This is a genomic window from Chryseobacterium sp. NG-CE01 (genome assembly GCF_055695505.1).
In genome coordinates, this window is record NZ_CM146369.1 from 4259932 (window position 1) to 4317602 (window position 57671).

General features: G+C 38.2%; 45 protein-coding genes and 1 tRNA gene (2 of these 46 only partly in view). 25 read left to right on the plus strand and 21 right to left on the minus strand.

All coding sequences use genetic code 11. From position 1 onward, the window contains the following. Positions 1-262, plus strand: the final stretch of a protein-coding gene (locus ACYT6F_RS19400; RefSeq protein WP_472599249.1) for an AMP-dependent synthetase/ligase. It extends 1517 nt beyond the left edge of the window; only the last 262 of its 1779 coding nucleotides appear in the window; the start codon falls outside the window, past its left edge; it ends in the stop codon at positions 260-262. 26 nt (positions 263-288) lie between these two features. On the opposite strand, the gene ACYT6F_RS19405 is transcribed toward ACYT6F_RS19400, so the two are convergent. From ACYT6F_RS19405 to ACYT6F_RS19420, 4 genes are all read right to left on the minus strand, one after another. Then, the gene (locus ACYT6F_RS19405) at positions 289-1143 is read right to left on the minus strand and encodes a GLPGLI family protein (protein WP_472599250.1); all 855 of its coding nucleotides are present in this window, start codon (positions 1141-1143) and stop codon (positions 289-291) included. Positions 1144-1210: 67 nt separating this feature from the next. Beyond that, entirely contained in the window at positions 1211-1429 is a 219-nt protein-coding gene (locus ACYT6F_RS19410) for a bacteriocin-like protein (RefSeq protein WP_472599251.1), read from the minus strand. A 401-nt stretch (positions 1430-1830) separates the two neighbouring features. Next, the gene (locus tag ACYT6F_RS19415) at positions 1831-2607 is read right to left on the minus strand and encodes a zinc ribbon domain-containing protein (RefSeq protein ID WP_472599252.1); all 777 of its coding nucleotides are present in this window, start codon (positions 2605-2607) and stop codon (positions 1831-1833) included. 3 nt (positions 2608-2610) lie between these two features. Next, the gene (locus ACYT6F_RS19420) at positions 2611-3708 is read right to left on the minus strand and encodes a Nif3-like dinuclear metal center hexameric protein (protein WP_472599253.1); all 1098 of its coding nucleotides are present in this window, start codon (positions 3706-3708) and stop codon (positions 2611-2613) included. A 61-nt stretch (positions 3709-3769) separates the two neighbouring features. Here ACYT6F_RS19420 and ACYT6F_RS19425 point away from each other — a divergent pair, with 61 nt between their 5' ends. Together ACYT6F_RS19425 and ACYT6F_RS19430 are read left to right on the plus strand one after the other, a co-directional pair. Further along, positions 3770-4597, plus strand: a complete 828-nt coding sequence (locus tag ACYT6F_RS19425) for an ion transporter (RefSeq protein WP_472599254.1) — start codon at positions 3770-3772, stop codon at positions 4595-4597. 40 nt (positions 4598-4637) lie between these two features. Further along, positions 4638-4799, plus strand: a complete 162-nt coding sequence (locus ACYT6F_RS19430; RefSeq protein WP_472599255.1) for a hypothetical protein — start codon at positions 4638-4640, stop codon at positions 4797-4799. A gap of 76 nt (positions 4800-4875) precedes the next feature. On the opposite strand, the gene ACYT6F_RS19435 is transcribed toward ACYT6F_RS19430, so the two are convergent. The 5 genes from ACYT6F_RS19435 to dnaE form a co-directional block, all read right to left on the minus strand. Beyond that, on the minus strand, positions 4876-6846 hold the full coding sequence (locus ACYT6F_RS19435) for a T9SS type A sorting domain-containing protein (RefSeq protein ID WP_472599256.1): 1971 nt from the start codon (positions 6844-6846) through the stop codon (positions 4876-4878). Positions 6847-7166: 320 nt separating this feature from the next. Next, positions 7167-10904, minus strand: a complete 3738-nt coding sequence (locus ACYT6F_RS19440) for a fibronectin type III domain-containing protein (protein WP_472599257.1) — start codon at positions 10902-10904, stop codon at positions 7167-7169. 458 nt (positions 10905-11362) lie between these two features. After that, positions 11363-14884, minus strand: coding sequence for a fibronectin type III domain-containing protein (locus tag ACYT6F_RS19445; protein WP_472599258.1), 3522 nt, complete (start codon positions 14882-14884; stop codon positions 11363-11365). A 284-nt stretch (positions 14885-15168) separates the two neighbouring features. Then, positions 15169-17400, minus strand: a complete 2232-nt coding sequence (locus tag ACYT6F_RS19450) for a T9SS type A sorting domain-containing protein (RefSeq protein ID WP_472599259.1) — start codon at positions 17398-17400, stop codon at positions 15169-15171. Positions 17401-17650: 250 nt separating this feature from the next. Further along, on the minus strand, positions 17651-22327 hold the full coding sequence (gene dnaE / locus ACYT6F_RS19455; protein ID WP_472599260.1) for a DNA polymerase III subunit alpha: 4677 nt from the start codon (positions 22325-22327) through the stop codon (positions 17651-17653). 251 nt (positions 22328-22578) lie between these two features. On the opposite strand from dnaE, the gene ACYT6F_RS19460 reads away from it, so the two are divergent. The 3 genes from ACYT6F_RS19460 to ACYT6F_RS19470 all read left to right on the plus strand — a co-directional run bounded on the left by ACYT6F_RS19460 (position 22579) and on the right by ACYT6F_RS19470 (position 27971). Beyond that, complete coding sequence (locus ACYT6F_RS19460; protein WP_472599261.1) at positions 22579-24684, plus strand: S8 family peptidase; 2106 nt, start codon at positions 22579-22581, stop codon at positions 24682-24684. 84 nt (positions 24685-24768) lie between these two features. Next, on the plus strand, positions 24769-26841 hold the full coding sequence (locus tag ACYT6F_RS19465) for an alpha-ketoacid dehydrogenase subunit alpha/beta (protein ID WP_472599262.1): 2073 nt from the start codon (positions 24769-24771) through the stop codon (positions 26839-26841). Between the two features lie 98 nt (positions 26842-26939). Then, complete coding sequence (locus ACYT6F_RS19470; protein ID WP_472599263.1) at positions 26940-27971, plus strand: bestrophin family protein; 1032 nt, start codon at positions 26940-26942, stop codon at positions 27969-27971. 202 nt (positions 27972-28173) lie between these two features. Here ACYT6F_RS19470 and ACYT6F_RS19475 read toward each other — a convergent pair whose 3' ends face one another. Continuing rightward, positions 28174-28632: an Lrp/AsnC family transcriptional regulator gene (locus ACYT6F_RS19475; protein WP_169229718.1), complete on the minus strand. Its 459-nt coding sequence runs from the start codon at positions 28630-28632 to the stop codon at positions 28174-28176. A gap of 153 nt (positions 28633-28785) precedes the next feature. Between ACYT6F_RS19475 and ACYT6F_RS19480 the strand changes: the two genes are divergently transcribed. Next, positions 28786-30012, plus strand: coding sequence for an aminotransferase class I/II-fold pyridoxal phosphate-dependent enzyme (locus ACYT6F_RS19480; protein ID WP_472599264.1), 1227 nt, complete (start codon positions 28786-28788; stop codon positions 30010-30012). Between the two features lie 367 nt (positions 30013-30379). Here ACYT6F_RS19480 and ACYT6F_RS19485 read toward each other — a convergent pair whose 3' ends face one another. From ACYT6F_RS19485 to ACYT6F_RS19495, 3 genes are all read right to left on the minus strand, one after another. Then, positions 30380-31384 carry a glycosyltransferase family 2 protein gene (locus ACYT6F_RS19485; protein ID WP_472599265.1) on the minus strand — a complete coding sequence of 335 codons (1005 nt, stop codon included), beginning with the start codon at positions 31382-31384 and terminating at the stop codon, positions 30380-30382. Between the two features lie 97 nt (positions 31385-31481). Next, on the minus strand, positions 31482-31892 hold the full coding sequence (locus ACYT6F_RS19490; protein ID WP_472599266.1) for a branched-chain amino acid ABC transporter substrate-binding protein: 411 nt from the start codon (positions 31890-31892) through the stop codon (positions 31482-31484). Positions 31893-31954: 62 nt separating this feature from the next. Further along, positions 31955-32389 (minus strand): cold shock domain-containing protein, encoded by a 435-nt coding sequence (locus ACYT6F_RS19495; RefSeq protein WP_072886276.1) that lies wholly within the window; start codon positions 32387-32389, stop codon positions 31955-31957. Between the two features lie 577 nt (positions 32390-32966). On the opposite strand from ACYT6F_RS19495, the gene ACYT6F_RS19500 reads away from it, so the two are divergent. Continuing rightward, positions 32967-33734, plus strand: coding sequence for a GLPGLI family protein (locus ACYT6F_RS19500; RefSeq protein ID WP_472599267.1), 768 nt, complete (start codon positions 32967-32969; stop codon positions 33732-33734). 114 nt (positions 33735-33848) lie between these two features. Here ACYT6F_RS19500 and ACYT6F_RS19505 read toward each other — a convergent pair whose 3' ends face one another. Together ACYT6F_RS19505 and rpsO are read right to left on the minus strand one after the other, a co-directional pair. Then, positions 33849-36116 (minus strand): polyribonucleotide nucleotidyltransferase, encoded by a 2268-nt coding sequence (locus tag ACYT6F_RS19505; RefSeq protein WP_472599268.1) that lies wholly within the window; start codon positions 36114-36116, stop codon positions 33849-33851. A gap of 294 nt (positions 36117-36410) precedes the next feature. Beyond that, positions 36411-36680 carry a 30S ribosomal protein S15 gene (gene rpsO, locus ACYT6F_RS19510; RefSeq protein ID WP_472599269.1) on the minus strand — a complete coding sequence of 90 codons (270 nt, stop codon included), beginning with the start codon at positions 36678-36680 and terminating at the stop codon, positions 36411-36413. A 160-nt stretch (positions 36681-36840) separates the two neighbouring features. Here rpsO and ACYT6F_RS19515 point away from each other — a divergent pair, with 160 nt between their 5' ends. From ACYT6F_RS19515 to ACYT6F_RS19525, 3 genes are all read left to right on the plus strand, one after another. Then, a complete protein-coding gene (locus tag ACYT6F_RS19515; protein WP_472599270.1) occupies positions 36841-37404 on the plus strand; it encodes a pyruvate decarboxylase in 564 nt (187 codons plus the stop codon). 315 nt (positions 37405-37719) lie between these two features. Beyond that, on the plus strand, positions 37720-39042 hold the full coding sequence (mgtE, locus tag ACYT6F_RS19520; protein ID WP_472599271.1) for a magnesium transporter: 1323 nt from the start codon (positions 37720-37722) through the stop codon (positions 39040-39042). A 26-nt stretch (positions 39043-39068) separates the two neighbouring features. Continuing rightward, complete coding sequence (locus tag ACYT6F_RS19525; RefSeq protein WP_472599272.1) at positions 39069-39812, plus strand: ABC transporter substrate-binding protein; 744 nt, start codon at positions 39069-39071, stop codon at positions 39810-39812. A gap of 307 nt (positions 39813-40119) precedes the next feature. On the opposite strand, the gene ACYT6F_RS19530 is transcribed toward ACYT6F_RS19525, so the two are convergent. Together ACYT6F_RS19530 and ACYT6F_RS19535 are read right to left on the minus strand one after the other, a co-directional pair. Then, complete coding sequence (locus ACYT6F_RS19530; protein WP_472599273.1) at positions 40120-40569, minus strand: GAF domain-containing protein; 450 nt, start codon at positions 40567-40569, stop codon at positions 40120-40122. Positions 40570-40580: 11 nt separating this feature from the next. Further along, positions 40581-42008, minus strand: coding sequence for a TonB-dependent receptor (locus ACYT6F_RS19535; protein WP_169229706.1), 1428 nt, complete (start codon positions 42006-42008; stop codon positions 40581-40583). A 53-nt stretch (positions 42009-42061) separates the two neighbouring features. On the opposite strand from ACYT6F_RS19535, the gene ACYT6F_RS19540 reads away from it, so the two are divergent. Both ACYT6F_RS19540 and ACYT6F_RS19545 read left to right on the plus strand, forming a co-directional pair. Then, a complete protein-coding gene (locus tag ACYT6F_RS19540; RefSeq protein WP_472599274.1) occupies positions 42062-42829 on the plus strand; it encodes an MBL fold metallo-hydrolase in 768 nt (255 codons plus the stop codon). A 78-nt stretch (positions 42830-42907) separates the two neighbouring features. Further along, positions 42908-42987 (plus strand) — tRNA-Leu (locus ACYT6F_RS19545). Between the two features lie 154 nt (positions 42988-43141). Here ACYT6F_RS19545 and ACYT6F_RS19550 read toward each other — a convergent pair. Together ACYT6F_RS19550 and ACYT6F_RS19555 are read right to left on the minus strand one after the other, a co-directional pair. Next, a complete protein-coding gene (locus ACYT6F_RS19550; protein WP_472599275.1) occupies positions 43142-44065 on the minus strand; it encodes a helix-turn-helix domain-containing protein in 924 nt (307 codons plus the stop codon). A 55-nt stretch (positions 44066-44120) separates the two neighbouring features. Beyond that, positions 44121-44897, minus strand: a complete 777-nt coding sequence (locus ACYT6F_RS19555; RefSeq protein WP_472599276.1) for an SDR family NAD(P)-dependent oxidoreductase — start codon at positions 44895-44897, stop codon at positions 44121-44123. A 448-nt stretch (positions 44898-45345) separates the two neighbouring features. On the opposite strand from ACYT6F_RS19555, the gene ACYT6F_RS19560 reads away from it, so the two are divergent. From ACYT6F_RS19560 to ACYT6F_RS19570, 3 genes are all read left to right on the plus strand, one after another. Then, positions 45346-45639: a hypothetical protein gene (locus ACYT6F_RS19560; RefSeq protein ID WP_472601147.1), complete on the plus strand. Its 294-nt coding sequence runs from the start codon at positions 45346-45348 to the stop codon at positions 45637-45639. Positions 45640-45698: 59 nt separating this feature from the next. Beyond that, positions 45699-46592: a cation diffusion facilitator family transporter gene (locus ACYT6F_RS19565; RefSeq protein WP_472599277.1), complete on the plus strand. Its 894-nt coding sequence runs from the start codon at positions 45699-45701 to the stop codon at positions 46590-46592. Positions 46593-46933: 341 nt separating this feature from the next. Continuing rightward, entirely contained in the window at positions 46934-47290 is a 357-nt protein-coding gene (locus ACYT6F_RS19570; RefSeq protein ID WP_472599278.1) for a rhodanese-like domain-containing protein, read from the plus strand. Between the two features lie 360 nt (positions 47291-47650). Here ACYT6F_RS19570 and ACYT6F_RS19575 read toward each other — a convergent pair whose 3' ends face one another. Then, positions 47651-48709 carry a lipocalin-like domain-containing protein gene (locus ACYT6F_RS19575; protein WP_472599279.1) on the minus strand — a complete coding sequence of 353 codons (1059 nt, stop codon included), beginning with the start codon at positions 48707-48709 and terminating at the stop codon, positions 47651-47653. Positions 48710-49272: 563 nt separating this feature from the next. Between ACYT6F_RS19575 and ACYT6F_RS19580 the strand changes: the two genes are divergently transcribed. The 3 genes from ACYT6F_RS19580 (at position 49273) to ACYT6F_RS19590 (ending at position 51319) form a co-directional block, all read left to right on the plus strand. Beyond that, positions 49273-49815, plus strand: a complete 543-nt coding sequence (locus ACYT6F_RS19580) for a peptidoglycan-binding protein LysM (protein WP_472599280.1) — start codon at positions 49273-49275, stop codon at positions 49813-49815. A gap of 206 nt (positions 49816-50021) precedes the next feature. Next, positions 50022-50567: a peptidoglycan-binding protein LysM gene (locus ACYT6F_RS19585; RefSeq protein WP_472599281.1), complete on the plus strand. Its 546-nt coding sequence runs from the start codon at positions 50022-50024 to the stop codon at positions 50565-50567. A 206-nt stretch (positions 50568-50773) separates the two neighbouring features. After that, positions 50774-51319 carry a peptidoglycan-binding protein LysM gene (locus ACYT6F_RS19590; RefSeq protein WP_472599282.1) on the plus strand — a complete coding sequence of 182 codons (546 nt, stop codon included), beginning with the start codon at positions 50774-50776 and terminating at the stop codon, positions 51317-51319. A gap of 231 nt (positions 51320-51550) precedes the next feature. Here ACYT6F_RS19590 and ACYT6F_RS19595 read toward each other — a convergent pair whose 3' ends face one another. Beyond that, entirely contained in the window at positions 51551-52138 is a 588-nt protein-coding gene (locus ACYT6F_RS19595) for a Crp/Fnr family transcriptional regulator (RefSeq protein WP_472599283.1), read from the minus strand. 139 nt (positions 52139-52277) lie between these two features. On the opposite strand from ACYT6F_RS19595, the gene ACYT6F_RS19600 reads away from it, so the two are divergent. From ACYT6F_RS19600 to ACYT6F_RS19625, 6 genes are all read left to right on the plus strand, one after another. After that, positions 52278-53171: an SDR family oxidoreductase gene (locus ACYT6F_RS19600; RefSeq protein ID WP_472599284.1), complete on the plus strand. Its 894-nt coding sequence runs from the start codon at positions 52278-52280 to the stop codon at positions 53169-53171. 254 nt (positions 53172-53425) lie between these two features. After that, positions 53426-54529 carry a linear amide C-N hydrolase gene (locus ACYT6F_RS19605; protein ID WP_472599285.1) on the plus strand — a complete coding sequence of 368 codons (1104 nt, stop codon included), beginning with the start codon at positions 53426-53428 and terminating at the stop codon, positions 54527-54529. Between the two features lie 332 nt (positions 54530-54861). Then, positions 54862-55407 (plus strand): peptidoglycan-binding protein LysM, encoded by a 546-nt coding sequence (locus tag ACYT6F_RS19610; RefSeq protein WP_472599282.1) that lies wholly within the window; start codon positions 54862-54864, stop codon positions 55405-55407. A gap of 420 nt (positions 55408-55827) precedes the next feature. After that, positions 55828-56373, plus strand: coding sequence for a peptidoglycan-binding protein LysM (locus tag ACYT6F_RS19615; protein WP_472599286.1), 546 nt, complete (start codon positions 55828-55830; stop codon positions 56371-56373). Positions 56374-56453: 80 nt separating this feature from the next. Further along, positions 56454-57254, plus strand: a complete 801-nt coding sequence (locus tag ACYT6F_RS19620; protein WP_472599287.1) for a fimbrial biogenesis chaperone — start codon at positions 56454-56456, stop codon at positions 57252-57254. A gap of 33 nt (positions 57255-57287) precedes the next feature. Further along, on the plus strand, positions 57288-57671 hold the start of the coding sequence (locus ACYT6F_RS19625; protein WP_472599288.1) for a hypothetical protein. The gene runs 2397 nt beyond the window's last position; the window shows 384 of its 2781 coding nt (coding positions 1-384); it begins with the start codon at positions 57288-57290; the stop codon falls past the right edge of the window.

A 57671-nucleotide genomic window follows, 5' to 3' on the forward strand; every position in this document is an offset into this window, starting at 1 on the left:
GGCACAGAGAAACAACCTGAATGTAGGATCAACGCCTCAGGAGATCGCAAAAAGCAAAGAGCTCAAAGAAAGAATTGAAAAAGAAATCGAAAATACAAACGAGCATCTCGGAAACTGGGAGAAAATCAAAAAGATCGAACTCACTCCCGAGATTTGGAGCATTGAAACAGGGCTTTTAACGCCTACTCTGAAGCTTAAACGAAAGGCCATTAAAGAGAAATTTATTGATCTTTACAACAAAATGTACGATCATAAGGAATAAAATAAACCGCTTCTGTTGAGGCGGTTTTATTCATTACTTATTTCTAAAGGGTTTTCGTATTTTTTGTTTTCATCCCTTTCCTTTTCTCTTTGTCGTATCATTTCCTGTCCTTTGATAATGGTAGTTCCGTAACTTGCCAGTACAGCGGCAGCATTGTCGTCAGCATTTTTTTGCGCTTGTTTTAATTTAGCCTGTGTTGTTTCTATAGCTCCGGTATATCTGCTTCTTCTAATATTGATAAATTTGCCTTTCAATTGAGAAACGGACAAGGATTTTACCAGTTCAAAATCGTAATCCTCTTTCTCGTCTGTTATTTTGATGATTAATCCCGGTAAACCACTAAATTTCATTGGACCGTACGGAAGTGGAATTTCAGGAGCATACCATGCGATCCAGTTTCTTCCTTTAAACTTCACTTTCGCTTTTTTACAGGTAATGGTATTAATTATTTTAGTTTCATCTGCAAGTTCCCAGCTTGATATTAAAGGTTGTTTATAGGTAAATAATGACATTGCCACGGAATCAAAATACTGTATATTTTCGTTGGTCTGGATGATAGTAAAATTGAAATTTGTTTTTGGAATAACCGCATCGTCATTGTAGCTAAGAGTTATGCTGCCATCATAATTTTTGGTCGTAACTCTTGAGTTTTGCATTACCGAATCTCCTTTCAATGATACAGCACTTGCAAAAAAAGCACGTCTGTGTCCTACCTGTAAGGTGAATAATTCTTCATATCGATTGTCTGTACGTTTATCGAACTTAGCTCTTAATCGATAAGTAAATTCACCTCTTAAACTATCCTTTTTGTATGATTGGGTATAATATAATACACTATATAATAACACTAAAAGTTGAAATATTTTTTTATGGTAATTCATAAGAGGTATGATTAATCTATAAATACACTTATAGTAGAATAATCCCACTATAAGTGCCTAATTTGTTTTAGTTAAGATTAGATGCTAAATGTTGAGCATCGGACCCCGAATAAGTAGGAGTTTTACAGTAATTTTTTTCAATTTCATCAACCCAAGCATTTGCTTGTTCAGCGGTCCAATCTTGAGTAGTCGTTGCTGTAAATCCACATTTAGTTTCCGCAATCCAAACCTGTCCAGCCTTTACTGTCTTGAGGTCTTCACGGGTTAATTTTTTAAATTTTTTCATTTTTTAAATAATTTTTTTTCACCTACTTATTTTGCTAAAATTTCTACAGTGAAACTTCGGCTTTCCTTTCGGAGAAAGGTTTTCGGTTTAGTCCTGCCCTTCTGTTGCAACATATTTTAATAATGAATCAGCAATGAATATTAATCCAATACCTTTCATTTATTTAACAGCTTGAGAAGATAAGCGATTGTGTTTTTCGAGAGTAAATATAATGAGAAATCATATGCTAAAAAACAATAATTCTATACAATGAGAATTATATTCTTGACTTTATTATTTTTTAACTTTATTTATTCATTTAGAATTCATTATGAATGTAAAATATTATTTATCGAAACTTAAAAAAAACAAAAAAGCCGCCTCCAATGAGACAGCTTCATATTCTGAAAAAATCGTTGTAATTAAAATTTAATGACCGATTTCATTTTTTCGTTTTCTTCCATTACCAGTTCGTCATCCACAAGAATTTTTCCTGAGTGTTCATCGATAATGATTTTCTTTCTCTGGGCGATCTCCATCTGCTTTTGAGGCGGAATAGTAAAGAATGAACCTTTTGGCGCTCCTCTTTCCAATCCAACTACAGCAAGACCGTTCGGAGAATTTGTTCTGATTCTGTTGTAAGAAGCCAGTAATCTTTCGTCGATCTTAGCAGCAAATACTTTAGACTGCTCGATCAGATATTCTTCTTCTTTCTGCGTTTCAGAAACCAAACCTTCGAGTTCTTCTTTTTTGAACTTCAGGTGATTTTTAAGATCGTCGATTTTTCCGTTCAGCTCGTCAAGCGTTTCGTTTTTGTGGCTGATCTTGGCACCGAATTCTTTAATTCTCTTTTCAGCAAGCTGAATTTCAAGTTCCTGATATTCAATTTCTTTACCTAATGCTTCAAACTCTTTATTGTTTCTTACATTATCCTGCTGAGATCTGTATTTTTCAATTAAAGTTTTTGCATGGTTGATTACTTCATGCTTGGTTTTGATCTGATCATCCTGATCTTTTATGTCTGCATGAAATTTTTCAGCTCTTTTTTCAAGACCTTCGATTTCAATCTCAAGATCCTCTACTTCGATTGGCAATTCTCCTCTTGTATTTCGGATTTCGTCCAATCTGGAATCAATGATCTGCAAATCGTATAAAGCTCTTAACTTCTCTTCAACTGAAATATCGTTGGTTTTTGCCATATTTTAAATGAAATAATTTACCGGGTTTGTTTTCTCAATAGATTTTGAGATTGCAAATGTACTAAATTTTTGTGACAAAATTTCAAATAATTGTTGAGTAACGAATTGCTCCGATTCGAAATGTCCTATGTCACAGATCATCATTTTGGATTCTGCCAGAAAAAAGTCGTGGTATTTCACATCTCCTGTAAGATAAGCATCACATTGCTTGGAAATTGCAGAGCGTATACCGCTTGCCCCGGAACCTCCTAAAACACCTACTCTTTTTATCTTTTTATGTGTAAAATCAGAATGTCTGATGACTTCAAGACTGAATTTTTCTTTGACAAATTTAAGGAAATCACTCTCGTCCATTGGCTCCTCAAAATCGCCGTACATTCCCAGCCCGGTGTAATGATTAGCGTTATCCAGACTGTAGATCTGATGTGCTACTTCCTCGTAAGGATGCGCCGATTTCATTGCTGCGACAATCTGCCCCTGTCTGTAACCTTCAAAAATAACGGAAACCATGTCTTCATCGGCATTTTCCCGGATATCCTGCTGTCCCGAAAACGGATCAGAACCTTCTTTTGGTCGAAAAGTTCCGTTTCCATTTACTGTAAAACTGCATTCATCATAAAATCCGATACTGCCTGCTCCTGCTTCGAAAAGTGCTTCTTTTACTTTTCCCGAATATTCCTGAGGCACGAAAACCGTCAGCTGCTTTAAATCATTTTTTTTTGGCTGAAGAATTTTAAGATTTTTAAGGCCTAACTGTTGGCAGATTCCTGCATTTACACCAAAAAAATCATTATCAAAAGCGGTATGAATTGCATATATCGCTATTTTATTTTCAATTGCTTTGATGACGGCCTTTTCAACATAGTTTTTCCCGGTGAGGGATTTTAACCCTGAAAAAATAATGGGGTGAAAACATACGATAAGATTGCAGTTCTTACGGATTGCCTCGTCCACTACGTTTTCCAGAGCATCATGACACACCAGTATTCCGCTTACGTTGCGGTCCCAGGAACCGCAGAGCAGCCCAACATTATCAAAATCTTCCGCTTTCTGCAAGGGAATGCGTTTTTCTATCTTTGAAACGACATCTCTAATTTTCATTTTATTCTGTATGTTTGTCACGAAAATAAGGATAATTTGTTATATTTAAAAAAACATTAAAATGGAAAGAGAACATAATCTTGTTCCGGAAGATGCCTGGTGGAAACGATATCTCTACAGAATCATTTACCGCTCCGATACAAAGCTCGGAAAACTGTTTGATATCATTTTACTGCTCCTGATCCTGATCAGTACGGCAATCATCATGATGGAGAGCATCCCCAAACTTGATAAAAAGTTCCACTATACTTTTATTATTCTGGAATGGATTATTTCCATCTTTTTTTCTATAGAATATGCTTTAAGAATTGCTGTTGTAAAAAATAAACGCCATTATATTTTCAGTTTTTTCGGAATTATTGATTTTTTGGCGCTGGTTCCTTTTTATCTGAGCTTTTTCTTTCCTGTTACCAAATATTTCCTGATTTTCAGAATGTTGAGAATGCTAAGGGTATTCAGGGTATTTAATCTTATGGATTTTATGAATGACGGTTTTGTTATTGTAAGAGCACTCAAGAACAGTTCCAGAAAGATTTATATTTTCCTTTTATTCCTGATTATCTTTTCAGTAATTGTAGGTTCTCTGATGTTTATGGTGGAAGGCGGAAGGCCCGGATTTGAAACCATTCCGCAATCAATCTACTGGGCAGTGGTTACGGTAACTACGGTGGGATACGGCGATGTTTCTCCCATTACACCTATGGGGAAGTTTTTTGCAGTTGTTCTAATGCTTGCCGGTTATTCCATTATTGCTGTCCCAACCGGAATTGTAACTGCGGAAATGCGGAACAAAAGACAGAATCTGGAAAAAATATGTGACCGTTGCGGAAATGAAGATATTGACGATGATGCCAGATACTGCAAACAATGTGGCAAGAAATTAGCTTAGTGTAAAATATTAACATATCTATTAACTAAATACTCACATCATGGAACCAAAAAAGAAAAATAAGCCAAATACTTTAGTAGTCATCCTGTTTTCTTTAATTGCATTAATGGTCATTGTTTATTTTATTCTTGTTACTTTCTTCCCGGCTGTTTTTGAAAGTCTTAATAGCGGAGATCTACAGCCTGTTTCTCCAAACAGATAATATTATTGAAATTTCTAAAAAGCAATAAAAAAGGCGATCTGTTGAGATCGCCTTTCATTGTATGTGATTTGTACTGTTATTTTTTAATCGTTTTGATAGTTTGTTTAGAACCATCCTTCATGATAAGTGTCAGCAGATACATTCCCTGTCTTAATTCTCCTAAATGAACTGAAGATGCCGGGTTATCAATTACTCTAATCAATCTTCCTGAAAGATCAGAAACAGAAATTAATTTTACATTCACAGCGTCCGAAATATTGATTACATCAGTAAAAGGATTTGGATATGCTTTGATGCTTTTCTTTTCAGACTTCACATCAGAAGTTCCTAATGTCCCTTTACTAATATTAATGGTGAACGCACCTTCTGGCTCATCAGAAAAGCCACTATACTGGCCTACATTTACATAATAGGTATTTCCTGCAAGAGTAGGAATAGAAATTGTCTCAGTACCGCCTGTTCCTCCGTCATCCACAGTATCTTCACATGATAAAGCTGAACATGTTCCACTGTACACTCCTATCTGAGGATCAAAATCACTTCCCGCAGGCATTGTAACAGTAATATTGAAAGTGTCACCATCTCCTACGAAAGAGAACCATGTACCGTCATTCATTTCATTAGGGCAAGCACTTACTATTCCTGCATTATTTGTTGCTCCTCCCCCATCGTTCTGAACATAAGTATATGGGAAAGTAGCTGCTACAAGAGCTCCGCTGCAATCATCATTAGCAGGCGGCGGTGGATATGTCCCTATACAGATATCAAAACTTTGATTACTTCCTGTACCATAATAACTGTACACTCTTACCAAATAGGTTTCTCCTACGGTAAGACCGCTGACAGTACCTGAGGACGGATCTGAACAGTAGATGCTTGACAGAGCTCCGCATCCTCCGCTGAAAACCTGGAAGTAAGTATCGGTATCATTAGGCTCGCTTCCTACCGACTGAATGTTCAAAAGAGATATTTTATGACTGGTAGCCGTTGCTACAAACTTGAACCATACATCATCATCCGGGTTTCCGTAGCATGGATCCGGAATCATTCCTGAATCGGTAGCACCAATAGTGTAACCCTGCGTTACAGTTCCGCAGTTAAGGTCCGGATTTACCGTTAATGTAATTGCAGTAACACATTCATCATTTGTAGGAGGCGGAGGCGCTGTTGTAAACATCATTTCCGAGCATCCGGGAGAATCTCCTCCAGGTCCTACTGCTACAACTTTGACATATAGAGTGGTATTTGGCGCAAATGGTGCTGCCGGTGTAAAACTGTTTGTTGTTACGGATACCTGATTGGCCACGTCAGTTCCTCCGGAAGTTGTCCCTATAGAAACTTTATAACTTGTAGCCCCTGCAGAATTAACCCAGGTAATTGTTGAAGATAAAGGGATAAAAGTCGAATTGTTTGAAGGGTAAGAAACTACCGGGCAAGTTGGAACAGGGTTTGAAGTAAGCCCTTCAAAAGTGGTAACGGATTTGTAATTTTTCAGATCACCTGAAGATGGTGGAGAGGCAGGGTCCGGATCGTTATAATCATCTTTAAAATTAAGTGTGGAATTTGCCGCTCCGGGGTAGACATACATTGCCTCATCATAATCATTGCTGTCATATCCTGAAGAATTCTCTTCTGCCGCTACAACAAGGTTTGCAACATTATCGTAAGCAAAAGGAGCTGCAAAAGTAATCTCAACAACACCATTGTTATTGGTAACGGTTCCTGAAAAAACCTGCGTGAGCTGAGAGAGAGGAATCCAGTCTGAATCTGATGCAAATACCGTCTTTGAGGTTTGTCCCAGATATACTACCCATTGCGATGAGCTTGCGATAGACATAGCGGGATCGAGATAAAATTTTAATCCTGTAATGTTTCCTGCGGCATTGGCATTGATTTCCTGTTTTGTGAAAATCTGCTGGGTGTAAGAATAGCCGTAATACGTACTTATCGGAGCGGTTCCGACATTCGTGCTTCCTGCGCCCAAAGTTATTTGCGCATTAAGCATCATGCTTAAAAACAATAAGCATGAAAGTAGAAATTTTGTCATAAATTTATTTTTGCTGATTAATAGACTAATTTATGAATTATGTTGCTATTTCAATATTTTTAATACCACTTTTTTTAAAAAAATTTAATTATAAATAATATATGAAGCATATACATCAAAATAATATATAAAAATTTATTTTAAAACATCATAAACAAACCCATTAAAAACTAACAAATTCACTGTTAATACAAATATTTACTATATTTTTTACAATACAGAAATTTGATACTATCACAACTTAACTTTAGCCAAAATAGCATAAAAGCAAAAAAAATAGCGGCTATTTTTAGCCGCTACTTCTTTAATAAGATTAAAAATTATCTTTTAATCACCTTAATTGTCTGTTTAGAACCATCTTTCATTTCTAAGGTCACTAAATACATCCCTTGCTTCAGTTCTTCCAAATGAAGTTCTTTACCAGGATTTGCAATAGCTTTCACCAATCTTCCGGCAATATCTGTTATCAAAACATTTTTCACATTGGAAACATCTGAGATGTTTAATATGTCGGAGAATGGATTTGGATATACTTGGATATAATCTTTTGCTTTATCGGTTTCAGAAAGCCCTAAGCACGCAGAAGGATCTACAGTAGCAACCACCAGCTGTCTTGCGGATTCACACTTGGTACTAACCTTCCAATCGTAGAAATAATAGTACAAATCATTCCTTGGGGTATTTGTAGGTGCCGCAGTAAGAGTACTCGTCTGAATAGTTACCACGTTTTGTAATGTATATGGATACCCATAATTTCCGGAAGGCGCGTTCGACGACGGATCAAAAAGCAAACCAGCGATACCGGTAAAATTACCTGGTCTTAGTTTATAATTTTGTCCCGGCGATATTGGGAAATCAAGAGTAATGACCTGAGCAACAGGAGCACTCGTTGGTGCACCTGTCACATTCACCGTTTTTGTATTAACAACAACCCCGCTCGAATTGATTACGTCAATAGTAAGTGTACCCGAAGCACCGGTAGAACTTATCGGATAAACCGTAACACTTTCAAGAACGAAAGAACTTAAAGCATCAAATACAATTCCAAAATTGGTGGTTCCCACTCCACTGGTAGGCGAAGGGCTATATATTGCTTTTCCTACTTGTTGACCACTGTTTCCAAAGGATGCACTTACATAATAATTAGTTGTATTTGCTAACGAAGGTATAGTAAAAGAATTACCTGTGGCAAGGGGATTACTGTCAGATTGAGAAGTATACCAGTTTATAGTTGCCCCTGATACGGAAGATGCAGAAAGCACTGCCGTATTGCTAGGACAAACAGCAGCTCCTGATGTTGATAACAATACAGGAGGCTGGCAGAGTGTAGACAACAGCAACGCTGTAGGCGTCCATACACTACGATCAGTACCAATACACACAGATCTTACCCAAACATAATAAACTGTAGAAGGAGACAAACCGTTGATTTGTGCGGATGTTGTAGTGGAAACTGTAGAATTTGCTGCGTTCAAAACCGTTGAAGCCGTAGGAGCTACATTTGTAGTACTATAATAAACTTCATAACCATTTGCAGGAACTGTTGTTGGTGCAGTCCATGCGATATTAGCAGATGAAGCTGTAATTCCTGATGCTGTTACATTACCTGGTTCGAAACAAGTAGGGGTTAGATCAATATTAATATCATCTACGTAAATTCTGTTCATATCAGCATTGGAATACGCATTGAATCCGAAATAATAAACACCGTTAGCCATCGGAGTAAAATCAACAAAATCATTAGTTATAACACCTCCTGTAATAACCGGATAGTCTTTTAAAAGATTGCTCATTCCGGCAGCAGTAGCTGAGGTACCATAAGAAACTTTCATTTTTTCCGGATATTGTGTTGCTCCTGGAGCATTAGAATATTTATACTTAATTCTATAGCTCACACCTGCTGTAAGATTAATTCCCTGAGTAAAAAACCACGTATTTGCTGCATTAGCAGTATTAAAGCTATAATTCAAAACATTTCCGGTAAAACCTGTCGCAGTGGACGTATTCCACACATTACCTGTTCCTGAATTTATTACTGACGTACAAATTGGTAAAGCAGGTGTAACAACAGCATCAAAGTTTAAACTATAGGGTACATTAACAGCGTCGCACGCAGTGGTAAATGATGCCACTACAGTCCAAACACTTTTATCTGAAGTACTACACACAGAACGAACCCAGACATAATAAAGAGTAGAACTTGTTAATCCAGACAAAGGAGCCGAAGTTACAGAACTTGTTCCTGATGCAGGGGTAGATGTGGTTGGAGCAGTATTCGATGTACTGTAATAAAATTCGTAACCATTACCAGGAGCAGTTGTGGGAGCAGTCCATGAAACAGTTGCATTATTTACACCAATACCAGATATGATAATAGCAGAAGGCTCTACACACGAAGGCATTAATTCATAAATTACATCATCAATTAGTACACTATTTGCAGGGCTTCCCGTATGTCTGAATGCCAAAGTAGTAACACCAGTTGGTGCTATTATATTATTTATTACAAAATTATCAGCAACTGCTATACTTGTTGTGGTAAATGAACCTAAAGATACAAATGTAGATTGATTCGTAGGATCAGTTAGATAACCCACCTGAACGACTCCACCCACTGTAAAATTCGCCCTGGCTTTAAATCTTAATCTGTACAATCCTGATTGCAGCGTACTCACTGGCTGCATTGTTACCATCGCAATATTACTTGTACTACCTGAATTGATAAATAGAACATTGGGTGAAGATGCAAAAGTACCCGACTGCGTATTAACGGTACCGGTGGTTCCTACTCTTGCCCAACAAGCTGGTAAAGCAGGTGTAGTGATAGCGTCAAAATTTTGAATGAATTCCGTGGTCTGCGTGCATGGAGAAATCATTACAGAATTAGAATTTGCTGACAATGCAGAACCTGAGCAAGTTACCACACATCTATAATACATAATAGTACCAGCAAAAGCTGCAGGTGTATAAAAAGTAGTAGTAGCACCGGTACCTCCTGTAACATTAGCCCAGTTTGAATTATCAGCAGATTCTTGCCATTGGAATGTCAGTCCTGATACTCCAGAGCTAAATCCTGATAATAATAATGAAGCAGGTGTTTGGCCATTAACCAGAGTCTGAGAAGCAGGTGCTACATTACCCGGCATAGGAGTACCTGTACATGGAAGAGGCGGCATCCAGATAAAAGTCAAACCATTTGCAGGAGCTACATTTCCACCAGTTGCGGCAACGCCCTGAAATGGAATAGCAGAAGCACTTGTTGTACCGGCTGTAGAAGCTGACCATCCTGTTACAGTTGTAGCTGTTCGGTTATTATAATCAGCTGGGGTGATGGCGCCTTTTAAACCAACCTCAATTGTTGAAGATGTTGTTACTTGTGAAGAAGCTGTACTGTTATAAACAGTTTCAACAACATTAGTTCCTTCATATAACTTAATCTGGAAGTTTAAAACATCTCCCGCGCCAGCCCATCTTTGAACATTTTTCCACTGGACAGTAAGAACCCGTGAACCAGGAGTCCCCGTAGTAACATATGAAATATTATCCGTATCCACAAAAAAAGCACTCGCAGAAGTAGAGCTTGTTGTTGCATTCGCAGACATGGTAATATTATTTCCTGACACAGCTGTTACAGTAGTCCCTGTAGGAATACCAGTGCCTACAATACGCATCCCTACCGCAACCATTCCTGCTAAAGCCGTACTCGTTCCTGTAAGTGTAAACGTTGACGATCCTGATGTACGGGTAGCACTTGATGCCCTTAAACTTCCTGCTAAGTCAACACCAAATGCCGAAATGATATCATCCGTTCCCGCTGTAGTCGCTGATATAGGAATCCCGAAAGTTGAGGCAACTGTAGTCCCTGTCGTCGAGCCAAGCTTAATATATCCATCCGTCCCAATGTAGAATCCATCATAATTTATGCCTCTGTAATTGAAATTGAAACCAATAGGTAATGCGTTATAGTTACCTGCTGTGGTAGTGCCATTAATACCACCGGAACCATTATGAAATATTTGACTATCAAAACCGGCTGTAGCGGTAGATAACAAAACCATATTAATTCCGCCGGAAATCGGTGTATAAGTGCTACTCGATTGAGAAAAGCTATAACTTGAGACTGTTTGAGCACGTAAGCCCGTAAAAGAAGTTAACAATAATAGAAATACTAATACATAATGTTTAGCATAACGCTTTAACTTACCTTTCACATAAGAAAATTTCTTCATACATAGTAAATTTAAATTAGAATGTAAAATTATCAATTAATCAAATATCAACAACGATTATATTTTTATTTTTAACATTTAAATATATTTAATATTAAAAATAACAACAAAATCAAACATATATTTAATATTTGATAATAAAATTCAAAACTAAAATTTTTATTAATTACTAATAATCAGATTGTTATAAAAACACATTTAACATAATCAAATCCCAACCTTTGCATTTAACATAAAAAAATAAGCGGCTAATAATTAGCCGCTTACTCTTTTCTATAAGATTAAATCTATTTTTTAATCGCTTTTATGGTCTGTTTAGAACCGTCTTTCATTTCTAAAGTAACTAAATACATCCCTTGTTTTAGCTCTCCCAAATAAAGTTCTTTACCCGGGTTAGCAATAGTTTTCACCAATCTTCCGGCAATATCAGTTACCAAAACATTTTTCACATTAGAAACATCAGAGATGTTTAATACGTCAGTGAATGGGTTTGGATAGAGTTTAATACCATTATTTACATTTGCTTTAACATCACTGGCAGATAATATATTGCTTAATTCTACAACAAAATTATCAATATAGAAGTTGTAATCCTCTGTATCATCCACCGTTCCATCATTCCCATAGAATGCAAAAATTGTATTAGCACCTGTATAACCTGTTAAATCCAAAGAAAAAGTATTAGATGTGTTAGAAGGAGCATTAGCAGCATTCCATGTCTGAAGGACAGTCCATGTATTTCCTCCATCCTGGGATACTACAAACTGAACAACATCGTCTGAACCCATTGCAGATGCGGCAGTACCTGAATATGTTGTTACCGCATAATCGAATTTTACTCTGTATCCTCCTGCTGACAGATTCAAAGGAGCCAGTTTCAGCCAGCCCGCTCTGTTAATAGAGTACAAGTTCATTTTCATAGAGCCTGTTCCTGTATTCGCTGAAGGCGTATTCAACCAGTTACTCTGTACCCAATAAGCTGTTGTTCCTGTTGCAGCACCTCCGGTAGGAGAACCTCCTGAAACATTAGACGTACATGATCCCGCTGTTGAAGCAAAGTCATTGGTGTACGTAGGCACGGCCGCAGCACAAGGTGTACTAAAACTTACAAAATTACCTGACCAGCTGCTTACCTCATTTGCAGAACATTTCGATCTTACCCAAACATAATACGTTGATGCAGGAGAAAGATTGCTCAAAGCCTGAGAAGTACCTGTAACTCCTGTAACAGTTGGAGCTGTAGTACCCGTAGGAGCAGTATTTGTCGTACTGTAATAAATTTCATATCCGTTTCCGGGAGCTGGTGCTGGTGCAGTCCAGGCAATATTTGCAGAAGAAGCCGTAATATTGGAAGACACTAAAGCAGTTGGCTCAAAACATGTAGGCGTAACATCAATATTGATATCATCTACATATATCCTGTTCATATTGGCAGCAGAATATGCATTAAATCCAAAATAGTAAACACCAGTTGATGCAGGGGTAAAATCAACAAAATCATTAGTTATAACACCTCCTGTAATAACCGGATAGTCTTTTAAAAGATTGCTCATTCCTGCAGCAGTAGCTGAAGTACCATAAGAAACTTTCATTTTTTCAGGATACTGCGTGGTTCCTGTAGCATTTGAATATTTATATTTAATTCTATAACTTACTCCCGCTGTAAGGTTAATTCCCTGAGTAAAGAACCATGTATTTGCAGCATTACTAAAATTATATGTATAGTTCAAAACATTTCCGGTAAAGCCTGTTGCGGTAGAAGTATTCCATGTATTACCTGTCCCTAAATTTACAGCTGATGTACAAACTGGCAATGCGGGCGTGGTTACACCGTCGAAATTTAATGTATACGGTACGTTAGCAGCATTACATGCTGTGGTAAATGTTGCCATTGGCGTCCAGACACTTTTATCAGAAGCACTGCACACAGAACGAACCCAAACATAATAAACAGTAGAACTTGTTAATCCAGACAAAGAAGCCGAAGCTGTAGAACTTGTTCCTGATGCAGCAGTAGATGCAGTTGGAGCAGTATTCGATGTACTGTAATAAAATTCGTACCCATTACCAGGAGCAGTTACAGGAGCAGTCCATGAAACAGTTGCATTATTTGCACCAATAGCTGAAACTGTAACAGCAGAAGGCTCTACACATGAAGGCATTAATTCGTAAGCAACATCATCAATCAGAATACTGTATGCCGATGGCCCAATATGCTTGAATGCCATTGTGGTAACACCAGCTGGTGCTGTGATATTATTAATGGTATAATTATCTATAGCGGTTATGCTGTTTGCAGTATAAGTAGATCCAAAAGACACAAACGTAGATGCGTCTGTAGGGTTTGTAAGATATCCTACATCTATTTTGTCCCCAGCTGTAAAGTTTGCTCTCATCTTAAATCTCAAACGATACGTTCCCAGCTGAAGTGTACTTACCGGAGGCATAGATACTACCGCCGGAGAAGAAGCTGTAGTAGTATAAATATACATATTGTTCGGAGCACTCATTACGGTACTGGCCTGAGTATAAGCAGAACCGTTTGCTCCTACTTTTGCCCAGCAATTCGGCCATGCACCTGCCGTAACCGTGTCGAAATTTTCAGAGAAAGACGTTACAGGATTACAGACAGTGGTAAAGTTTCTTTCCGTACAACCTGATGAAGTTGCAGAAGCAGAATAAGAGTTTACGGTATAGTAATATTTTGTACCATTCATCAAAGCGGAAGCGAATGTATAAGATGTAACGTTTCCTAAATCAACGTTATTCAAAACATCTGTTCCACCCGCAGTTGTGCCTACAGATATTTTATATCCTGTAGCTCCTGGTGATGCCGTCCATGTAATAGTAGGTGTTACAGGAAGACCCACTGCTGCAGCTGCCGGAGCTGTAACTGCCGGACACGCAATATTTGCAGTCGTAAAAGATCTTTCTGAACATGCCAACGAAGGAATATTACCATTATAAGAACTTAGGGTATAGTAATATTGCGTATTAAATTGCAGAGAAGATGCAAGCGTATAAGTCGTAACATTACCAAGATCAACATTATTCACCACGTCAGTCCCTCCTGATGTTGTACCCACAGAAAGCTTATACCCTGTTGCACCGTTTACGGCATTCCAGGTAATAGCAGGCTGTAAAGAAACTCCTGTGGCGGCTGCTGATGGAGCTGTAACTGTAGGGCATGCAGGAACAGGATTTGGAGCAAGCCCCAATAATGTAACTACCGATTGAGTCGCCGATCTTGTCCCCGTTTGTGTAATGGATGCAGGATTTGGATTTGTAGTATCACTTCTGTAATACAACGTTTTGTTTGTTCCGCTGGTATACGTGTAAAAAAGTTCAGCAGCATTATCGCCTGATTTATTTTCATCTATTGCAATAACAAGGTTATTCACATTGTCGTATGCAAATGGTGCGGCAAATGTGATCTCTACAACTCCGGCATTATTTGTTACAGTACCGCTGTAAACCTGCGTCATGGCACTGGTAGGAACCCAGTCAGTAGTTGATGTAAAAGATGTTTTCGTAGTCTGCCCCAAATAAACTACAATATCATTCGAGTTAGAAAGACTGGCTGAAGCACCTAAAAAAAATCTCAGCCCTGTAATATTTCCGGCACCGGCAGCATTGATTTCTGTTTTAAGCAAAATCTGCTGTGCATAACTGTACCCGTAATAGGTACTCCATGGAACCGTAGCCACCGAACCGGAGGCACCACCTGTTGTCGTCCCAGACCCCAAGGTAATCTGAGCCGACATAAATGTACCCAATGATAAAAGGTACGCAAGTAAAAGTTTTTTCATACTTAGTTAATTAAAATTAGACGGTAAAAATATTAATTTAATTATATATTATCAAATATTATGATAATTTTTTTAATAATAATCTTTAAAACGCTAAAAAAATTCAACAAAAGCAGTTAAAAAATTGATATTTAATAATTTATCTCAAAAAGATGAATTATTTATATAACTGATTATTAATAACATAAAATTTAAAATTAGTTAATCCAATCTCAACCTCTGCACTTTTACATCATAAAAAATAGCAGCCGAAACCGACTGCTATTCAATATATAGTGATAAAATTACTTCTTGATTGACTTCACTGTTTTCTGAGTTCCATCCTTTAAATATAACGTAATCAAATACATTCCGGATTTCAGATCAGACAGATTAATTACAGATTCAGGTTTTTCAAATGTTTTAATCAATCTTCCCGCAAGATCCGTAACAGCAATTGATTTTACATTTTCTATTTCAGAAATATTCAGCATATCAGTGAAAGGATTTGGATATACTTTAATGCTATCTTTTAAATTGGAAGTTTCTGAAGTTCCAAGACAGGCAGCATTTACAGTTACATTCACAGGTTGCCTGGCACTTTCACAGCTGGATGAAAATTTCCAGTTATAGATATAGTACCAGTAATTCGGACCTGAAGAGAAGTTATTCCCTGTAACACTTATAGCACCAGATGTATATGGGTAAGTTGCTCCTGCTGTATTTCTGTTCAGATTGATTCCTACACCCTGTCCTATTCTGTATCCCGTTCCTACAGCCAACGGATAATTAATGGTAATCGTTTGTGGCGTAACGCCGTCATTTACAGCAACAGTATAGGGAACAGAAATTAATGTTGTTCCTGCATTGTTCCTGATCTCCACAGCAGAAGTCGTACCGATTGCAACGGAAGATACAGGGAAAACATCTACACTTACCAAAGTAGTAGGAGCAGTAACATCAAAAATCTGATAATAGGTACCAATTGCATAATTAGTCGCACTCACACTCCCTAAAACAGATGGGCTTGCAGGACCTACCTGCCCGTTTACAGCAGGAGTTTTAGCTGAAACATAATAAGTAGTATTAGCTGAAACTACAGGGGTTGTAAAAGAATTTCCGGTATTTAAAACACTTCCACCTGTCTGAGAATCATACCAAGTAACGATTGCCCCCGAATCTGCCGTAACAGATATAGTAGCAGAACCCGATGCACCACAAACAGTCGCACCATTTACACTTAAGATAGCAGGAGGCTGACATGATGTCACAAATGAAGAAGCCGCCGTCCAAACACTTTTATCTGATCCTGAACATGCCGATCTTACCCATACGTAATATGTGGTGGATGGCAATAATCCGCTGACAGATGCTGAAGTTGTGGTAGAAGTCGTTGAATTTGTTGCATCTAAAACAGTAGCTGATGTGGGAGCGGTGTTTGATGTACTGTAATATACTTCATATCCTGTCCCAGGCGTTGCTGAAGGAGGCGTCCAGGATACAACAGCTCCATTCGGAGTTACTGTAGCGGCAGGAACCGTTAATGCAGTCGGAGGAAAACATGTAGGAGGCGCCCAATTAAATGTTAATCCTGAAGCAGGGAAGTTCGTATTATCTCTTGAAACCGTTGCACTATTGCTGGTGCCGGCAACTGTAGAATCCCATGCAATACCGGCTGCACCCGATCTGTTATTAAAATCAGCGCTTGAAGACCCTCTCAGACCAACCTGATTGGTTCTGGCCGTTGTATTAATATTGTAGCCTGGCCCATAAACAATGGAAATACGATTAGAAGTTTCAGCCAGCCTCAGCTGGAAGTTAAGATAATTACTTCCTGTTGCTGCAGTACTGTAATCATTATAACCAATCCATTCAATAACAAAAACCCTGTTTGGCGCAGTTCCTTCAACTGCAGTAAGTACTTTGCCGGTTCCGTATCTTACTACAGCAGCCGAAGAACTGGATGTAGCCGGAGCAGACATGGTAATTGTGCCGGCCGTTTCATCAAAAGCCGTCACGGTAGCGTTAGCAGGAATACCATTAACATTATTGAGCTGCTTGCCGATTTCAATTCCTTTGAATGAAGCCACATTGGTAATTACATCAGATCCGCTTGTGGTAACTCCCGAAGTAATAAACACCCCCCACAAATCTCTGTTCATAACAGCTACAGCCCCCGAATATCCGGTAGTTGAAGATATTAGAGTAGTTCCCGAACTTGTGGTAGTGCCAAAAGTAGCTCCTCCGTTGGAGTTCACATAGATTGAGGTATAATCGGTTCCGTTGAAATTAAAATTAAAAGGAATGGCAACCGGCCATCCGGATGTATCATTAGTGGTTGATGTTGTAGCATCACTCCCCGAAACCAGAGTACCGGAAGAAGCAATACTGCTGAATGTTCCTGTAGCTTGCGCAAATGTATAGTTGCTCACCTGCGCATTCATACTTTGCATAGCTCCAAAAAATGCAAGGGCAATAATTCCCTTTTTTTGTAAGCCACGATACCATTGCCACGGACTATTGTAAAGTTTTCTCATAAAGACTGTTTTAAATTAGGCCCTAAAAATAGTAAATAAAAAAACATTTAATACATATAAATTAAAATTTATGTAAAATAGATAAAAATAAACTAATTAAACTATCAAAAAAATAAATAAAATCAAATTAAAGTGAATAATACACAATTGAAAATGTGGTATCTTCTATATCAACAATACCTTTTCCAGGATTACCACTAAGCAAAAAAAACGGCTATTAAAGCCGTTTCAATAAATATATCTTTAAAATTTAATTCAAATAAAACTCATACTTGTTAAGCAACTGAATTTCTTTAATAAGCTCGCCGCTGAGATGCACCGAATGCTTCATCGACTGGACTTCAAGATGCTCTTCACGCTCTTCTTCCGTACTTTTAATATAAAACTTAAGCTTCTGACTGCCCTGGTTGCGCTCAAGCACCGTTCTGAAAAAAGTAAGATCTTCAGGCCTGAAATCCATCACATCCATTACCAGAGAAATGCTTTTGGCAAATCGTTCAAATGCTTCCTGAAGCTCAATGACGTCTGTTACATTTACAAAAACTCTTCCGTCTTTAACCTGAGCAAATTTGATCTTAAAGATTACAAAACGCTGTACTTCAAGCTTTTCCTTTAGCCTCATATAATCCCGGTCCCCGAGTCTGAAAGAATATGATCCCGAATAATCTTCAAGCGTTACAAAAGCCACCTTTTCACCGCTTCTGAAGCCATCTTTGACCACATATTCCGTGATCAGGCCTGCAACGGTATATTCTTTTCCGCCGCCGCCATTCTCTCTTTCTTTCTGTATGGTTTTCCAGTCTTTCTTTTTTTCTTCAAACAATTCCTCCTGGGTACCGGAAAAAGCCTGCTCTTTATAAGCATCCACCTCATCAAGATTCAAAAAATGAAATACGCCTTTGGGCTCTGCTTTTCGGGTAACCTCCTCAATAAGTTCTTCTTCCTCACCCGCTATTACATCATCGGAAACAATTTCCACAAGCGAAGCCACATCTTCAGGAGCATCCTGTTCAAGAATAGGAGTTTCATCTACTGCCAGTTTCACATCTTCTTCTTTCTCCAAAACTGCTTTTTTAGAAAGCCGTCCCTGCATAAACTGATATTGATATTTAAATTCATCCAATGGATGCGCAGAAAGATAAAATCCGATAGTCTCTTTTTCTTTATTTAATTTATGCATATTCGGCCATTCCGGGCAGGGAGCTAATTTTGGCTGCTCAATCTGAACCTCTTCGGCAAAATCGGCAAAAAGAGAATTTTCCATTTCATTTTTGCTTTCCTGAAAGCTCTGTCCATAGCGGATCAGTCTTTCAAGATTTGTTCTTCCCGCCATATCAATGTCAAAATACTGGCCTCTGTGGAATGAATCCAACTCATCGAAAGCTCCGGCCAACACTAAACTTTCCGCAACTCTTTTATTCATTTGTGAAGGAAGAATTCTTTCAAAAAAATCATAAATATTTTTGAATCTTCCGTTGGCTCTTTCTTTTGTAATGGCTTCACTGGGACCCTCTCCGATTCCTTTTATCGCCCCTAAACCAAAACGGATCTGCCCTTTTTCGTTTACCGAGAATTTATATTGCGATTCATTAACGTCAGGTCCCAAAACATCCACCCCCATACTTTTACAATCTTCCATGAACATGGTAATTGATTCGGTATTGTTGATGTTGTTACTCATTACACTCGCCATATATTCGGCCGGGTAATTTGCTTTCAAAAAGGCAGTCTGGTAGGCAATAAATGCATAACAGGTAGAGTGCGATTTGTTGAATGCATATTCTGCAAAGGCTTTCCAGTCGTTCCAGATCTTTTCTAATCGTTCTTCATTAAGGTTATTTTTCCTTCCGCCTTCGATGAATTTTGGATACATCTTATTAAGAACGTCGATCTGCTTTTTACCCATTGCTTTTCTCAGCGTATCAGCTTCACCTTTGGTAAAGTTGGCCAGTTTCTGGGATAAAAGCATTACCTGCTCCTGATACACGGTAATCCCGTAAGTTTCCTTTAAATACTCTTCGGTCTCCGGTAAATCGTAAACAATCTCTTCAATTCCGTGTTTTCTGTTGATGAAATTCGGGATATACTTAATTGGCCCCGGACGATACAATGCGTTCATGGCAATAAGGTCTGCAAAAACCGTAGGTTTAAGTTCTCTCATATACTTCTGCATTCCCGGGCTTTCGTACTGGAAGATACCGATCGTCCGTCCTTCTTTAAATAACTGATAAGTTTTCGTATCATCAAGCGGAATCAAATCCGGATCAATATCTACGCCGTGTCTTTCTTTTACCAGTTTCAAAGCGTCTTTAATAATTGTAAGAGTTCTGAGACCCAGGAAGTCCATTTTCAGAAGACCTGCACTCTCCGCTACGGAGTTATCAAACTGGGAGACTAAAATATCAGCATCTTTTGCAGCAATAGTAACGGGAACAAGATTACTGACATCTTCGGGGGTGATAATCACACCACAGGCGTGAATCCCGGTATTACGGATACATCCTTCCATTTTCTTTGCACTCGCAAGCACATCGTGTCGCGGGTCGGCAGGACTATCCAGAACAAATCTCATTTCATCAACGAGCATCTGTTCTTCGGGTTTTAATTTATCATATTTTGCCAGTGCTTTCGCGATGTTCATTCCGGGGGTGGAAGGAATCAGTTTGGCTATATTATTGGTGTCAGGAATTGGTACATCCAGTACTCTTCCGGCATCTTTAATCGCAGATTTTCCTCCTAAAACAGAATAAGTAATAATCTGAGCAACCTGGCTCTGACCGTATTTATCAATTACCCATTTGATAACCCGATCACGACCTTCGTCGTCGAAGTCGATATCAATATCCGGCATGGAAACCCTTTCGGGGTTAAGGAAACGCTCAAAAAGGAGATCATACTTAATAGGATCTACATTCGTAATTCCGATACAGTAAGCCACCGCAGACCCTGCAGCAGAACCCCTTCCCGGCCCTACCCATACTCCCATTTTACGGGCTTCATTACAAAAATCCTGTACAATAAGGAAATATCCCGGATATCCGGTATTAGCGATTACTTCAAGCTCGAAATCGAGACGCTCTTTAATTTCGTCTGTGATTCCCGTGTCTTTATATCTATTTTTAGCACCTTCATACGTTAAATAGGTAAGATAAGCCATTTCTCCACGTTTTCCTCCGTCAAGTTCATCTTCAGCATGTACAAATTCCTGAGGAATATCAAACTTCGGAAGCAAAACATCTCTTTTAAGGGTATAAGGTTTGAACTTCGCAGTAAATTCTTCATACGCATCAAAAGCATCAGGATAAGCAAGAAATGCTTCCTTGATCTCATCTGAATTTTTAATGTAATATTCGCCTGTAGCAAGCCCTCTTCTTTTACCAAAGCCTTTACCAACCGGCGTCGACAGCTTTTCACCATCTTTGATACAGCTGACAATATCCTGAATATTAGAATCGTCTTTATCAGTGTAAAATGTTTCATTCTGCGCCAGAATTTTAACATTATATTTATCTGCAAAATGAAGGAGTACATCATTCAAATGCTCTTCTTCAGGCAGTTTGTGGTTTTGTATCTGAACATAAAAATCGTCTCCGAAAGTATCTTTCCACCATTTAAAAAGCTCTTCTCCTTTTTGTTCACCGGTATTTAAAATAGCATCGGGAATATCTCCGTTGATTCCCGAAGTTAAAGCAATAACTCCTTCTTTATATTGAGCAATCAGCTCACGGCTTACCCTGGGAACTCCAAAATAAAATCCTTTCAGAAACCCGATACTGGAAAGTTTTGCCAGGTTTTTATATCCGTTAAAATCTTTCGCCAGCAACACCACTTGTGTTCTCCGGTCCGGATCATCTTTGGTAAACTGTTTCTGCTCGTAACGGTCTGAAATATAAAACTCACATCCTACAACAGGAATTAATGGCTCCGAAACAGGTTCAGCTTCATTGAATGCATCGCCTTTTTCTTCGGCTTCCTGCTTTTTTGCTAAAAATTCCTTATGTTTTTTAGCACGATCTGAATTAGCACCTTCTACTGCGGAAACAAATTTAAAAGCGCCCATCATATTCCCCAGATCCACCATTCCGACAGCAGGAAAGTTATCTTCGGTTGCTTTCTTTATCAGATCATTAATGCTTGAAGTAGCAGACAGGGTCGAGAAAACGCTGTGATTATCAAAATTGAAATATTTACCGAGATCGATCTCATCAATACTTCCAAAATCCTGCTGCTTTTTCTTATTGTGAAAATCTGCAACCTGCCTCCTGATAACAATACTGAAAGGTCTGATCGGCTCGGAGTAGAGCGTTTTGAAATAAGCAAGCTGATCTTCGGAAATCTTTAAAATTTCTGCCGGAATCACGCCTATTCTCATCATCTCAAAGAACACCTGAGCTGTAGCATTTACGTCTGCTGCGGCATTGTGGGCCTCATCAAATTTATGCCCGTAAAGCTTTTCGTAAAGCTCTTCCAGTTTCGGAGGTTTGAATCTGCCTCCCCGACCTCCTCCAAGCTGACAGAAATCGGTTCCCAGCACCATGGTATCTGCTCTTGGTTTTTCCTGAAGGTTGTCTTTAATATTTTTACGGTAAAATTCGGCTCCAACGATATTGTAGTCGAACTCAACATTATGTCCGGAAACCACTCTTACTTTTTCTAAAACTTGAGAAAATTCATGTAAAATTTCCGTAAGGTCACGTCCTTCCTCGTTGGCGATTTTAGTGGTAATTCCGTGAATTCTAGCTGCGTTGAAAGGGATATCATACCCTTCCGGTTTTATAATATAATCCTGATTTTCAATAAGTGTTCCGTCATCAGCATGCAGCTGCCATGCAATCTGAACCATTCTTGGCCAGTTGTCTGAGTCTGAAAGCGGAGCGTTGAAATTCTTTGGTAAACCTGTTGTTTCTGTGTCAAAAACTAAATACATGTAATTTTTCTAGCTTTTATTAAAAAGAGTATGTAAAGTTACTTTAATTTTTTTGGATGTAGTAGCAATTTTATTTCTTATTAAATATGAATCTACGTTTTTACTACTGACATTTTACAAAAAAAATCATATAATTATTATATTATTTTAAGATTAGTTAAAACGTGCTATATTCATTTAAAATATCATCAATTAATTATGTAAATTAATGAGTTTTACATATATTTGTCAATTAATTATTATTAATTGGCATGAAGAGAAATCTAATCTTGATCAGTACGTTGCTATATTTATCAGCGTATGCGCAAAAGAACAATGAAAATTTAAGAAGGGAGTTTGAACAGCAAAAAGTTGAAAATGAAAAGAAGTTTGATACTTATGTTGAGAGAGTATATGGGAAAAATCCTGATCCGGAAACAAAGAAAAAAATAGACTCATTGAAGTCACGTTTAGGAGGATTTAGTTTTGATGTACCTTATTTTTTACAGGAACAAGATACCAGACAATTAATGAATTCCAATTCGGACCTGCTCAATACATCCGGAAACATTACTGGGCTTACAGGTGCTTTTAACGGTGAAAACATTAAATACACAATATTTGATGGAGGAAGAATATATGCAGCCCATACAGCCTTTAATAATGCAGCAGGAAGAATTACAAATAAGGAAGCAAGCACACAAAGCTACTCGGATCATTCTACAGGAGTAGGAAGTTTTATCGGAGGGAAAAGCGTTAGTTTATCCAGCGGAGGCGTTACCGTGGGAGATGCTAAAGGTGTTGCAGTAAACTCTACAATGGACAGCTACATGTTCAGCACAACTACTCTGCCAGGCGATGCTTCTACCAGTAACGTTTTCCAAAAAATATTGGTTTCACAACCTAATATTTCCAACCACTCATATGGAGTAAATTCAGGGTGGACAGAAAACTACGACACCAATGGAAATATCGTTTCTTATGTATATAATGGTTCTAAAGCGGGAAATACATTTTATGATCTTCAGGGCACTTACAATACAAATGATTATAATTATGATATGTTGGTAAACAATAATCCATCTCTTATAATTGTTAAGTCTTCCGGAAATTATTTCAATATGGGGCCAAGTAATGCTTCTCCGAGCGTACCGAAGTTTTATTCATCATCAGGTGGTCAGGTAGCATTCACTGCAAGTGATACTGTTCCACCAAACAATTGTTCTTTAGGATATGACTGTATCGGAACCGGATCTCTTGCAAAGAATATTATTGTGGTTGGAGCTACAGATATTATTACGAGTAATAATTTTCGGTATACTAGCCTAGATGACGTGGTGCATTCCGATTACAGCAGCGCCGGTCCGAGAGATGATGGAGGAATTAAGCCCGACATCTCTACTGTGGGAACAAACGTTTTGTATGCAGCGACCTCAGCGGCAGGAAGCACTACTTGGGCAGCAGGAAGTGGAACATCATTTTCTGCACCTATTGTTACAGGAATTATTGGACTTTGGACTCAAATTAACAAACAGCTGTTCAATAATGCATTACTCAATGCTGCATCAGCTAAAGTACTGACTGTTCATTCCGCATCTGAAGCTGGAGAAATTGGGCCGGATCCATGGTTCGGATGGGGCTTTATAAATGCTAAAAAAGGAGCAGAACTGTTAGTAGGAAAATCCAACAATACGGTAATCTTTGCTGACGAAACATTAACAAGCGGAGTTAAAAACAGCAAAACAATAGCTGCTATAGGAAGCCAACCATTAAAAGTTACCATCAGTTGGATTGATCCTAAATACACCCCGAACTATCAGTTTGTATCTGATGTTTTCAATAACAGAACCTCAAAATTGATTAATGACCTGGATCTGAGAATTATTGATCTTACCACCAATACAGTGTATTATCCTTGGAAGCTTGATGCAGATAACCCTTTAAACCCTGCAACAAAAGCTGACAATACCGTAGATAATGTGGAACAAGTTGTCATTGATAATCCTGTAGCAGGTAGAAATTACAGAATTGAAATTACAAATAAAGGTACGCTTGTTAATGATGCCGGAACTCCTGCACCACAGAACTATTCGATTATGGTAACCGGACAAACAGCATCCGTTCTGGCAACCAATGATCTTACAAAAGAGGATGGATTAATAATTGCACCAACTCTTACAAAAGATTTTGTAAAAGTATTAAAAGCTCCTAAGAAAGCCGTCTTTAATGTTTATGACCTTTCCGGCAAAAAACTTCAGACCGGAACGATTAAAAACAACGAAGAGACAATCGACCTTAGTTCTTATACAAAAGGAATATACGTAATAGAGATTAAAACAGATAAAGACACTGTTTCTAAAAAAGTAATTAAAGAATAACAGTTTTGTTATCTAAATTAAAACAATAAGCAAAAACACTAACACTTGTTAGTGTTTTTGTTTTTTTGTTTATCTTTGCTTTCTATGGAAAATACACTTCACGAAAAAGTTTCTCAGGAGATTCTGCTTAAAGCTTATAATCATATGATGCTTGCCAAAGCAATGGCAGATATTTACGAAGAAAACAGAAATGTTACCAAATACGTTCATAGCACGTCAAGAGGCCACGAAGCCATTCAGCTGGCTACTGCCTATCAATTAAAAAAAGAAGACTGGGTATCGCCCTATTACAGAGACGAAAGCATTCTTCTGGGAATCGGTTTTGAACCTTATCAGCTGATGCTGCAATTGCTTGCGAAAGCAGAAGACCCGTTTTCCGGAGGAAGATCTTACTACTCCCACCCTTCAAGCAAAGACGAAAACAAACCTAAAATTATTCACCAGAGCTCCGCAACCGGAATGCAGACGATTCCTACTGCCGGTGTAGCTCAAGGAATAAAATATATCGAAAATTTTAATCTACAGCAGTTTGAGAACAATCCTGTTGTTGTATGCAGTCTTGGAGACAACTCCGTTACAGAAGGCGAAGTGAGTGAAGCGCTTCAGTTTTCTGCATTACATCAGCTTCCCATTATTTTCCTGGTTCAGGATAACGAATGGGGCATTTCAGTTACCAAGGATGAAGCAAGAACCTGCGATGCTTACGATTTTGTGGCCGGGTTTACAGGTCTCAGCAGAATGAGAGTAGACGGAACCGACTTTATCGAAAGTTTTGAAGTCATGAAAAAAGCGGTGGATTTTGTACGTAATGAAAGAAAACCATTGGTTGTTTGTGCAAAAACCGTTCTTATCGGGCACCATACTTCGGGAGTAAGACGAGAATTTTACAGAGATGAAGAAGATTTAGTAAAACACAGGGCTAAAGATCCTGGAGAAATTCTCAGAAACCAATTGCTTGATTCCGGTGTTGATGAAGAATTATTAAAACAAATCACGAAAAAAGCACGTCTTGAAGCAGAGGAAGCTTTCGAAAGAGCTAAAAATGCAGCAGATCCAAAACCTGAAACCGTAATGAATCACGTTTTTGCGCCTACTCCGATTACAGAAGAGGTTGGGACACGCGAACCGGAAGGCGGTGAAAAGATCGTGATGGTAGATGCTGCCATTCACGCTATCCAGGAATTGATGTGGAAACATCCGGAAGCTTTATTATACGGACAGGATGTTGGAGAAAGAATTGGCGGAGTTTTCCGTGAGACCGTAACATTAGGAAAGAAATTCGGAAGCAAAAGAGTGTTCAATACTGCCATCCAGGAAGCGTATATCATCGGTTCCACGACAGGGATGAGCGCAGTAGGACTGAAACCGATCGTTGAGGTTCAGTTTGCCGATTATATTTATCCGGGAATCAATCAATTGATTACGGAAATTTCAAAATCAAATTATCTGAGCCAGGGCAAATTCCCGGTAAGCAATATCATCCGGGTGCCAATCGGTGCTTACGGTGGCGGCGGGCCTTACCACAGCGGAAGTGTGGAAAGCATTCTTGCCAACATCAAAGGAATAAAAATAGCATATCCAAGCAATGCCGCAGATTTTAAAGGTCTATTAAAAGCAGCCTATTATGATCCGAATCCGGTAATTATGCTGGAGCATAAAGGTCTTTACTGGAGCAAAGTTCCGGGAACCGAGGATGCAAAAACTATAGAACCGGCAGAAGATTACATCTTACCTTTCGGTAAAGGAAAAATCATCATCGAAGCGGATAAAGAGGAAACGGAAAAAGGCAGAACTCTATTGGTCGTAACTTATGGAATGGGTGTTTACTGGGCTAAAGAAGCCGCAAAAAACTTCGGCGGGAAAGTAGAAGTGATCGATTTAAGAACATTAATTCCGCTTGATGAAGAGTTGGTTTTTGAAAGAGTAAAAGCACACGGAAAATGTATCGTTCTTACGGAAGAGCAGCTTAATAATTCTTTTGCAGAAGCTTTTGCCCACAGAATTTCTAAAAACTGCTTCAAATATCTCGATGCTCCGGTGGAAACCATGGGTTCGCTTGATGTTCCGGCAGTTCCTATCAATCTTATTTTGGAAAAAGAAATGCTGCCGAACGCAGAAAAGCTGAGTGCAAAAATCGACGAAATGCTGAAATACTGATTCAGAATAAAATAAAATGTAAGCCTCTAAAAAATTTAGAGGCTTTTTTGTATGCTTTTTGTTACATTTAATCATCTCCAGAAAAGGTATAACAAATTATGATCACTACAAAATACGTCAATTACAGGCAGGTTCTCAATTTATCAGGATTTCATCTTATACTGATTTCTCTTTGGTGCACGCTGATAGCTGTTCTTTTTCACTTTTTTAATTGGCAGTGGATGGTCATACCCTGGGTTCCGGTTGCATTGATCGGTACCGCGGAAGCTTTCCTTGTTGGTTTTAAAAATAACCAGGCGTACGACAGATTGTGGGAAGCCCGGAAAATATGGGGTGGAATCGTAAACTCCAGCCGCATGCTCGGTTCTATGGTTTCAGCTTTTGATACCGGCAACGAACAGATCGGAAAGTTTGACCTCGAAGACCGCAGAAAGAAAATAATATACCGACATATTGCGTGGCTTTACCAATTGCGCGAACAGCTTCTGATCCCCACTGAATGGGAACATATTAAAGTAGAAGAAGATCAGTTAAAAAATGTTGACCAGAAAAGAAATCGCTTGATTAAAGCCGGATTTCCTGATTATGGAAGAACTCCTATATTCCTTAATAAATACTTATCTGAAGAAGAAGCAGAACAGCAGGCCCACTACAAAAATTTTGCCACCTACCTTATCGCACAGCAGTCGAAGGACATTAATGAACTAAAGAATATGGGGGTAATTTCAGGATTTAATCACATGCAGCTACAGGATTGCCTGAATGAATTTTATACGTTACAGGGACAGGCTGAGAGAATCAAGAAATTCCCATTGCCGAGACAGTTTGCCAGTACTGCTTTTGTATTTAATGTTATTTTTATCATGCTGCTTCCGTTAGGACTCGTAAGCGAATTCGCCAAACTGGGCGATTGGGGAATATGGGCTTCCATTCCTTTTTGTATTACAATCGGATGGATTTACATCATCATGGAACTGGTTGGTGATTATTCGGAAAACCCTTTTGAAGGGCTCATGTTTGATATACCAATGCTTTCGATCTGCAGAACGATAGAAATAGATTTACTGCAAATGACCGGAGACACAGAACTTCCGGATCCGATTGCTTCTAAAAATGGTGTTTTGGTATAATTAAAACTTTTATTGAAATAAAAGACTAAGGCCTAGCCCCGATTGCAGCTTTGTCTGAGCTCATTTTTTTGGCTACAGCGCGGCGGCTTCGCCGCCGCGCTGTAGCCAAAAAAATAGCGAGTGCGGAAAGCGGGAATAGCTCCTTAAAAATAAAATCAGGAACAATTCGGGTCAAAAGAGTCTGAAAAATACTATATTACAATTACAAAACAATGGCCGTTGTATTTTTCACTTCAGAGATCATAAACGAGCTGTGGGTGCTTGCAATATGCTGCAGGGTAGTAAGTTTGGAGAGCATAAAATTTCGGTAATCTTCCATATCTTTTACGGCAATTTTCAGGATATAATCGTAATCACCACTTACGTGGAAACATTCCGTTACTTCGTGCAGGTTCATAATTTCCCTTTCAAATTGCAGGACGTATTCTTTTTTGTGCTGTGTCAGTTTCACGTGGCACAGCACAATAAAATTCCTGTCAATTTTATGACGGTCCAGAATGGCAACATATTTCGAAATCACACCCGTGTTTTCCAGTTTCCGTATGCGTTCATAAACAGCGGTTACAGACAAACCCAGCTTGTAGGACAGCTCTTTGGTGGTCTGTTTAGAATCTTCCTGCAAAAAAAGGAGCAGTTTTTTATCCGTATCATCAAGTGCCATAGATAATTTTTTGTTAAAAATTTATATTCATCAAATATAATAAACTTTATTTCTACCAAATTACAACTTAATAGATTTATATTCTATAAAATTCATTTTACCTTGTAAAAAAATGGGAATACTTTCATATTAGCAACGGAAAAATTATATCATATGAAAGATTTTAACGCGGCAAACGAAATTCAGGATTTACAGTATTTCGGTGAATTTGGTGGTGTAAACCCATCAATCTCAGACAGTTCAACCTATACGTTTCTTTCTGCAAAAACAATGTTTGATACATTTGAGGGAAATGCGGAAGGCTGTTATCTGTATTCAAGACATTCTTCTCCCATGAACCTGTATCTTTCCGAGGCCCTTGCCAAAATGGAAAATACGGAAGCAGCAAACGTTACCGCTTCAGGAATGGGCGCCATCACTTCTGTTCTTTTACAGGTATGTAAAAGCGGGGATCATATAATCTCCAGCAGAACAATTTACGGAGGAACGTATGCGTTCATGAAAAATTTTCTTCCGCCGTTTAATATTGAAACAACATTCGTAGACATCAATAATTTTGATTCTATTGAAAATGCCATCCAGCCAAACACAAAGATTATATATTGCGAAAGTGTAAGCAATCCGCTTCTTGAGGTAGCTGACCTTAGAAAATTATCGGAAATCTGTAAAAAACACAATTTAAAACTGATTGTTGATAATACGTTTTCACCACTTTCCATCTCACCTTCTTTACTGGGAGCGAATATTGTGATCCATTCCCTTACAAAATTCATTAACGGGAGCAGCGATACCGTGGGCGGCGTCTACTGTGGAACCCAGGAATTCATCAACGACACCAAAAATGTGAACACCGGGGCATGCATGCTGTTGGGACCTACGATGGACAGCCTGCGTTCTGCAAGTATTTTGAAAAACCTGAGAACCCTTCATATCAGAATGAAGCAGCATAGCCACAATGCCAAGTATCTTGCGGAAAGATTTGAAAACGACGGACTGAGAGTTTCTTATCCCGGACTGAAATCTCACAAAAACCATGAATTAATGAAAAGCATGATGCATGAAGAATATGGTTTTGGAGGATTGCTGACTCTTGATGCCGGAACTACCGAAAAAGCCAACGAACTGATGGAAATGATGCAGCAGGAAAACCTGGGTTATCTTGCGGTAAGCCTGGGATTCTATAAGACTTTATTTTCATGTTCAGGAAGCTCAACGTCTTCTGAAATACCGGAGGAAGAACGTGCAGAAATGGGAATCTCAGACGGACTGATCCGGTTTTCCATCGGTCTCGATCATGATATCGAAAGAACCTACGAAAAGATGCGGGAATGCATGCTCAAAACAGGCATTCTCAACCATGAAACCATATTTACATCTTAATTTTATTGTCAAGGCTGTCGTGATCACGACAGCTTTATTTTTTTAATAAAGTTTAACGCTTTGACGTTATCTTAAAAGCACCCAGACATAGTTTTTGAAATGCACTGATGAGATACTTTCTAAGAGAGAAACTTACCGCATTATCCTGCATTAAATGAAAATTAGACCATATCTGCAAAATATCTGTAATCTACGGAAGAAAAATCAAGAATTAAAATATTAAACAGCAAATACGGATGATTAAGGTTGAAAGCTAAAGCCAACAAAATTTTAAAATTTACATTTTTGAAGTGAAACATTTTAATATAAAAAATTGTTGCTCAGATTCTTCCAGAATGACAATTTGAATGTTTATAAAGTAATTAAATTAATTTTTATGAAAATGCTTCGGAAACGCGTCTTCCGGTTTCATTCTGAAAACATTCAGAAGGACCCAGGATTTTAAAAATCCGTACCCGTAAGAAAACATCTGGATATAAGTGGATATTACCGCCATTCCGGCAATGCTGATATTTTTTGTGACCAATAATGCATGAAAGAGAACCATAAAAGTATACAGACCGTAAAAGGCAAGAATAATTCCTTTTCCCATAATAAAATATTCCAGGAAGCCCATAATGTAACCCAGTAAAAACAAAGTAGGAAAAGCAAATGATATTTTCACATAATTCGGGTGCCGTTGGTTTAATATAGGTCTTGCACACCCGAACTGATATACCTGTTTCGAGAATTTTCCAAAATCTACCCTCCTCTTGTGATACACCGCAATATTGTCGAAAAAAGCAGTGGTATATCCGTTTTCCCAAAGCGTCATGGAAAGATCCGGATCCTCTCCTATCCGCATTTCAGAGAAACCGCCTACCTTTTCAAACGCTTCTTTTTTCACCCCCATATTAAAGCTTCTCGGCTGAAATTTCGATACCGCTTTTTTATTCCCCCTTATTCCGCCTGTTGTGAAAACGGAAGTCATGGAATAAGAAATGGCTTTCTGCATCAGGTTAAAACCTTTATGCGCCTTATCTGCACCCCCGAAAGCATCACACGGAATTTCAAGAATATCCTTTTTAATATTTTCGATATAGTCTTTTTCTACAATCACATCACTGTCTACAAAAACCAGCCAATCATTGGTGGCTCTCCTCGCACCATAATTTCTTGACAGTCCCGGGCCGGAATTATCTTTCCTGAAGTATTTTATCGATAAAAAGCTTTCGAAATTTTGAATCACAGGACGCAGGTCTACCAATGAGCCGTCATCCACAATGATTATTTCAAAATCTTTATCGGTTTGGGAAGTCAGGGAAGTGAGGAGCTCAAAAAGCTCATCTTTACGGTTAAAAATAGCAACGACTATGGAAATGGTAGGACTCAAATCTGAAAATTTTTCAAAATTACTTATTCATGAAGGAATGCGCAATGCATTTATGATAATTTATAAGCTCAAGGTAAGATTTAACAGAACTGATCTGTTAAGACCGGAAATAATCAGAACATCCCTGATTTAAAATAAATATCAGCATCACCGATATACAAAGCGATACTACCGACAGACTGAAAAAAAGCCACTGAAAAACGCTTTTAAAATAATACTTTCCCAAAAGATAAAGCACAAAGAAAATAACCACCGAAACGGCAAAGCCTAAAAGAGATGCTATAAGAATTGATTGCATATAATTTCCTGAAACAGGAGGATTTCTAAAAACAAAAAAGAACAGAACAGCTGAAATAAGATACAATACTGCGCTTATCTTTTCAAAGACATATTTTCTTTTCTTCTTCTTATCAGGCAGATCATAACGAATCGAGTCTGAAGAACCACCGTTAAACAGATTAAGCACATTACCACACAGGTCTAAAAAATCAAAAAAGTCGAAATTCATAGGTTGAATTTCGACAAATTTAAAAATTTATTCGGTACACCGGAAAAAGCTTCCGGGTAATTTTATTTCACCAGCTGAATTTCCGCTGCAGAAAATCCTTTCGGTGATTTTTCTTTCTCGTAAGAAACTTTGTTTCCTTTTTTCACAGGTTCCGCACAGTTGTTACTGTGGAAGAAAATATTTTCCTTCGTTTTGTCTTCCGTGATAAAACCGTATCCTTTTTCGCTTAAAAAAGTAACGATTCCTGTTTTTCTGAGTTCCTCCGCCTCAATAGGAGCTGCACCCAATTGGATGTCATCAATGTTGATCTCAGCTTTTTCCCCCTGATCCGGTGGAGTTGAAGTCAATTGACCGTTTGCGTCTACATACATAAACATCTCGTCAAGACTTTTACCTTTGTTGTTGCTCGATTTACGCTCTTCACGTTTCAGAGCTTTTTCCTTTTGTTTTTGAACTTTCTTTTTGAAATTTTCTTTTTTAGAAAAAGAATCCGCCATATATTATTATAAAATTTAGTTGTTACATGAATACATTTTCCGTTTGCAGGAAAAGAAATAAAAAGTTTGAATAAGATCTCTGATTATGCCTTACAATAAGCGCTTAAAATGAAATAGTATTAAATCTGTCAGCTGTAAAAGCAAAAAAAACGATTGAAAAATAGAAGTCTAAACTTATTACAGAGAAAGGCTGTTACCTTTTATTATTATACAAAGATACGAAAAAACATCCAAACTTCCTATTAATGAATTGGATCTCAATTTGTTTTTAGCTTAAAGCCTTGTTTACAGTGTGTATAAACAAGTATTGATTCTTCAAATAAGATTTGAAAACAGAGGTTGGGGACATATATGCGTTGTTAAACTTTATTTCAACATTAAGCATATTGAAACAATGAAATTCAGCCGTAAACATTTTTGCACTTTGTCATTCCGAGGAACGAGGAATCTTTACAATGTTACGGCTTACTTCCCTATCAAAAACACTGCAAAACTGCGACTTAACATAAAAATAATTCGTACACAACATGAATTATTTTTTATTTTAGCAATCCAATCATTTAAATGAAACCCTTTTATGAAAAACACAATTCTCCTAATATCACTCCTTACTTCTTCATTTGTCTTTTCTCAGCAAATTCATGTACGCTACCTTAAAGTATTATCCTCATTCACAACAACGCATGAGGATTTGTATATAAAGGACAATCAGGTATTATCAATCCAGGATTCTGTTATTGTTCAAAATAAGCTTACCGGAGACTGGATGACGGTGGTTAATCTGGATCATGGAAGAAAGCCGTCAAAAGAATATTTCGTTTCCGACTTAAATAATGATACTGAAAAACACTTCTTTTTTACTTCTTCCATTGATGGTAGAGGATTTTTTATTTATGACAAGGTTCCTAAAATAAACTGGGCTGTTGATGAAAAGCAAACGAAGAAAATAGCCGGTTACACCTGTTACAAGGCGACGGGAGTATTCAGAGGGACCAATATTACAGCGTATTTTACCAAAGAACTTCCCTATTCTGCCGGTCCTTTTAAATTTTATGGATTACCGGGGTTAATATTAGAAATAAGACCCGACAATATGGATCACGAAATCTGGAAAGCAGAATCAGTTGATACAGACGATCAAACTAAAATTGTTTATAAACCGCAATTCTTAAATAAAGATAAAATCAGCCTAAAGGAATATGTAGCAGCTAAAGAAGAAAGGATGAATAAGATTTTTGCAAAAGTCACCAACAGCATTCCATCCGGCATGAAAGCTCATGTGAAAAACAATCAAAGATTCACGGTGGAGCAAAAATATGAATGGGAAGAAAATACGGCTAATTAATCCAATAGCAGTTTTCAAACCAGATATCGTGGGATTTGTGATCCGTGTTCCCAACCTTACCCAAACAAAAAACCACCGGAATTCGGTGGTTTCATATAATCGATGATGATAATCTTAAGCTTCGTTAGAAGGATTCTGATCTCCGGCAGGTTTCTCGCCTTCGCCCTCTGGCCTTCTGTTGCCTTCTGGTCTCGCCGGTCTGTCAGGTCTGTTCTGACCTTCCGTTCTAGGACCTCTTTGCTCACCTTCCTTTTTCTCAGGTCTTGGTGGTCTTGGCAAAAGAACTTTTCTGGAAAGCTTCATTTTCTTACGGTCGTCATAACCCATAAACTTTACTTCCACTTCATCTCCTTCTTTGTAAGGTACTTTATCAAGACGAGCCCACTCGATTTCCGAGATGTGAAGAAGCCCTTCCGTTCCTTTTGCGATCGCTACGAAGGCACCGAAATCCATGATCTTTACCACCCTTCCGTTGTACACCTGTCCTACAACCGGTACAAAAGTAATTTCGTTGATTTTCGCCACCGCAGCATTGATCTTTTCTCTGTCAGTACCCGCAATTTCAATACGTCCGATTTCTCCGATCTCTTCAATCGCGATCACCGTATCCGTATCTTTCTGCATCTGCTGAATAATTTTTCCACCAGGCCCGATTACCGCGCCGATGAAGTCTTTCGGAATTTCCATTACCACCATTTTCGGAGCGTGAGGTTTTACGTCGGCTCTCGGTTCAGCAATCGTTTCCGTGATTTTATTTAAGATATGTAACCTTCCGTCTCTTGCCTGCATCAACGCTTTTTCCATGATGTCCATAGAAAGCCCCTGGATTTTGATATCCATCTGGCAGGCCGTGATACCGTCTGCAGTTCCCGTTACTTTAAAGTCCATATCCCCCAGGTGATCTTCATCTCCTAAGATATCGGAAAGTACGGTAAATTTACCGGATTTCGTATCGGTGATCAATCCCATTGCAATTCCGGAAACAGGTTTAGTAATCTGCACCCCTGCATCCATCAACGCCAATGTTCCTGCACAAACCGTTGCCATGGAAGACGAACCGTTGGATTCAAGAATATCGGAAACAATTCTGATGGTATAAGGATTTTCTTCAGGAATTACAGCCTGTAGTGCTCTTTGAGCTAAGTTTCCGTGTCCTACCTCTCTTCTTGAAGTTCCTCTTAAAGGTCTTGCTTCTCCTGTTGAGAATGGAGGGAAGTTATAATGAAGGAAGAATTTCTCATCGTGCTGAGAAATCACGCTGTCTACCATATTGGCATCTTTTACGGAACCTAGTGTTACAGCCGTTAAAGACTGGGTTTCCCCTCTTGTAAAGATCGCAGAACCGTGTGCTCCCGGAAGATAATCAATTTCAGACCAGATCGGACGGATCGTTTTCGGATCACGGCCGTCAAGACGGATATTGTCTTCAAGGATCATCTGGCGCATGGCCTCTTTTTCTACATCGTGGTAATATATTTTGGCGAAAGGTGTTACTCTTTCCAGCTCTTCAGGATTATCCACATACTGAGCAAGGAATTCATCAAGAACAGCCTTGAATTTTTCGTGTCTTTCTTCTTTTGCAGAAGGTGTTTTTGCTACTTCATATACTTTATCATAGCACTCTTTCCACACTTTTTCACGGATAGCCTCCTCATGAACTTCGTGAGAATATTCTCTTTTAGGGAAAGCTTTACCTACTTTTTCAGCTAATCTTTCCTGAGCTTCAATTTGTTTTTTGATTTCAGCGTGTGCAAAGATGATGGCTTCCAGCATTTCCTGCTCAGAAATTTCCTTCATCTCCCCTTCTACCATTACGATAGAATCTTTGGTAGCCCCAACCATGATATCCAGTTCAGAGTCCTTTAACTGTTCGTAGCTTGGGTTAATCGCCAGCTGACCGTCAAATCTTACCACTCTTACTTCAGACATCGGTCCGTTGAAAGGAATATCGGTAATAGCAATGGCTGCAGAAGCGGCCAAACCTGCAAGATCATCAGGAATTGTTTTTCCGTCATAAGAAATAAGTGAAATCATCACCTGAACTTCAGCATGGAAATCTTCAGGGAAAAGCGGACGCAGCACTCTGTCTACCAGACGCATTGTTAAAATCTCCTGATCTGAAGGTCTTGCTTCTCTGCGGAAAAAGTTTCCCGGGATTCTTCCTCCTGCATAGAATTTTTCTCTGTAATCTACTGTTAATGGTAAAAAATCCACTCCCGGATTTGCTTCCTTATTGGCAACAACAGTGGCTAAAAGCATTGTTCCGCCACATTTTACAACTACGGATCCGTCGGCCTGTTTTGCCAGCTTCCCCGTTTCAATAATAATTTCTCTGCCGTCTGCAAGAGTAATCGTTTCTGTAAACGCTTGAGGTATACTCATAAAAAATTGTCTTCTTGTACCCCGTATTGAGTACGATTAATATTTAAACTTTTTAAATTTTCGATGCAAATTTAAGGTAATTATTTGGATATAGCACCGCATTGAGCCAAAATCAGTATGAAAATGGCGGTTGATTTTATGATTTAATAACTATATTCATTAAAACGGATTCCAGGAAACAGATTTCGGAAGACCGGAATTACATTTTGCAGTGTTATCATCATATTGCGGCTCATTACAGAGCAAAAAAAAAGCAACTTCTTTCGAAGCTGCTCTTTTGAAAATCTTTGTAGATTATTTTCTTAAACCTAGTTCAGCAATAATTGCTCTGTATCTTTCGATATCTTTCTTTTTAAGATAATCTAATAATCTTTTTCTTTTACCTACCAGTTTCACCAAAGATCTTTCTGTGTTGTAATCTTTGTGATTGCTCTTTAAGTGAGCAGAAAGGTGGTTGATTCTGAAAGTGAAAAGTGCAATTTGTCCTTCAGCACTTCCTGTGTCTTGTGCAGATTTTCCGTGTTTTGCGAAAATTTCCTGCTTTTTTTCTGTATTTAAGTACATTCCAATATTATTTAAATGATTATTATGTAACGGCTGCAAAAGTACAACATTTTTTTAATTCTGCAAACATTATTGATTTCATAAATTGATTTTGATAGAAAAAAATGTTAAATATTTCTTAAAAAAATTATGTAATTCTGTTAAAAGGCAGTAATTTTGCATGGTATTCATGATGAGAAATTCTACTGTTTTCATACTATTCGCCATTATTATCTTTTCAGGCTCTTCTTTGCTGAAAGCGCAGAACAACCATGAGACAAAGATAAAAAAAGTTTTATACTTCAATCCGCAGGTTGAACCTGATATCGAGGAGATTAAAGAACCTACCAATACGGCATTTTTCAGTGCTGTTTCCGATAATTTAAGCGAAAGAAAAAACAGAATTCTGAAAACCGAAACCCAGATTTCTTTTGACAGCATTGATAAAAAAACCATCGCAGATTACTGTCTGAATAATGATGCTGATTTCGCGGTCATTCCGAAAGTAAAATATTTCAAAGTGGGAATCGGAAAATATGTTTTTTCCAATCAGGTAGTTGTAAGCATGAAACTTTTTGATGCCCACGGAAATCTTATTACAGAGACTGATTACGACACGTACAGAAAAAACATGAGGCTTTTAGGGTCTACGGTGAATTCTGTAAAGATCGGCACCAACGGAGCGATTAAAGATATCCTGAAGCAGCTGCGCAAGATAAAACCTTCTTCTGAGAATGGTTTTTAACCCCTGATTTCATTCAATCTGATTATATTTTACCTTAATCTATTACGCTAAATACTATGCATATCATTGAATTTCATCAAATTATATTCAACCTGTAGTGAATAATTAAAATTTATTTTATTATTTTAGTTATACAATTCATTCAAACTATCTCAATTCAAAATTCTTCTTACACTCGCAGCATTGTGGGTGTTTTTTATTTAACCGGAATTTGCAATTTTCAATTGCAGGAGTTTAATAAATCCTTAAATTTATAGCAGTATTGCCTTGTTTTAAAAATTTGAGTTATTTTTGCATATCCAAAAAAACAACGTGTTGAATTCTAAAGACGAACTTATCTTCAATCCCGCCGATATTGCCGAAACTCTAAGCGAACTGCACGCTGACGAGAGGCTTTTGGCGTTCCTGAAAGTTCCGAAAGAATACAAAGCAGACGTTTTTTCCCACCTTGACCCTGATTTTCAGGAAGAAACGATCCGAAGCATCGGAAGTGATGAAGTATCCGAGATCCTTAATGCCATGACTCCCGACGACAGAACGGCGTTATTTGAAGATTTCCCGGATGAGCTTATCAAATATTCCATTAATCATCTGAATCCGCAGGAAAGAAGAATAGCGCTGAAGTTATTGGGATATGATTCTGATTCCATTGCCCGTCTGATGACGCCTTATTATATTCAGATCCGTAAGGAATGGACGATCAAAAGATGTCTTCAGCAGATCAAAAAAGTAGGCAGCAAGGTGGAGACGATGAATTACCTGTACGTCGTTGATGAAAGAAACCGGCTGATTGACGATATTGCATTAGGAAGTTTACTTCTTGCCGAAGAAGACACTCTGGTTTCTGAAATCACTGATAACCATTTCGTTGCCATCACTACCACAACTTCAAAGGAAGATGCTGTTCAGTATTTTGAAAAATACGACAGAGCAGCGCTCCCGATTGTTACGGAAGCCGGAGTTTTGGTAGGCATTGTAACGATCGACGACATTCTCGACCAGATTGAACAGCAAAACACGGAAGATATTCAGAAGTTTGGGGGCCTTGAAGCACTGGACCTTCCATATACCCAGACTTCACTGATCGAAATGGTAAAAAAGCGGGGAATGTGGCTGATCATCCTTTTCTTCTCCGAAATGCTTACTGCTTCTGCGATGGGCTATTTTGAAGATGAAATTCAAAAGGCAGTTGTTCTGGCACTTTTTGTTCCCCTGATTATATCCAGCGGCGGGAATTCCGGTTCTCAGGCTGCTACACTGATCATCAGAGCGATGGCGCTCCAGGAGATCGGGCTGAAAGACTGGTGGTATGTGATGAGAAAAGAGATATTCACCGGGTTATTTCTTGGCGGTATTTTGGGAATTATAGGATTCCTGAGGATTATGATCTGGCACAAGGCAGGATTTTTTGATTACGGGATGCACTGGGCTTTTGTAGGTTTAAGCGTTGGGCTTTCTCTTGTATTAATCGTACTTTGGGGAACGCTCTCCGGATCCATGGTTCCGTTTATTCTTAAAAAATTAAAGCTTGATCCCGCAACTTCTTCAGCTCCATTCGTAGCAACTTTAGTGGATGTTACCGGACTTATTATCTATTTTTCAGTTGCCGGACTTTTCTTAACGGGCAAACTTTTGTAATTTTAGGCAACCTCTAAAATATCGTTATGAAAGTTGTTTCTCTTGTCCCCTCCATTACCGAGGCTCTCTTTGATTTGGGCTTAACTGAAAATGAAGTCATCGGCAGAACAAAGTTCTGTATTCATCCTTCTGAAAAAGTAAAAAATGTAGCGGTTATCGGCGGTACAAAGAATATCAACATTGATAAAATAAAAGCTTTAGAACCTGATCTGATTTTGGCCAACAAGGAAGAAAACGTAAAAGAGCAGGTTGAGGCCTTAATGGACGACTTTAAGGTAATTGTTACGAATGTTGAAAATATAGAAGACAATTATTATTTGCTGAAAACGTTAGGCAAACTATTCCAAAAAGAGGAAAAAGCGCAATGTTTTAACCTCAAAATTTATGAGATTCTGAATGAAACAAAAATTCAGTCTTCTGTAAAAGCAGCTTATCTTATCTGGAAAAATCCTTATATGACGATAGGGTCAGATACTTTTATTCATAAAATCATGGCTGAGATCGGTTTTGAAAATATTTTTAAAGATCGGAAACGCTATCCTGAAATTACCGTTGAAGATTTGAGTGATGCCGAAATCATCATGCTTTCTTCAGAGCCTTTTCCTTTTAAAGAGAAACATATTGAAGAACTGAAAGCTTTTTATCCTGATAAGAAAATAATGATTGTTGATGGTGAAGCTTTTTCCTGGTACGGAACGCATATTGCTAAATGTGGAAGCTATTTTAAAGAACTGATTGCTGAAGTAGAAGCAATTAAATGTAATCGGTAAAATTGCAGCTGTTTTTTTATTTTCCACAGATTTCACGAATTACACAAATATAAGGGTAGCTTAACTTATTTTTATAATCGATAATGCTTTATAAATAGTATTTACACGGATTTTACGGATTTACACGGATTATCTTAGACGTATGATTTGTGTTGTTTTTTTTAGCTCCCGCGGATTTCACTGATTACGCAGATAATAATATTAATATAGAAATTAGTCAGGTAAAAATTCGAAAGAAAAAAGAACGAAAACTAAGAGACTCCGGCCCTTCGGGCCGGAGTCAATATTTTAAACAAACTAAATTTGATTACAAAATCTTGGAAACTTCATTACAAAGCCATTCCAGCAATTCTCTGTCTTCCGCTGTGAAAGGATCAACAGTATGAGAATCGATATCAATCTGACCGATGTTTTTTCCGTCTTTGAAAATAGGAACTACAATTTCCGCTTTTGTATCGATGGAACAGCTTAGGTAATTGCTTTCCTCATTCACATCAGGAACTACAAATGTTTCATTGGAAACAGCTACCTGGCCGCAAATCCCCTTTCCGTAAGGGATAATTGTATGATCGGTAGGAGCTCCTACGTAAGGACCTAATTTCAGTTCATCTTTATCTCCGTTTTTAAAGTAAAAACCAGTCCAGTTGAAATAAGAGATTTCCTGATCTAAAAGACGGCAAACTTTTTCAAGCTTTTCTTCCGTATTATGTTTTGGACTTTCTAGGATGGATAAAAGTCTTTTTTTTAATTCTGACATTTTTATATTGTTTAAGAGAATTGTTTTAGCGAAAATTCTTCTTTATATCCGAACATTCCGCGTTCTTTAATCATTTCTGCGACTCCCTCGGGAACCTGTGTTTCCCAGCCTTTAATATTGCATGCGATCTTTTTCAGAATATCTCTTGAATAGATCTCCAGGTATTCCGGATTGTAGCTGGTTATATCTACGATACGTTCGTTGTGTTTGAAGTATTTATATAGTTCTTTCAGGTTTTCTTCTACTTTCAGGGTGGAAGAATCCAGCAGTTCATGTGTCTCTGGATCTTTATAAGGATAAAGATATACCCTCATTCCGTTTCTGAAAAACTTTCCGAAAGCTTCCAGTATTCCTCCGGAGAGATTTTTATAATACCTTTCATCAAAGACCATCAGAAGGTTATTTACGCCCATGGCAACACCTATGTTCCCGCTTGTATAGGAAGCAAAATAATCGATAAGACGGTAATATTCAGAGTAATTGGAAACGATAACAGTATATCCGAGTTTACCCAGAATATCTACCCGGTCAAGAAAGTCTCGTTCGTCAATATCGCCGTCTGCCCGAAGGTTTGAAATGGTAATTTCAATAAGGACTTCCGTTTCGTCGGGTGTGCATATGGCGTCTGTAAGAAACATGTCCAGTCCGTTTTTCAGCATATCAATATTTACCTTCGTTACGGGTCTGAAGCTTCCTCTTACGGCAAAAATATTTTTCTTATATAAAATATCAGCAGGAAGCATATTGTTTCCTTCGGAATTGAAGATCACCGCATCCGTCATTCCATTTTTTACCAGCTGTAATGACATCAGCCTGTTATCGACATAGGTAAAGGCTGGTCCGCTGAAGTCGATCATATCGATTTCAAGGTTGTCTTTGGCTACATCGTCGTATAGAGATTCAATTAAATTTCTCGGATTGTCGTAATAATGAAATGCCCCGAAAATAAGGTTTACCCCAAGATTTCCCAGCGTTTCCTGCTGTAATGTGGCATCATTTTCTTTAAATTTTACATGAATAACAATTTCGTTGTAATCTTCATTTTCCTTCACCTGAAAACGGATACCAACCCAGCCGTGACCTTTAACCGTTTTGTCAAAATTAATGGTTGTAACGGTATTCGCATACGAAAAGAACTTCCTGTTGGGATTGTTTTCCCTTGAAATCCGTTCTTCAATCAATGCTACTTCATAGCGAAGCATTTTTCGAAGCCTGTTTTGGGTTACGTATCTGTTTTTAACCTCTTTTCCGTAGATGGCATCACTAAAATCTTTGTCGTAAGCCGACATTGCCTTAGCGATTGTACCTGAAGCTCCCCCTGCTCTAAAAAAGTGCCGAACAGTCTCCTGTCCTGCTCCAATTTCCGCGAAAGTACCATAAATAGTAGGATCTAGATTAATTGTTAATGCTTTTTGTTTAGGAGTTAGTTTCTGATACATTAGGACATTAAATTTTTCGTAAATTTACCAAAATTAAAACAACCTCAAAAGAAATGAAGTTGAAATTTTTAGGAACGGGAACTTCCCAGGGTGTACCCGTTATTGGCTGCACCTGCGAGGTATGTACTTCGGAAAATCCAAAAGACAGCCGACTCAGATCTTCTGTCATCGTAACCACGGAGGAAAATAAAAAAATACTGATCGACTGCGGTCCCGATTTCAGGCAGCAAATGCTTTCCCAGCATGAGAATACGGTTGATATTGCATTGCTTACGCATGAGCATAATGATCATGTAATCGGGCTTGATGATATGCGCCCATTAATTTTTAAAAGCGGAAAAGATATGCCGCTGTACTGCCATTCAAGAGTGGGAAATGAAGTAAAGAAACGTTTTCCTTACGCATTTGCCGATGAAAAATATCCTGGCGCTCCGGCTTTTGAATTACATGAAATTGAGAATAAGCCTTTTACTGTATTGGATACTGAAATTACCCCGGTTGAAGTGGTTCATTATAAGATTACTGTTTTCGGTTATAAATTTAAAAATCTTGCTTACATTACGGATGCCGGCTTTATTTCTGACACGGAAAAAGAAAAATTAAAAAATCTCGATATACTTATTTTGAACTGCATCAGAAAATTTGATCCGCATCCTGCGCATTTTATTCTTCCCGATGTCATCAGTATTTTCGAAGAACTGAAGCCCAAACAATTGTTCCTGACACACATCAGCCATCATCTGGGCCTGCATGACGTTGAAGACAAACAGCTTCCGCCCGGAATGCACCTTGCCTACGATGGTCTGGAGATAAATTTTTAATTTTTTTTCCTGATTTTTTTCGGTATTAAGAAAAAGTTTCTATATTTGCATACCGATTCAAAACAAGGTAACACACTTGCCCAGGTGGCGGAATTGGTAGACGCGCTGGTCTCAAACACCAGTTCTTAGGAGTACCGGTTCGATCCCGGTCCTGGGTACAAAAAACCTCTGAAATCATTTGATTTTCAGAGGTTTTTAATTTAAAGGAAGTCTAAAGAACATTCATTCCTATAAATTAAAGCTTGGGTAAAGCAGATAGCGTTGATAGGTCCCTGAACAAATACAAAAAATTAAGCACGCATACTCAACAAATTAAGAAATCGTATTTTTCCGGAATTCTACTGGAGAAAGACCGGTTTGTGATCTGAACATTTTGCTGAATGACTGCGGATGTTCAAATCCAAGTTCATACGCTATTTTGCTTATTGTCAGATTGGTGGATGCCAATCTTTCTTTTGCTTTTTCAGTAAGCTTCTCGCGAATATATTGCTGTGTATTCTTACCGATCACTGAGCGTAAAACATCACTTAGATAACCTGGCGAGATGCCCAACTGATCAGAAAGAAACTGTACGGTAGGAAGTCCCAGTTCTAAAGAGTTCTGATCATTAAGATAATTATCAAGGATCATTTCTAATTTATGGAGAATATCATTGTTCATTACTTTTCGCGTGATGAACTGCCGTTTGTAGAACCGGTTTACATAGCTCAACAGCAATTCCAGGTGCGCAATGACCACTTCCTGACTGAATTCATCTACTCTGCTTCCAAGTTCCTGCTCCATCATTTTGTAAACGGAAATAATGATTTCTTTCTCCGGATCGGATAAGTGCAGCGCCTCGTTCCATGAATATGAAAAATAAGCGTACTGTTTGATCTTTTTGGACAAAGGGTAACCCAGCAGAAAATCAGGATGAATGAGCAAAATATAGCAGTATGTCTCGCTGTTATAGTCAGTGCTGCCAACTAATTGATTGGGCGCAAGAAATAGCATGCTGTCTTCATTATAATCATAATAACTCCGTCCGTACTTCAGTCTTCCTTTATTTCTTGTGATGAATGTAATCTTATAAAAACTTAGGATATCGTAGATGGGCGCCATGTCTGTATTGAAAGGATTGTCCTGATTGAAATGTACAAGACTGATGAGCGGATGCTGCGGCGCAGGCAACCCGAAAGCTTTATGACTTTCCGATATGGATATAAAACGTACTACCTTCTCCTCTTTGTTTTTCATGACTTAAATGTATAAAAAAACCTATGATCAAAGATTACAGGTTTCAGTTTAAAATTTACCAGGGAAGAATATGATCCTTTCCGCTAAAATCGGCCGGGCCGGTAAAACTTCCATTCGGGAGATCTTCTGCCAGTGCTACACGGATCGGCTCTTTTGAGCCTTCTTCCACAGAATCTGTTCCCTGAAAATTATTTAGTGCTGTTGCAGTAAATCCCGGACTTACCAGATGTACTTTAATATTGGTTTTTTCCAGCTCTATAGCCAATGAAAGAAAAATTCCGTTGAGTGCTGTTTTAGAAGCACCATACACCGCATCAAAATTCTCCCGGTATGGATTTTCCGGATTGGCATTGATTCCAAGAGAGCCCAATGCGCTGGAAACCGTTACAATGCGTGCGCCCCGCGCTTTATGAAGCAGCGGCAAAAACGCCTGTGTTAATGCAAGTGTTCCGAAAACATTCGTTTCCCAGACTGATTTCAGTTCGCTGATGGATGCAATACTTGCACGCTGTGAGCCCAAAACTTCTTCCATAGTCCGGCCTTCTTTGCCAACATGGGAGATCCCTGCATTATTGACTAACAGCGTCAGATAATTATATTCATTTTCAATAATTTCCACTGCCTTTCTGATTGATTCTGAGTCCGTAATATCCAGCTGAACAGCTTTTGCTTTTTCGCCTAATTCAGCTGCAGCAGCTTCTCCTTTTTGTACATCGCGAGACCCTAAATACACGATATAACCGTTTTCTGTAAGGGCTTTTGCAATCTGAAAACCAACGCCCGTATTGGCACCTGATACCAGGGCTATTTTAGTTCCTTCTCTATTTACCATTTTTCAAATTATTTTAAATTTACATTGCAAAGATGCGTCCATAACAAACAATTGATGTATCCCAATTGAGGAAATATGAAGCCAGATTGAGGATTTTATCGTGTGAAGTACTACCTTATGGTTATGACCATTACTAATTATAAACTTCGGATGAGGTCAATTTGCGGCAGTCGTTTTACTGCCAAAGCGAGCCAGATGCTTCTCCGAACGGAGAGAAACATTGAAGTTGCTAGAGCTGACCAGAAATATTAGTGCTAAATGGCTATATCTGCAAGGCTTATGGTATTAAGAGCAGAAATTATGCGTATTAGCTTTTAATGGATTACCGTTTGCATTGGTTTTAAGAATATCATACAATAGCGTTATGAATGACGATAAAAACAAGACCGGCGAATATCTCGCTAATGAACGGACCTTCCTGGCGTGGCTCAGGACTTCGGTAGCACTAATGGGTTTTGGGCTGATTCTCGTGAAGTTTTCCGTATTCCTTAAACAAATCACCCTACTGGATTCGAACCGGGTGATTATCCATACTCAAAGGGATTATTCCGGACTAACCGGCCTGGTACTGGTTGCCGCGGGTATGGTAACCCTGTTCCTCTCCTACCTCAACTACCGGAGCACTCACAGGAAGATCAAAGACAACATTTTTGTCGGAAATAACGCCCTGATATTGACAGTGACAGTCCTGATCATGTCTGTCAGCATCTTTCTGATCGGCTATCTGTTCACCAGCCTTTAGATCATCCGCTTGTACCATAATTCGTTATATAATTTTTAACCCTACATTTTAATACAAAAATGGCCAATAACCGCAAGTCTATCTACAGTGCCCTCGCTGCCAATCTGCTGATCGCCCTGACCAAGTTTATAGCGGGAGCGTTCACCAACAGCTCCTCCATGATTTCAGAAGGCATCCATTCCACCGTTGATACCACCAACCAGCTATTGTTGCTTTATGGAATAAAGCGAAGTAAGAAATTGCCGGATGAATCCCATCCTTTCGGATACGGAAAAGAGCTATACTTCTGGTCTTTCGTAGTTTCAATACTGATATTCGGGCTGGGCGGCGGTTTATCTGTCTATCAAGGAATACTGCATATCAGGGAACCTGAAGTCGTTACAAATATTTTCTGGAACTATGTCGTTCTCATCCTTTCTCTTGTGTTTGAAGGTACGTCACTGCTGATCTCGCTAAAGGAGTTCAACAAGACCCGTACTGGTAAGGGATGGTGGGATTCCATCGTCAAAAGCAAAGACCCTGCAAGCTTTCTGGTCGTCTTTGAAGACGGCGCAGCCGTAGCAGGCTTAGTGGTGGTCATGATCTTAATGGGAATCGGTTATTATTTCCATATCCCTGAACTGGATGGTGTCGCCTCCGTAATTGTGGGATTGATCCTGGTATTTGTCTCACTAATCCTTGCCAGGGAAAGCAGAAGCCTGCTGATGGGAGAAGGCATCGCTCCGGAGACAAGGGAAAAGATTATAAAGCTTACCGAACAGGATGCAGCCGTTGTACGAACACGGAATATTTTATCCACCTACCAGTCTCCCGAAGAAGTGGTTCTGATGCTCATCATCGACTTTCAAGATGATCTGGATACAGGGGAAATTACCCAAGCCATACAGCGCATCCGCAAAAAGGTAAAAGCTGAATTTCCGCTCGTTCGATTTGTTATCATTCAACCTGAATAATAGAGTACAAATGAATTCTTTTAAGTATATCTGCCTTACTGTTTTGCGAGTCGCTGTCTCCGATCATCAGCTAGTCATACAAACAACCACGCCAATTGACTGATTTAAATATAATTTGTTACTTTGAAGCAAGCAGGATATTTTTAAATGAAAAAATCACAGGAAACCCGACTTCATATTCTTCAAACAGCTTTTGGCCTCATCTACAGAAATGGTTATCAGAAGTTGAACAGAACTGGAAATTTAAGCAGACAACCTGGATCGTACTGCTCGCGTGCATAATACCGTTTGGCACATTCTATATTGACCGAAAAATATTAAGCAGATTATGAAGAGCGTTTTTGATAGGCTGCGGGATCATTATTATCTTATATATTGCCTACAGAATTTACAAATTCAAGACACAGGACAACGGCCTGGGCCGGCTTGTGGAAAATGGTGCGGTAATTCTGGATGTAAGAACTGAAAGAGAATATAAGACAGGACATATACAGGGATCAAAAAATATTTCTCTGGGCACAATCCGGGAACGTTATACTGAGCTTGATACCGCTAAAACATATATCACGGTATGTTCGCACGGACTAAGAAGTGTGAAAGCAGAGCAGCTTCTAAAAGAAAGAGATTTTAAGCATGTTTATAACGGAGGAGCGTGGATCGATCTGCAGCATAATCTTGATCCTGACAGAACCCATTAAATGTTCAATAATTTGTAATCATTCTGTACGGAGTACCTTTTCCCATTAATAAAAAATCCCCAGCCAAAGGTGAGGATAAAAACTAATAACCATGAAAACTCAAATTAAACATGAGAATCGGCTGCAAAGCTAAAGCAATTAGTCTACAATTCCAATAGACAATATGTATTACTATAAAGTTAACTGTCTATCGGAATAATCCCTTACTTAAACTCAAAGTAACTTGTGGGAATGAGTATGCATTTTCTCTGATAAAGGAAAATATTAGTTGATATCCTGACATCGAATGATGATTGTCACAGTAGTTGGTATTTTGCGGATTGGCAAATGATACATTTTACCTCCCATTCAATAACTGCATTATCCAAGATTCTGCTCTACCCATGATGTTCCTTTCGATATAACGACCTGTTTGTTTTCAGCGATATTAAATAGAAATTCGGCAGTTGCAACACCTTCATATACATCCGCACTATCAACATCTCTAAATACCTGATCCGGATAAGAAACATTTACTATAAAGCTTAAATGCTTATAATCTTCAAATTCAATCTTAAACTTCAGGAAATAAATTATGCCTTTTCTGCTAATAAATGTAGGGCCAAGAGGCGTTGTTATTGTTTTTAAGAATATGCTTTCGCCATTGACTAATAATGTAGCATTGGAAGGTATTGGAACATTTTCTTCCGGTACTACGCCGAATTTTGTATAATTGGAAAGATGCAGTCCATTTTCCAACTGGATATCTTGTAATAACCATATTACTTTTCCCGTTGATCCGTTTGGAAATGCGCCATACTCATGATCCATCCATGTTAAACCACTCACCTTAATCTCTTCGTTACCTATTCTAATCATTCCGCTTGCATGTAAATTCGTTAAAGAATAATAATAATTATTTCGGCTTATGGGACTTGTACCGCTTGGATCTACCAGATTACAGCCAGTTCCCCAGACAAGCAATGGCGGGCCTTCCTGAAGAAAATTTAAATCAAGCTCACAGTTTGTATTGGTACCGGAATCAGGATCAACATCTGTAAAGGTTGCCTGCACCGACATATTCAAGACATTGCCATCCAAAGCAGACATTGCAACAGCACCATCGGTACCACTTTGTCCTAACCTTACAAACCAAGGTTGTGTTTTATCATATTGTGCCCAATTGGGTGGACAAGGTATTATTACATTTACTCTTTGATAATTGCGTTGATTTTTAACATCCGTTATCTGTATCTGGGTAAAAGCATAGGCAGATAAGTTATTTGTCATACCTGCTGCATTAATTTCAAAACCGAACGTACGGCCGTCATCAGCATATAAAGTTCCCACATACCACCACCACTCCGTAGGAGCACCAGTGTGAGCGTACTGATCATCCGGTAAAATGATCGAAGGTGTGTTTTCTTGATTTTCAGACATATTAGTTTATTTTAATTTTTAATTATCAGTATCTAAAACCGGCAGATTTAGCCATTGGTTTTCCCTTTGAAATATGGAAACAGGTATAACCTCTTGATTGAAAGCATCATATAATCTCTAACTGTTAAAGAGTCAGATGTTGCATGAAATCCATAATATGTTTCATGAAGTCAAAGTAACGAAGATTTTCTTTCTTTTTATAGAGTATAAATTACTATAATGTCTGTTAGGTAGAAATACGATTTCCGGTATTTCCTTAGAGGTGGTTTGAGCAGAAAATTAAGATTAATAATATATCCATTTCTGAAGTAATGTTACACAAAAATCATGATATCGCTTAAAAACGCACATTCATTTATCATTTTAGAGTGAAATATAACAACAAAATTTGTCCCGATTAAGAATAAAATATCAATAAAATAATGATTTGCAATTAGTTAATTAATAAAAAATAAAACTTGGCCATGTCAAATAATGTTATTAGATTTGATTTTAATGACATTTGTCAGTATAATTATACTGAATGGCATCATTTTATTAGAGTTCCTTTAAATTATTCTATCATGAAAAAACAAATTGTTATCGCTGCGCTGTCTTTGGGAGCAATCGCTTTAGGAACCAACCAGGTTTTGGCACAAAACTCTGAGCAGGTTAGTACATCTGTAAATATTATTTTAGCAGATGTTATTGCAATGGATGCAGGCACTGTTGCTTCAGGAGGCACTGTAGATTTTAATTACGGAAGTACAAAAGATTATAATTCATCAAAAAATGTGACGGTTCCTAACAGTTTGGTCATCATTTCCTCCAAAAATTTTGATGTCAAAGTAAAATCTGAAGGCGCAAACTTTGTAAGTGGCTCAAACGTAATACCGGTAGATATATTAAAGGTAAAAGCAATACCGGGCGGAAGTTTAGTGGGAACTCTGAATGAGGTTACCTTATCTGCCACTGATCAGGTGCTGGTAAGTAATGCTGCGTCAGGAGCAAAACAATCTTTAAATATTGCCTACTCTATTCCGGCGGAAAAAGCATCAAAGGTACTTTTAGGTAAACCAGCCGGAGCTTATACACAAACCGTTATTTATACTGCGACTGCTTTATAATTAGAACGAACAATAATTTTAGGAAGCCCTCAACACTTTGAAGTGTTGAGGGCTTTCTTATTTAAGTGAATGACCGAAAATACCTGTGGCGATTTCACTACATCAACTTCCATGTTCCACTACATAAAAAAAATTATTGCTGCTGTAGATTTGTAATGTTCAAAAGAGAACAATTAAACAAGAATAAAAAATAAAAATATATCATTATGAAAAAACAAATTGCAATCGCAGCATTAACTATCGGAGCATTCGTATTAGGAACCAACACTGTTCAGGCTCAGAATACTACCGCAACTACAGCCGTAAACATTACCTTAAATGATGTAATCTCTATCGATAACGGAAGTACTGCAGGTGGTGGTACAGTGGCCTTTAACTATGTTACTGCAGCGGACTATAATACGACACAAACCGTAGCTCAGGCCAACGCTTTGAAAGTTACTTCAACTAAGAATTTTAATGTAAAAGTAAAAGCAGGGGGTGCGAATTTTGTCAATGGCTCCAATTCAATCCCGGTAGATGTTCTGACGATCAAGGCTTCAGCTGCTTCCGGAACGATGGGCGGTACAAAAACGGATGTTATTTTATCTGTAGCAGAAAAAACTTTAGTGGCAAATGCTCCGTTGGGAAGCGCATTAACACTGAATCTTGATTACACCATTCCAGCGGCAAAATCATCTTCTTCTGACATTTTAGGGAAACCAGCCGGAACTTATACGCAAACAGTAACGTATACTGCAACTGCTTTATAATAAAAAAAGGGAATTTTTATATCAGCCCTCAACACTTTCAAGGTGTTGGGGGCTTTCTTATTTAAGTGAATGAACTAAAATATCTGTGGCGATTTCACTACATCAACTTCCATGTTCCACTACATAGAAACTTTTTTCGTCGATGTACATTTGTAATGTTCAAAAGAGAACAATTAAACAAGAATAAAAAATAAAAATATATCATTATGAAAAAGCAGATCGCAATTGCAGCATTAACTATCGGAGCATTCGTATTAGGAACCAACACTGTTCAGGCTCAGAATACTACCGCAACTACAACCGTAAACATTACCCTGAATGATGTTATTTCCATCGATAACGGAAGTACTGCAGGAGGCGGTGCAGTAGCCTTCAACTATGTTACTGCAGCAGACTATAACTCGGAAAAAACCGTAGCTCAGGCCAACGCTCTGAAAGTTACTTCAACAAAAAGCTTTGATGTAAAAGTAAAAGCAGGTGGCGCAAATTTTATTAATGGAACCAACTTAATCCCAGTAAATGTTTTGACGATCAAAGCGGCTGCGGCTGCCGGAACCATGGGAGGTACAAAAAATGCTGTTGTTTTATCTGCAGCTGATCAGACTTTAGTGGCAAATGCTCCGCTTGGAAGCGCCTTAACTCTGAATTTGGACTACACCATTCCAGCGGCAAAATCATCATCTTCTGATATTTTAGGGAAACCAGCCGGAACGTATACGCAAACAGTAACGTATACTGCGACTGCTTTATAATAAAAAAGGAAATTTTTATATCAGCCTCCAACACTTTCAAGGTGTTGGGGGCTTTCTTATTTAAATGAACTGCATTATAAAATACCTATAAGAAAGAATACAAATGTATTATCACTATAAGAAGTGGTATTAAGATCTACGTTAAAGATCGTAATATTTAGATATAAAAATAAAGAAATTTCCATTTCGTAAATCCTATAAACGAATTCTGGCGACTGGATTATGACAGTTTCAAATCACTGTCTTCAGAATATTTCTGCGGACGCGCGATAATGTTTCCCTCGAAAGGCCAAGATAAGAAGCTACCATGTGAAGAGGAACCCGGTTGAAAATATCAGGGTACGTATTGATGAAATCCAGGTATTTTTCTTCCGGACTGCTGCTGATATTCATCAAAAGCCGTCTATGGATTTCCATGGACTTTCTTGTCAGGATGTTCTCTACAAAAATATTGAGTTCAGGGATCTGTTTTCGCAGTTCAGCAAAATCTTCAAGATTAAAAGCGAAGATTTCCGAAGATTCCATTGCCTCAATCGTCAGCTTGGAAGGCGTATTGTTGTAGAAACTTTCGGGGTCGGTTGTCCATGACTTTTCGTTAACAAACTGAAGAATATGTTCATTGCCATCTTCAGAGGTTGAATAATTTCGAAGAAGTCCTTTGGCAACAAAGATTTTCAGATTACAAACATCGCCTTGCCGGCATACCATTTCTTTCCGTTGAAGTTTTATCAATTGACTTTTATACAGGATGAAATTGAACTTTTCATCCGTGAAATCGGGAAGAACTCTCTGAAAGTAATTTTTAAGAATCTCTGACATTTTCAAAAACTGAAATTATATTTAAAATTAATTCTTTTTATTGAATTAATATGAAAATTGTGTCAAATGACCTCGTTTTCGGGATTCATTCACAACTACATTTGCATTAGAAATTATTACAAAAACAAAATTTAAGAATATGAAAGTATTTGTAACAGGAGCATCAGGATTTGTAGGCTCAGCAGTTGTAAAAGAGTTGTTATCAAACGGATATCAGGTAGTTGGACTGGCGCGTTCGGAGGAATCTGCAAGATCCATCAGAGAAGCCGGAGCAGAAGTTTTAAGAGGAGATTTGGAGACTCTCGATATTTTGCAAAAAGGAGCAAGAGAAACGGATGGCGTCATTCATACCGCTTTTATACACGATTTTTCAGATTATCAAAGCAATGCACTCAAAGATCAGAAAGCTATTGAAGCAATGGGCGAAGTGTTAAAAGGAACCGATAAACCCATTGTGGTAACAGGCGGGACTTTAGGACTTCCCCTTATCAACGGAAAAGTCACAGAGGAAAGTAAAGCACCAGCAGATTCAATCAGATTTTCTGAAAAAGCATTTGCAGATCTATCGGAATCTGGTGTCAGGGCATCTATCGTTCGTCTATCCCCGAGTGTTTACGGAAATTCTGAATCGGGTTTTAAAGGAGGTTTTGGAGTGATGCTTGCTGAGCAGGCGAAAACTAACGGACTGGCAGCTTACATTGGAGAGGGAAATAACGTCTGGCCTTCTGTTCATCGTACAGACGCCGCAAAACTATTTCGTCTGGTATTTGAAAAAGGAGAAATTAGAGCGCGATATAATGCCGTTAATAATGACCAGCCCTTATCAATGAAAGATTTTGCAGAATTAATCGGTCAAAAACTTAATATTCCTGTTAAATCTCTGTCTCAGGAAGAGGCATCAGAATATTTCACCTGGATGACGTTTTTTGTTGGAGCAGATTGCCCGGCAACAAGTGTGAAGACTCAGGAAAAATTAGGATGGGAACCTTCTGAAAATAGTTTTATTGAAGAACTGGATCAATATTTTTTCTAATATCAAGGAAAGTTTCTCTGAAAATTCAAAAAATAAGACTAAAATTTAGAATCCCGGCAAACAAAGCCGGGATTTTTCGTAATTACATTCAGTTAATCGTTTGATTTCTAGGTTTATATTTAAGTTCGGTTAATTATCCATTTTGGTTAGAAATAACCATTGACCTATTGTGGTTGATTATGATATATTTGTTATTAGAAATAAAGTCTGTGAATTTCTATTGCTGTTAGCCACTAATCAATATATTATTTGTTATGAAAATTTTCTTTCTCCGCCATATCATGCTCTGTGTTATGCTGTATTCGGTCCAAAGTCAGGCATGCTCTGCTTTTTTGCTGACAGGTAAAAATTACAACATCGTTGGCTTCAATGAAAACTGGAAGACAATGCCGGGCATGATTGTAGTCAATAAACGTGATGTTTATAAAAGGAATATAAGCTGGCAGAACTTAACAACGGACCAGCTTCAGCCTCATCAACAGTGGACCTCAAAATTCGGGTCTGTTACCTTTAATCTTTTGGGATATGATTTTCCCTGCTATGGAGTCAATGAAAAAGGTCTTTTCTTAGTTGAATTATACCTGGAAGAAACCAGTAAGGTATATAATCCAAAACAAGCCAATATGTTCTGGGCGCAATGGATCCAATACCAGTTGGATAATTACAAAACGGTGAAAGAAGTAATCAATAACCTTAATGACGGACCCAATATCGACTGGTGGCCTAACGCGGCCGGCAGTCACTTTTTCCTCACCGATGCAGAAGGAAACTCAGCAACGATAGCTTTGCTGAATGGCAAGTATACGGTTCTGACCAATAAGGAAATGCCGATGCCGCTCCTGTGCAATAATCAATACCAAAAGGATTTAACTGCGGCCAAAAAATTTGATTTTCTCGGCGGACCTGAAAAGTTTGATTTTAAACAAAACCAAAACTGGGAAGATCGCTACAACCGTGCTTATTACATGCTGAAAAATTACGCGTATGATGAAAAGCCTGTAGACTATGCCTGGAATATTTTAAATTCGATACATCCGGGCGAATGGCAGACCGTTATTGATACTAAGTCAATGAATCTGTATTTTAGATCAGATCTAAAAAAAGAGATAAAAACCATCGATATCAAAAAGCTGGATTTTTCCAAAAATGCTGCTGTGAAATATTTGGATATTCACACTGATGAAATCGGAATGGTCAACAATGAATTTCAAAATCTTACGGTTGAGAAAAATAATCAATATGTTGAGAAAGGATTTCCGATAGGATATGACAATAAAGAGTTTGGAAATTCAAGCATTTTTGAGAAATTGAAAAAAAATATTGCTCAATTTTTTGAAACCATTTTGCCGAAATCGTAAAGCCAGTTAAAATTTGCTGATACAGCGTGATTTATCCTCTTATTGCCGTAATTGTAGCTGACGGCTCTTGAAACCCTGCCGGAACGTATACACAAACGATTATTTATACAGCGACCGCTTTATAATTATACCAAACAACGATTTGAGGAAAGCCCTCAACACTTCAAAGTGTTGAGGGCTTTCTTATGTAAATGATTGACCGAAAACACCTGTAGCGATTTCACTACATCAACTTCCATGTTCCACTACATAGAAAAATTTATTGCCGATGTACATTTGTAATGTTCAAAAGAGAACAATTAAACAAGAATAAAAAATAAAAATATATCATTATGAAAAAGCAGATCGCAATCGCAGCATTAACTATCGGAGCATTCGTATTAGGAACCAACACTGTTCAGGCTCAGAATACTACCGCAACTACAACCGTAAACATTACCCTGAATGATGTAATCTCTATCGATAACGGAAGTACTGCAGGTGGCGGTGCAGTGGCCTTTAACTATGTTACTGCAGCAGACTATAACTCTGAAAAAACTGTAGCCCAAGCCAACGCTTTGAAAGTTACTTCAACCAAAAGCTTTGATGTAAAAGTAAAAGCAGGAGGCGCGAATTTTATCAATGGAACCAACTTAATCCCAGTAAATGTTTTGACAATTAAAGCGGCTGCGGCTGCCGGAACCATGGGTGGTACGAAAAACGCTGTTGTGTTATCTGCAGCTGATCAGACTTTAGTGGCAAATGCTCCGCTTGGAAGCGCATTAACTTTGAATTTAGATTACACCATTCCTGCAGCAAAATCATCTTCTTCTGATATTTTAGGGAAACCAGCCGGAACATATACTCAAACGGTAACCTATACTGCGACTGCTTTATAAATTGCTGAATTTTAAAGAAACTTCTGCAGGATTAAATAGTATCAGGAAATTAATTTTATTTGTCAGCAAATTATGACCTAAAGATCTGCATATCCGGATTCCGGATGTTAGCAAAATTATTTCCTCACTGAAAAATAAATTTTATCATATTAATATTTTGTGATTTGGTGTTTCAAAGGCTTTCTACGGGAGGCCTTTGATTTTTGTATGTATTAACTCCATATAGAGAAATGTGCCTTAGGAAAAATTATCATTTATAATGACGATTTATATTTTTAAACGAATAAACTTAAATACCTGTGGCGATTTCACTACAACAACTTCCATGTTCCACTACATAGAAAAATGTATTGCCGATGTACATTTGTAATGTTCAAAAGAGAACAATTAAACAAGAATAAAAAATAAAAATATATCATTATGAAAAAGCAGATCGCAATCGCAGCATTAACTATCGGAGCATTCGTATTAGGAACAAACACGATCCAGGCTCAGAATACTACCGCAACTACAACCGTAAACATTACCTTAAATGATGTAATCTCTATCGATAACGGAAGTACTGCAGGTGGCGGTGCAGTGGCCTTCAACTATGTTACTGCAGGGGATTATAACTCGGAAAAAACCATAGCTCAGGCCAACGCTTTGAAAGTTACTTCAACAAAAAGCTTTGATGTAAAAGTAAAAGCAGGTGGCGCGAATTTTATCAATGGAACCAACTTAATCCCAGTAAATGTTTTGATGATCAAAGCTGCAGCAGCTGCCGGAACCATGGGCGGTACGAAAAATGCTGTTGTGTTATCTGCAGCCGATCAGACTTTAGTGGCAAATGCTCCCCTTGGAAGTGCATTAACTTTGAATTTAGATTACACCATTCCAGCGGCAAAATCATCATCTTCTGATATTTTAGGGAAACCAGCCGGAACGTATACACAAACAGTAACGTATACTGCGACTGCTTTATAATAAAATTTTTTAGTTTATAAAGGTTCCTTTAGTTAAGTTTCAGTAGTTTTGGGAATCTTTATTTTTAAATAATTCACACCATGCACAAGTTTATTCACCTTTTCATTTTCTTTATCCTTACTGGGTCTACTTCACTTCTGGCACAAAGTATTTCAATGTCGCCTACACGCTTATTTTTTACCGGTAATCCAGGAGAAAAAATAACACAGAAAGTCACGCTTCAAAACAGCTCAGACAAAGATTATGTTTTTAATCTCAACTATAAAGATTGGGTTAGAGACGAAGACGGAAATAAGGTGTATCTTGATGCAGGCAGTTCAAAAACTTCCAATGCCTCCTGGGTGTCCACCTTAGAAAACGCTGTCACAGTTCCTGCGAAAAGTACAAAGGAGATTGTAGTGACCATGCAGATTCCGGCAAACGCATCAAAGTCTGCCGTTACGAACAGCATGTTGTTTTTCACCCAGCTTCCCCAGCAGGCAGACCAGGTACGCGCTCAAAACGGGATCGGTATTATCACCTTATTTGAGGTAGGACTTCACATATTTTATACTCCACCGGGGAACAATGTAAAAAGTTTGGATATTACCAATATTTCAGAGGTGAGTAATGCGGGTGCCCCGAACAGAAAAGTAGCAGTAAGTATCCATAACGACGGAAACACGGTCAACGATGCCACCGTTGAGTTTGAACTAACTGACACAGACCGTGGTAAGGAAATAAAATTACCCGCAATTTCCATCTCCATGCTCCCCAATGCCAATCAGGTTGTTCAATTTTCTTTACCGGATAACATTTCAGGGAACTTCCTTGGTGTAGCTATTATTAAAATGGCAGGCTCCAATGATTTACGCGTAGGCGAAAAAAACTTTAAATTTTAAAATTAAGTCTTGAAACCACAAAATGGAATATCGATGTCTATCATAAAAAGAACAATCTTATTTTTTGCAATTGTTCTTCTGCACTTTTCGTTAGCCTTTGCGCAGGAAAAGAAGGATGTTGAAATCCATTTTGAAAAAGGCAGCATAGCTGTTGAGAAGGGTTCGACTTTTACTAATTTCCTTATCATTGAGAATAAAAGCTCTGAAGAAATTACAATTCAGAATATCATGCCTCAGGAAAATTACCCGGGTTTGCTTTTATACCCTAAAAATGACTTTACCTTAGGTGCTGGCCAGTCTAAAAATCTTCCTGTAAAACTGATCGCCAACGTGGATTTTATGAAACTAAGATCTAATGAGATCAGATTCCAGGTTTCGTACACCACTCCAGCGGTTACCAGAACTGAAAGCGCTTCG

Excerpts from the sequence above, each read along its gene's own strand:
- ACYT6F_RS19490 (WP_472599266.1), bottom strand. The coding sequence starts at position 31,892 with ATGAATTTCGACTTTTTTGATTTTTTAGACCTGTGTGGTAATGTGCTT.
- ACYT6F_RS19425 (WP_472599254.1), top strand. The coding sequence starts at position 3,770 with ATGGAAAGAGAACATAATCTTGTTCCGGAAGATGCCTGGTGGAAACGA.
- ACYT6F_RS19610 (WP_472599282.1), top strand. The coding sequence starts at position 54,862 with ATGAAAAAGCAGATCGCAATCGCAGCATTAACTATCGGAGCATTCGTA.
- ACYT6F_RS19555 (WP_472599276.1), bottom strand. The coding sequence starts at position 44,897 with ATGGTAAATAGAGAAGGAACTAAAATAGCCCTGGTATCAGGTGCCAAT.
- ACYT6F_RS19575 (WP_472599279.1), bottom strand. The coding sequence starts at position 48,709 with ATGTCTGAAAATCAAGAAAACACACCTTCGATCATTTTACCGGATGAT.
- ACYT6F_RS19470 (WP_472599263.1), top strand. The coding sequence starts at position 26,940 with ATGATCACTACAAAATACGTCAATTACAGGCAGGTTCTCAATTTATCA.
- ACYT6F_RS19515 (WP_472599270.1), top strand. The coding sequence starts at position 36,841 with ATGGTATTCATGATGAGAAATTCTACTGTTTTCATACTATTCGCCATT.
- ACYT6F_RS19535 (WP_169229706.1), bottom strand. The coding sequence starts at position 42,008 with ATGTATCAGAAACTAACTCCTAAACAAAAAGCATTAACAATTAATCTA.
- ACYT6F_RS19600 (WP_472599284.1), top strand. The coding sequence starts at position 52,278 with ATGAAAGTATTTGTAACAGGAGCATCAGGATTTGTAGGCTCAGCAGTT.
- ACYT6F_RS19405 (WP_472599250.1), bottom strand. The coding sequence starts at position 1,143 with ATGAATTACCATAAAAAAATATTTCAACTTTTAGTGTTATTATATAGT.
- ACYT6F_RS19435 (WP_472599256.1), bottom strand. The coding sequence starts at position 6,846 with ATGACAAAATTTCTACTTTCATGCTTATTGTTTTTAAGCATGATGCTT.
- ACYT6F_RS19415 (WP_472599252.1), bottom strand. The coding sequence starts at position 2,607 with ATGGCAAAAACCAACGATATTTCAGTTGAAGAGAAGTTAAGAGCTTTA.
- ACYT6F_RS19420 (WP_472599253.1), bottom strand. The coding sequence starts at position 3,708 with ATGAAAATTAGAGATGTCGTTTCAAAGATAGAAAAACGCATTCCCTTG.
- ACYT6F_RS19615 (WP_472599286.1), top strand. The coding sequence starts at position 55,828 with ATGAAAAAGCAGATCGCAATCGCAGCATTAACTATCGGAGCATTCGTA.
- ACYT6F_RS19465 (WP_472599262.1), top strand. The coding sequence starts at position 24,769 with ATGGAAAATACACTTCACGAAAAAGTTTCTCAGGAGATTCTGCTTAAA.
- ACYT6F_RS19595 (WP_472599283.1), bottom strand. The coding sequence starts at position 52,138 with ATGTCAGAGATTCTTAAAAATTACTTTCAGAGAGTTCTTCCCGATTTC.
- ACYT6F_RS19430 (WP_472599255.1), top strand. The coding sequence starts at position 4,638 with ATGGAACCAAAAAAGAAAAATAAGCCAAATACTTTAGTAGTCATCCTG.
- ACYT6F_RS19580 (WP_472599280.1), top strand. The coding sequence starts at position 49,273 with ATGAAAAAACAAATTGTTATCGCTGCGCTGTCTTTGGGAGCAATCGCT.
- ACYT6F_RS19440 (WP_472599257.1), bottom strand. The coding sequence starts at position 10,904 with ATGGTTTTGTTATCTACCGCTACAGCCGGTTTTGATAGTCAAATATTT.
- ACYT6F_RS19530 (WP_472599273.1), bottom strand. The coding sequence starts at position 40,569 with ATGTCAGAATTAAAAAAAAGACTTTTATCCATCCTAGAAAGTCCAAAA.
- ACYT6F_RS19480 (WP_472599264.1), top strand. The coding sequence starts at position 28,786 with ATGAAAGATTTTAACGCGGCAAACGAAATTCAGGATTTACAGTATTTC.
- ACYT6F_RS19505 (WP_472599268.1), bottom strand. The coding sequence starts at position 36,116 with ATGAGTATACCTCAAGCGTTTACAGAAACGATTACTCTTGCAGACGGC.
- ACYT6F_RS19540 (WP_472599274.1), top strand. The coding sequence starts at position 42,062 with ATGAAGTTGAAATTTTTAGGAACGGGAACTTCCCAGGGTGTACCCGTT.
- ACYT6F_RS19500 (WP_472599267.1), top strand. The coding sequence starts at position 32,967 with ATGAAAAACACAATTCTCCTAATATCACTCCTTACTTCTTCATTTGTC.
- dnaE (WP_472599260.1), bottom strand. The coding sequence starts at position 22,327 with ATGTATTTAGTTTTTGACACAGAAACAACAGGTTTACCAAAGAATTTC.
- ACYT6F_RS19495 (WP_072886276.1), bottom strand. The coding sequence starts at position 32,389 with ATGGCGGATTCTTTTTCTAAAAAAGAAAATTTCAAAAAGAAAGTTCAA.
- ACYT6F_RS19445 (WP_472599258.1), bottom strand. The coding sequence starts at position 14,884 with ATGAAAAAACTTTTACTTGCGTACCTTTTATCATTGGGTACATTTATG.
- ACYT6F_RS19450 (WP_472599259.1), bottom strand. The coding sequence starts at position 17,400 with ATGAGAAAACTTTACAATAGTCCGTGGCAATGGTATCGTGGCTTACAA.
- ACYT6F_RS19605 (WP_472599285.1), top strand. The coding sequence starts at position 53,426 with ATGAAAATTTTCTTTCTCCGCCATATCATGCTCTGTGTTATGCTGTAT.
- ACYT6F_RS19475 (WP_169229718.1), bottom strand. The coding sequence starts at position 28,632 with ATGGCACTTGATGATACGGATAAAAAACTGCTCCTTTTTTTGCAGGAA.
- ACYT6F_RS19565 (WP_472599277.1), top strand. The coding sequence starts at position 45,699 with ATGGCCAATAACCGCAAGTCTATCTACAGTGCCCTCGCTGCCAATCTG.
- ACYT6F_RS19460 (WP_472599261.1), top strand. The coding sequence starts at position 22,579 with ATGAAGAGAAATCTAATCTTGATCAGTACGTTGCTATATTTATCAGCG.
- ACYT6F_RS19590 (WP_472599282.1), top strand. The coding sequence starts at position 50,774 with ATGAAAAAGCAGATCGCAATTGCAGCATTAACTATCGGAGCATTCGTA.
- ACYT6F_RS19550 (WP_472599275.1), bottom strand. The coding sequence starts at position 44,065 with ATGAAAAACAAAGAGGAGAAGGTAGTACGTTTTATATCCATATCGGAA.
- ACYT6F_RS19560 (WP_472601147.1), top strand. The coding sequence starts at position 45,346 with ATGGGTTTTGGGCTGATTCTCGTGAAGTTTTCCGTATTCCTTAAACAA.
- ACYT6F_RS19525 (WP_472599272.1), top strand. The coding sequence starts at position 39,069 with ATGAAAGTTGTTTCTCTTGTCCCCTCCATTACCGAGGCTCTCTTTGAT.
- ACYT6F_RS19585 (WP_472599281.1), top strand. The coding sequence starts at position 50,022 with ATGAAAAAACAAATTGCAATCGCAGCATTAACTATCGGAGCATTCGTA.
- rpsO (WP_472599269.1), bottom strand. The coding sequence starts at position 36,680 with ATGTACTTAAATACAGAAAAAAAGCAGGAAATTTTCGCAAAACACGGA.
- ACYT6F_RS19620 (WP_472599287.1), top strand. The coding sequence starts at position 56,454 with ATGCACAAGTTTATTCACCTTTTCATTTTCTTTATCCTTACTGGGTCT.
- ACYT6F_RS19410 (WP_472599251.1), bottom strand. The coding sequence starts at position 1,429 with ATGAAAAAATTTAAAAAATTAACCCGTGAAGACCTCAAGACAGTAAAG.